Source organism: Catenulispora pinistramenti (assembly GCF_018274385.1).
GTDB lineage: Bacteria > Actinomycetota > Actinomycetes > Streptomycetales > Catenulisporaceae > Catenulispora > Catenulispora pinistramenti.
In genome coordinates, this window is the sequence record NZ_JAAFYZ010000056.1 from 1 (window position 1) to 51,346 (window position 51,346).

General features: G+C 67.9%; 63 protein-coding genes. 16 read left to right on the top strand and 47 right to left on the bottom strand.

The window, feature by feature from the left end; translation table 11 throughout:
- The 3 genes from KGQ19_RS18035 to KGQ19_RS18045 form a co-directional block, all read right to left on the bottom strand.
- On the bottom strand, positions 1-260 hold a 260-nt coding region (locus tag KGQ19_RS18035; protein WP_212010346.1), incomplete at its 3' end, for a LysR family transcriptional regulator.
- A 152-nt stretch (positions 261-412) separates the two neighbouring features.
- Positions 413-2,344, bottom strand: a complete 1,932-nt coding sequence (locus KGQ19_RS18040) for a hypothetical protein (protein ID WP_212010347.1) — start codon at positions 2,342-2,344, stop codon at positions 413-415.
- 234 nt (positions 2,345-2,578) lie between these two features.
- Positions 2,579-3,046: an RrF2 family transcriptional regulator gene (locus KGQ19_RS18045; RefSeq protein WP_212010348.1), complete on the bottom strand. Its 468-nt coding sequence runs from the start codon at positions 3,044-3,046 to the stop codon at positions 2,579-2,581.
- 101 nt (positions 3,047-3,147) lie between these two features.
- Here KGQ19_RS18045 and KGQ19_RS18050 point away from each other — a divergent pair, with 101 nt between their 5' ends.
- Positions 3,148-3,912 carry an SDR family oxidoreductase gene (locus KGQ19_RS18050; RefSeq protein WP_212010349.1) on the top strand — a complete coding sequence of 255 codons (765 nt, stop codon included), beginning with the start codon at positions 3,148-3,150 and terminating at the stop codon, positions 3,910-3,912.
- Positions 3,913-3,961: 49 nt separating this feature from the next.
- Here the strand turns inward: KGQ19_RS18050 and KGQ19_RS18055 are convergent, their stop codons facing one another.
- The 4 genes from KGQ19_RS18055 to KGQ19_RS18070 all read right to left on the bottom strand — a co-directional run bounded on the left by KGQ19_RS18055 (position 3,962) and on the right by KGQ19_RS18070 (position 7,453).
- A complete protein-coding gene (locus KGQ19_RS18055) occupies positions 3,962-4,450 on the bottom strand; it encodes an ASCH domain-containing protein (RefSeq protein WP_212010350.1) in 489 nt (162 codons plus the stop codon).
- Positions 4,450-5,097, bottom strand: a complete 648-nt coding sequence (locus KGQ19_RS18060; RefSeq protein WP_212010351.1) for a response regulator — start codon at positions 5,095-5,097, stop codon at positions 4,450-4,452. Before KGQ19_RS18060 ends, KGQ19_RS18055 begins: the two co-directional genes overlap by 1 nt.
- A 228-nt stretch (positions 5,098-5,325) precedes the next feature.
- A complete protein-coding gene (locus KGQ19_RS18065; RefSeq protein ID WP_212010352.1) occupies positions 5,326-6,630 on the bottom strand; it encodes a sensor histidine kinase in 1,305 nt (434 codons plus the stop codon).
- 226 nt (positions 6,631-6,856) lie between these two features.
- Entirely contained in the window at positions 6,857-7,453 is a 597-nt protein-coding gene (locus KGQ19_RS18070; RefSeq protein WP_212010353.1) for a TetR/AcrR family transcriptional regulator, read from the bottom strand.
- Positions 7,454-7,564: 111 nt separating this feature from the next.
- On the opposite strand from KGQ19_RS18070, the gene KGQ19_RS18075 reads away from it, so the two are divergent.
- The 5 genes from KGQ19_RS18075 (at position 7,565) to KGQ19_RS18095 (ending at position 11,640) form a co-directional block, all read left to right on the top strand.
- Positions 7,565-8,734 carry an alkane 1-monooxygenase gene (locus KGQ19_RS18075; protein WP_212010354.1) on the top strand — a complete coding sequence of 390 codons (1,170 nt, stop codon included), beginning with the start codon at positions 7,565-7,567 and terminating at the stop codon, positions 8,732-8,734.
- Positions 8,731-8,913, top strand: coding sequence for a rubredoxin (locus KGQ19_RS18080; protein WP_212010355.1), 183 nt, complete (start codon positions 8,731-8,733; stop codon positions 8,911-8,913). Before KGQ19_RS18075 ends, KGQ19_RS18080 begins: the two co-directional genes overlap by 4 nt.
- Positions 8,910-9,098: a rubredoxin gene (locus KGQ19_RS18085; protein WP_212010356.1), complete on the top strand. Its 189-nt coding sequence runs from the start codon at positions 8,910-8,912 to the stop codon at positions 9,096-9,098. The genes KGQ19_RS18080 and KGQ19_RS18085 overlap by 4 nt, the downstream gene beginning before the upstream one ends.
- Entirely contained in the window at positions 9,091-10,320 is a 1,230-nt protein-coding gene (locus KGQ19_RS18090) for an NAD(P)/FAD-dependent oxidoreductase (RefSeq protein WP_212010357.1), read from the top strand. The genes KGQ19_RS18085 and KGQ19_RS18090 overlap by 8 nt, the downstream gene beginning before the upstream one ends.
- Positions 10,321-10,542: 222 nt before the next feature.
- A complete protein-coding gene (locus KGQ19_RS18095) occupies positions 10,543-11,640 on the top strand; it encodes a carbon-nitrogen hydrolase family protein (protein ID WP_268907872.1) in 1,098 nt (365 codons plus the stop codon).
- Positions 11,641-11,731: 91 nt separating this feature from the next.
- Here the strand turns inward: KGQ19_RS18095 and KGQ19_RS18100 are convergent, their stop codons facing one another.
- The 3 genes from KGQ19_RS18100 to KGQ19_RS18110 form a co-directional block, all read right to left on the bottom strand.
- Entirely contained in the window at positions 11,732-13,348 is a 1,617-nt protein-coding gene (locus KGQ19_RS18100; protein ID WP_212010358.1) for an alkaline phosphatase family protein, read from the bottom strand.
- A 457-nt stretch (positions 13,349-13,805) separates the two neighbouring features.
- On the bottom strand, positions 13,806-14,372 hold the full coding sequence (gene cyaB / locus KGQ19_RS18105; RefSeq protein WP_212010359.1) for a class IV adenylate cyclase: 567 nt from the start codon (positions 14,370-14,372) through the stop codon (positions 13,806-13,808).
- A gap of 22 nt (positions 14,373-14,394) precedes the next feature.
- Positions 14,395-15,240, bottom strand: coding sequence for a helix-turn-helix domain-containing protein (locus tag KGQ19_RS18110; RefSeq protein WP_212010360.1), 846 nt, complete (start codon positions 15,238-15,240; stop codon positions 14,395-14,397).
- A gap of 128 nt (positions 15,241-15,368) precedes the next feature.
- Between KGQ19_RS18110 and KGQ19_RS18115 the strand changes: the two genes are divergently transcribed.
- From KGQ19_RS18115 to KGQ19_RS18125, 3 genes are read left to right on the top strand one after another with little or no spacing between them, the layout of a single operon-like run.
- A complete protein-coding gene (locus KGQ19_RS18115) occupies positions 15,369-15,926 on the top strand; it encodes a class IV adenylate cyclase (RefSeq protein ID WP_212010361.1) in 558 nt (185 codons plus the stop codon).
- Positions 15,923-16,837: a radical SAM protein gene (locus KGQ19_RS18120; RefSeq protein WP_212010362.1), complete on the top strand. Its 915-nt coding sequence runs from the start codon at positions 15,923-15,925 to the stop codon at positions 16,835-16,837. The genes KGQ19_RS18115 and KGQ19_RS18120 overlap by 4 nt, the downstream gene beginning before the upstream one ends.
- Positions 16,830-17,396: an AAA family ATPase gene (locus tag KGQ19_RS18125; RefSeq protein WP_212010363.1), complete on the top strand. Its 567-nt coding sequence runs from the start codon at positions 16,830-16,832 to the stop codon at positions 17,394-17,396. Before KGQ19_RS18120 ends, KGQ19_RS18125 begins: the two co-directional genes overlap by 8 nt.
- 71 nt (positions 17,397-17,467) lie before the next feature.
- Here KGQ19_RS18125 and KGQ19_RS18130 read toward each other — a convergent pair whose 3' ends face one another.
- The 10 genes from KGQ19_RS18130 to KGQ19_RS18175 are packed head-to-tail and all read right to left on the bottom strand — an operon-like array spanning position 17,468 to position 26,504.
- Positions 17,468-17,683: a hypothetical protein gene (locus tag KGQ19_RS18130; RefSeq protein WP_212010364.1), complete on the bottom strand. Its 216-nt coding sequence runs from the start codon at positions 17,681-17,683 to the stop codon at positions 17,468-17,470.
- A 27-nt stretch (positions 17,684-17,710) separates the two neighbouring features.
- Positions 17,711-18,577 (bottom strand): GH25 family lysozyme, encoded by an 867-nt coding sequence (locus KGQ19_RS18135; RefSeq protein WP_212010365.1) that lies wholly within the window; start codon positions 18,575-18,577, stop codon positions 17,711-17,713.
- Positions 18,574-18,933 (bottom strand): DUF1003 domain-containing protein, encoded by a 360-nt coding sequence (locus tag KGQ19_RS18140; RefSeq protein ID WP_212010366.1) that lies wholly within the window; start codon positions 18,931-18,933, stop codon positions 18,574-18,576. The genes KGQ19_RS18135 and KGQ19_RS18140 overlap by 4 nt, the downstream gene beginning before the upstream one ends.
- Complete coding sequence (locus KGQ19_RS18145; RefSeq protein WP_212010367.1) at positions 18,930-19,373, bottom strand: hypothetical protein; 444 nt, start codon at positions 19,371-19,373, stop codon at positions 18,930-18,932. The genes KGQ19_RS18140 and KGQ19_RS18145 overlap by 4 nt, the downstream gene beginning before the upstream one ends.
- The gene (locus KGQ19_RS18150) at positions 19,373-19,600 is read right to left on the bottom strand and encodes a hypothetical protein (protein ID WP_212010368.1); all 228 of its coding nucleotides are present in this window, start codon (positions 19,598-19,600) and stop codon (positions 19,373-19,375) included. The genes KGQ19_RS18145 and KGQ19_RS18150 overlap by 1 nt, the downstream gene beginning before the upstream one ends.
- Positions 19,597-19,878: a hypothetical protein gene (locus tag KGQ19_RS18155; protein WP_212010369.1), complete on the bottom strand. Its 282-nt coding sequence runs from the start codon at positions 19,876-19,878 to the stop codon at positions 19,597-19,599. Before KGQ19_RS18155 ends, KGQ19_RS18150 begins: the two co-directional genes overlap by 4 nt.
- A 16-nt stretch (positions 19,879-19,894) precedes the next feature.
- Positions 19,895-20,422 carry a hypothetical protein gene (locus KGQ19_RS18160; protein ID WP_212010370.1) on the bottom strand — a complete coding sequence of 176 codons (528 nt, stop codon included), beginning with the start codon at positions 20,420-20,422 and terminating at the stop codon, positions 19,895-19,897.
- Positions 20,423-20,474: 52 nt separating this feature from the next.
- Positions 20,475-21,041 carry a hypothetical protein gene (locus KGQ19_RS18165; protein WP_212010371.1) on the bottom strand — a complete coding sequence of 189 codons (567 nt, stop codon included), beginning with the start codon at positions 21,039-21,041 and terminating at the stop codon, positions 20,475-20,477.
- Positions 21,042-21,053: 12 nt separating this feature from the next.
- The gene (locus KGQ19_RS18170; protein WP_212010372.1) at positions 21,054-23,861 is read right to left on the bottom strand and encodes a hypothetical protein; all 2,808 of its coding nucleotides are present in this window, start codon (positions 23,859-23,861) and stop codon (positions 21,054-21,056) included.
- A 30-nt stretch (positions 23,862-23,891) separates the two neighbouring features.
- Positions 23,892-26,504: a phage tail tape measure protein gene (locus KGQ19_RS18175; RefSeq protein WP_212010373.1), complete on the bottom strand. Its 2,613-nt coding sequence runs from the start codon at positions 26,502-26,504 to the stop codon at positions 23,892-23,894.
- 124 nt (positions 26,505-26,628) lie between these two features.
- On the opposite strand from KGQ19_RS18175, the gene KGQ19_RS18180 reads away from it, so the two are divergent.
- Complete coding sequence (locus KGQ19_RS18180; protein WP_212010374.1) at positions 26,629-27,129, top strand: hypothetical protein; 501 nt, start codon at positions 26,629-26,631, stop codon at positions 27,127-27,129.
- An 11-nt stretch (positions 27,130-27,140) separates the two neighbouring features.
- Here the strand turns inward: KGQ19_RS18180 and KGQ19_RS18185 are convergent, their stop codons facing one another.
- The 8 genes from KGQ19_RS18185 to KGQ19_RS18220 all read right to left on the bottom strand — a co-directional run bounded on the left by KGQ19_RS18185 (position 27,141) and on the right by KGQ19_RS18220 (position 31,967).
- A complete protein-coding gene (locus tag KGQ19_RS18185; RefSeq protein ID WP_212010375.1) occupies positions 27,141-27,608 on the bottom strand; it encodes a hypothetical protein in 468 nt (155 codons plus the stop codon).
- Between the two features lie 212 nt (positions 27,609-27,820).
- Positions 27,821-28,270 (bottom strand): hypothetical protein, encoded by a 450-nt coding sequence (locus tag KGQ19_RS18190; RefSeq protein WP_212010376.1) that lies wholly within the window; start codon positions 28,268-28,270, stop codon positions 27,821-27,823.
- Between the two features lie 8 nt (positions 28,271-28,278).
- The gene (locus tag KGQ19_RS18195) at positions 28,279-29,250 is read right to left on the bottom strand and encodes a phage tail tube protein (RefSeq protein ID WP_212010377.1); all 972 of its coding nucleotides are present in this window, start codon (positions 29,248-29,250) and stop codon (positions 28,279-28,281) included.
- Positions 29,250-29,441 (bottom strand): hypothetical protein, encoded by a 192-nt coding sequence (locus tag KGQ19_RS18200; protein WP_212010378.1) that lies wholly within the window; start codon positions 29,439-29,441, stop codon positions 29,250-29,252. Before KGQ19_RS18200 ends, KGQ19_RS18195 begins: the two co-directional genes overlap by 1 nt.
- Before the next feature lie 302 nt (positions 29,442-29,743).
- The gene (locus tag KGQ19_RS18205; protein WP_212010379.1) at positions 29,744-30,193 is read right to left on the bottom strand and encodes a hypothetical protein; all 450 of its coding nucleotides are present in this window, start codon (positions 30,191-30,193) and stop codon (positions 29,744-29,746) included.
- Positions 30,190-31,071, bottom strand: a complete 882-nt coding sequence (locus tag KGQ19_RS18210) for a hypothetical protein (RefSeq protein WP_212010380.1) — start codon at positions 31,069-31,071, stop codon at positions 30,190-30,192. Before KGQ19_RS18210 ends, KGQ19_RS18205 begins: the two co-directional genes overlap by 4 nt.
- 40 nt (positions 31,072-31,111) lie before the next feature.
- Positions 31,112-31,645 (bottom strand): hypothetical protein, encoded by a 534-nt coding sequence (locus tag KGQ19_RS18215; RefSeq protein WP_212010381.1) that lies wholly within the window; start codon positions 31,643-31,645, stop codon positions 31,112-31,114.
- Positions 31,646-31,649: 4 nt separating this feature from the next.
- Positions 31,650-31,967, bottom strand: a complete 318-nt coding sequence (locus KGQ19_RS18220) for a hypothetical protein (protein WP_212010382.1) — start codon at positions 31,965-31,967, stop codon at positions 31,650-31,652.
- A gap of 132 nt (positions 31,968-32,099) precedes the next feature.
- On the opposite strand from KGQ19_RS18220, the gene KGQ19_RS51110 reads away from it, so the two are divergent.
- Positions 32,100-32,225: a hypothetical protein gene (locus KGQ19_RS51110; RefSeq protein ID WP_268907873.1), complete on the top strand. Its 126-nt coding sequence runs from the start codon at positions 32,100-32,102 to the stop codon at positions 32,223-32,225.
- 189 nt (positions 32,226-32,414) lie between these two features.
- Here KGQ19_RS51110 and KGQ19_RS18225 read toward each other — a convergent pair whose 3' ends face one another.
- From KGQ19_RS18225 to KGQ19_RS18265, 9 genes are all read right to left on the bottom strand, one after another.
- Complete coding sequence (locus KGQ19_RS18225; RefSeq protein ID WP_212010383.1) at positions 32,415-33,749, bottom strand: phage major capsid protein; 1,335 nt, start codon at positions 33,747-33,749, stop codon at positions 32,415-32,417.
- Positions 33,750-33,889: 140 nt separating this feature from the next.
- Entirely contained in the window at positions 33,890-34,336 is a 447-nt protein-coding gene (locus tag KGQ19_RS18230) for an XF1762 family protein (RefSeq protein ID WP_438801872.1), read from the bottom strand.
- A 23-nt stretch (positions 34,337-34,359) separates the two neighbouring features.
- Positions 34,360-35,079: an HK97 family phage prohead protease gene (locus tag KGQ19_RS18235; protein WP_212010385.1), complete on the bottom strand. Its 720-nt coding sequence runs from the start codon at positions 35,077-35,079 to the stop codon at positions 34,360-34,362.
- Entirely contained in the window at positions 35,076-36,368 is a 1,293-nt protein-coding gene (locus tag KGQ19_RS18240; RefSeq protein WP_212010386.1) for a phage portal protein, read from the bottom strand. Before KGQ19_RS18240 ends, KGQ19_RS18235 begins: the two co-directional genes overlap by 4 nt.
- The gene (locus tag KGQ19_RS18245; RefSeq protein ID WP_212010387.1) at positions 36,365-36,583 is read right to left on the bottom strand and encodes a hypothetical protein; all 219 of its coding nucleotides are present in this window, start codon (positions 36,581-36,583) and stop codon (positions 36,365-36,367) included. The genes KGQ19_RS18240 and KGQ19_RS18245 overlap by 4 nt, the downstream gene beginning before the upstream one ends.
- A 44-nt stretch (positions 36,584-36,627) precedes the next feature.
- Positions 36,628-38,211, bottom strand: a complete 1,584-nt coding sequence (locus KGQ19_RS18250; protein ID WP_212010388.1) for a terminase TerL endonuclease subunit — start codon at positions 38,209-38,211, stop codon at positions 36,628-36,630.
- Positions 38,150-38,632, bottom strand: a complete 483-nt coding sequence (locus KGQ19_RS18255; RefSeq protein ID WP_212010389.1) for a P27 family phage terminase small subunit — start codon at positions 38,630-38,632, stop codon at positions 38,150-38,152. The genes KGQ19_RS18250 and KGQ19_RS18255 overlap by 62 nt, the downstream gene beginning before the upstream one ends.
- Positions 38,633-38,739: 107 nt before the next feature.
- Positions 38,740-39,135, bottom strand: coding sequence for an HNH endonuclease (locus KGQ19_RS52835; protein WP_368862120.1), 396 nt, complete (start codon positions 39,133-39,135; stop codon positions 38,740-38,742).
- Positions 39,136-39,215: 80 nt separating this feature from the next.
- A complete protein-coding gene (locus KGQ19_RS18265; RefSeq protein WP_212010391.1) occupies positions 39,216-40,085 on the bottom strand; it encodes a GIY-YIG nuclease family protein in 870 nt (289 codons plus the stop codon).
- Positions 40,086-40,242: 157 nt separating this feature from the next.
- On the opposite strand from KGQ19_RS18265, the gene KGQ19_RS18270 reads away from it, so the two are divergent.
- Positions 40,243-41,571 carry a DNA cytosine methyltransferase gene (locus KGQ19_RS18270; protein ID WP_212010392.1) on the top strand — a complete coding sequence of 443 codons (1,329 nt, stop codon included), beginning with the start codon at positions 40,243-40,245 and terminating at the stop codon, positions 41,569-41,571.
- A gap of 377 nt (positions 41,572-41,948) precedes the next feature.
- Complete coding sequence (locus tag KGQ19_RS18275) at positions 41,949-42,344, top strand: very short patch repair endonuclease (RefSeq protein ID WP_212010393.1); 396 nt, start codon at positions 41,949-41,951, stop codon at positions 42,342-42,344.
- Between the two features lie 27 nt (positions 42,345-42,371).
- Here the strand turns inward: KGQ19_RS18275 and KGQ19_RS18280 are convergent, their stop codons facing one another.
- The 10 genes from KGQ19_RS18280 to KGQ19_RS18325 form a co-directional block, all read right to left on the bottom strand.
- Positions 42,372-43,055, bottom strand: coding sequence for a DUF2637 domain-containing protein (locus KGQ19_RS18280; protein ID WP_212010394.1), 684 nt, complete (start codon positions 43,053-43,055; stop codon positions 42,372-42,374).
- A gap of 265 nt (positions 43,056-43,320) precedes the next feature.
- The gene (locus KGQ19_RS18285; RefSeq protein ID WP_212010395.1) at positions 43,321-44,112 is read right to left on the bottom strand and encodes a hypothetical protein; all 792 of its coding nucleotides are present in this window, start codon (positions 44,110-44,112) and stop codon (positions 43,321-43,323) included.
- Positions 44,102-44,368 carry a WhiB family transcriptional regulator gene (locus tag KGQ19_RS18290; protein ID WP_212010396.1) on the bottom strand — a complete coding sequence of 89 codons (267 nt, stop codon included), beginning with the start codon at positions 44,366-44,368 and terminating at the stop codon, positions 44,102-44,104. The genes KGQ19_RS18285 and KGQ19_RS18290 overlap by 11 nt, the downstream gene beginning before the upstream one ends.
- Complete coding sequence (locus tag KGQ19_RS18295; RefSeq protein ID WP_212010397.1) at positions 44,365-44,913, bottom strand: zinc finger domain-containing protein; 549 nt, start codon at positions 44,911-44,913, stop codon at positions 44,365-44,367. The genes KGQ19_RS18290 and KGQ19_RS18295 overlap by 4 nt, the downstream gene beginning before the upstream one ends.
- A 2-nt stretch (positions 44,914-44,915) precedes the next feature.
- Positions 44,916-45,950, bottom strand: coding sequence for a hypothetical protein (locus KGQ19_RS18300; protein ID WP_212010398.1), 1,035 nt, complete (start codon positions 45,948-45,950; stop codon positions 44,916-44,918).
- Complete coding sequence (locus tag KGQ19_RS18305; protein WP_212010399.1) at positions 45,950-47,068, bottom strand: DNA cytosine methyltransferase; 1,119 nt, start codon at positions 47,066-47,068, stop codon at positions 45,950-45,952. The genes KGQ19_RS18300 and KGQ19_RS18305 overlap by 1 nt, the downstream gene beginning before the upstream one ends.
- Positions 47,065-47,526: a hypothetical protein gene (locus KGQ19_RS18310; RefSeq protein ID WP_212010400.1), complete on the bottom strand. Its 462-nt coding sequence runs from the start codon at positions 47,524-47,526 to the stop codon at positions 47,065-47,067. Before KGQ19_RS18310 ends, KGQ19_RS18305 begins: the two co-directional genes overlap by 4 nt.
- On the bottom strand, positions 47,513-47,824 hold the full coding sequence (locus KGQ19_RS18315) for a hypothetical protein (RefSeq protein WP_212010401.1): 312 nt from the start codon (positions 47,822-47,824) through the stop codon (positions 47,513-47,515). The genes KGQ19_RS18310 and KGQ19_RS18315 overlap by 14 nt, the downstream gene beginning before the upstream one ends.
- Positions 47,811-48,149 (bottom strand): hypothetical protein, encoded by a 339-nt coding sequence (locus KGQ19_RS18320; RefSeq protein ID WP_212010402.1) that lies wholly within the window; start codon positions 48,147-48,149, stop codon positions 47,811-47,813. Before KGQ19_RS18320 ends, KGQ19_RS18315 begins: the two co-directional genes overlap by 14 nt.
- Entirely contained in the window at positions 48,146-48,346 is a 201-nt protein-coding gene (locus KGQ19_RS18325) for a helix-turn-helix domain-containing protein (protein ID WP_212010403.1), read from the bottom strand. Before KGQ19_RS18325 ends, KGQ19_RS18320 begins: the two co-directional genes overlap by 4 nt.
- Positions 48,347-48,868: 522 nt before the next feature.
- On the opposite strand from KGQ19_RS18325, the gene KGQ19_RS18330 reads away from it, so the two are divergent.
- The 3 genes from KGQ19_RS18330 (at position 48,869) to KGQ19_RS18340 (ending at position 51,113) form a co-directional block, all read left to right on the top strand.
- Positions 48,869-49,273, top strand: coding sequence for a hypothetical protein (locus KGQ19_RS18330; protein ID WP_212010404.1), 405 nt, complete (start codon positions 48,869-48,871; stop codon positions 49,271-49,273).
- A gap of 249 nt (positions 49,274-49,522) precedes the next feature.
- Positions 49,523-49,693: a hypothetical protein gene (locus KGQ19_RS18335; protein WP_212010405.1), complete on the top strand. Its 171-nt coding sequence runs from the start codon at positions 49,523-49,525 to the stop codon at positions 49,691-49,693.
- A 40-nt stretch (positions 49,694-49,733) separates the two neighbouring features.
- Complete coding sequence (locus KGQ19_RS18340) at positions 49,734-51,113, top strand: tyrosine-type recombinase/integrase (protein ID WP_212010406.1); 1,380 nt, start codon at positions 49,734-49,736, stop codon at positions 51,111-51,113.
- Positions 51,114-51,346: the final 233 nt, after the last annotated feature.

Consider the following 51,346-nt stretch of genomic DNA (forward strand, 5'->3'; position numbering starts at 1 on the left):
CCCGCACTCCCCCGCCGCCCGATCGCCTCCGCCCGCGCCAGCACGTCCCGGGCCTGCGCCACGACCTCGACGCCGTACGCGGTCGGCTCGACACCCCCGGCCCCGCGCAGGAACAACGGCTCGCCGAACAGCCGCTCGATCCGGCGCAGCTGGGTGCTCATCGCAGGCTGCGAATACCCCAGCACGGCCGCCGCGCGCCCGACGCTGCCGGCGTCCGCGATCGCACACAGGGTGCGCAAGTGGCGGAGTTCCAGTTCCATGGCTTCCCTCCCCGATGAGCAGGTGTGGAGAGGATAGATCCGCCTGGGTGAATCCGCCTCGGTCCTGCGGGATGCCGCCTTCGCCAGCCCTCTGCTGCTGCCCCTTTTGCTACTGCACTTTTGCTACTGCACTTTTGCTGCTGCCCTTGTTGCTACTGCCCTTGTTGCGGATCGTCCATCGGCCGTACCTGCGCGCCGGTGTCGAGGATGCCGATCCCGCTCCCGGTCGCGGCCTGGGAACCAGTCAGCGCCACGGCCGCGGTGTGCTCGGGGGCCGAGACCGTCTGCCGCACGGTTCCGGCGCCGTCGGAGACACCGACCTTCACCACGTGCCGGGTCCCGGCCACCAGCAGATACACCTTCCCGTCCGGTGCCCGCCACCGCGCCTGCGCGACCACGTTCGGTCCGAGGGTCGAGCAGGTCCGGCCGTCCGACTCGGTGCCGGTGACCGTCGCCGCCGCCTGTGCGGCCGGCGGCAGGAACTCGCTGGTCGCCGAACCGCCGCCGGCCCACTGGTCGGCGCGCACGCACACCCACGAAGCAAGGCCCTGCGACTGTGGCAGCGGCTGCTGTGCGAAGACCCAGGTGTCGACCTGCTTCATCCCCTGGCCCGCCAGCGCCGACAGGCCGCAGGCCACCCGCGCCTCGGTGCCGAACGCGTCCGGCGCCGCCACTTCGCGCGGGGTCTGTGTCGGGTCGGTCTTCGGCGGCGCGGTGAACAGCAGGTGGGTGCCGGTGACGCCGCCGAGGTCCGTCATCGCGAACGTCTCGCCGCCGACCGCCGCGGTCGCGTGCAGCTGGAGCGTCGGCCAGGAACCGCAGCCGGAGGCCGGGGGCTTGGGCAACGCCGCGGTGACGCCGTCCGACACCGTCGCGGCCTGCACCGATGCCGATGGCGTTCGCAGGTCTCTGACACCGACCGTGTCGACCCACGGCGCCACCAACCACCGGTCCCCGGCGTCGGTCGAGCGCAAGACCACCGCGCCGGCCGACGTCAGGTCCGCGTCGTCGGCAGGTACGACGTCCAGCCGGACCGGGTCGGCGGCGGTCGGTGCGTCGGGCAGCGTGTAGCGGGCCAGGCGCGTGGAATCGAAGAGCAGCACGACGGTCGCGCCGTCCAAGTGCCCGCTCCAGAGCACGTGGACCGGTTGCAGCGGCGGGCCGTCGGCGGCCCCGAGGCCGAGCTTGTACACGTCAGGATGCTGCGACGACCACGCGTTCACGGCCTGCCCGACGGTCGTGGCCGGGACGCTGCCCTCACCGCGTGTCGGCCACACACCGAAGTCCAACCGCGGACTCTGCTGCCAGGCGCCGTCCGCCACCTGGATGGCGGTGTGCGCGACGTCGGCACCGGCCGCCCCGGTGGCCGCCGCGTCCGCGCCGCCCGACCCCGAGCCGCTGACCCCGATGACGATCGCCAGCAGCGCGACCAGCGCCACCCCGCCGCCCGCCGCCACGCCCCGGGTCTGGCGGCGGCGCCGTGACAGGTCGGCGGGCCGGGTGCGCAGCGTGCACGGATCGAACTCCGAGGACTCCAGCACGTCGGCCGGGTGCTCGGCGAGCAACTGCCGCGCCCGCTCCAGCGCCGCCGGCACGCCGCGCGCGCCGGCGCCGGAGAGCAGCTCGGCCACCTCGTCGGCGTCGAGCTCTTCCAGGCCGAGCAACACGTAGGCCATCCGCGCGGTGACACTCAGCCCGCGCAGCGCGGCGTCCAGCTCCAACTCCTGCGAGCCGCCGCCGAGCGGGAACAGCCGCAGGCCCCAGACATAGGGCCGGCGCAGCGAGCGCGGCCACCACGCCTTGCCCAGCACCGCGTTGACCACGGCCTGGCGCAGTATGGCGTAGGAGTCGCCGTCCACTTGCTGCGGCGCGCGCCGGAGCCACTGGCCGGGCCCGCCGCCGGGCTCAGCCCCACCGGACAACGTGCGTTGCGCTATTGCGTGCGCCGCCAGCACCCGGCCGTGCCGGTCGCCTTCCGGCGGCAGCGCCAGGTACGCGATCCTGACCAGACGGGAATAGTGCAGCACCAGAGCCGCCTCGAGATCTTCCCGCCCGCTCGAGGGGCGGTCGCGATCATCGAGCACGAGGCCCTCCCTTTCTCTGGATTGAAGAACGATTCACAGTGCGGATGGTCACCACCGATACCCGCAGCGCCGCTCGCTACCCCAACCCTTTCAGACCGGGAGCGGTCTTTGTCAGCGGTTTGCCATGCGGATCGCCGCGAGTGATCGACGCGAGTGATCGACGCGAGTGATCAACGCCGCTTTGTAAGAACCCTGGTGGGGACTGGTCATGCGGTTCTGGAGGCGGGAGGAGCCTCACCCAGTGAGGATCCGGCGGGTCCGCGCGGGCGCGCCGGAGGGCAACTCGGCGAGGATGTCGGCGAGCGAGACCGCGGCCAGGCTGGCCCGCCACGCGTCGTGCGCCTCGGCCATCGTCCGGGCCAGCGGGCAGGTCTCCCGGCACTCCTCGGCACTCAGCGCGCCGCGTCCCTGCTGCCGGATCTCGCGGCACTCATACGGCGCCACGGCCCCGTCCACCGCTTCCACGATCTGCAGCATCGTGATGTCCGCCGCCGGCCGGGCCAGCCGGAAGCCGCCGCGCGGCCCGGTGCTGGCGGCCAGGATCCCGGCCCTGGTGAGGGCCTGCAGCTGCTTGGCGAGGTAGGGCGCCGGCAGGTCGTAGTACGTCGCCAACTGCGTCGCCGACGCCGTCTCGCCGGGTTGCAGCTGGGCCAGGGAGGCGGCGCAGTGCAGAACCCATTCCGTGCTGGTCGGCAACTTCATACCGGCGATTCTATCTCAGATATTGCGGATCTATTTAGTCCGAGATAGAGTCGGGGCGAGACAGCGGACAGATCAGGGTTTTGCGAACAGGGAGACAGCTCATGCGCATCGCCGTCGCCGGGGCCACCGGCAACATCGGAGCCCGCACCGTCGCCGTGCTGGAACGCGCCGGACACGACGTGGTGGGGATCAGCCGCAAGCAGGGGGCGGACCTGAGCACCGGCGAGGGCCTGGACGCCGCGCTGGCCGGGGTGGAAGCCGTCATCGACGCCTCCAACGGACCGGAGGGCCTGAGCTTCCCGGAGACCGTCGCCTGGTTCGGCGGCGCCACCGCGAACCTCCTGGCCGCCGAGGAGCGGGCCGGGGTACGGCACCACGTGCTGCTGTCCATCGTCGGGATCCACCGCACCGAGGGCAACGCGCACTACGGCGGCAAGCGGGAGCAGGAGCGGCTGGTCGAGGCCGGGACCGTGCCGTGGACCATCGTGCCCGCGACCCAGTTCCACGACTTCGCGGCGATGGCGGCGAGCTGGACCGCGCAGGACGGGGTGGCCCCGATCGCCCCGCTGCTGTTGCAGCCGATCGCCCCCGACGACGTCGCCGCGGTGCTGGCGCTGGTGGCGACCGGGGAACCGCGCGGCCGGTTCGCCGACGTCGCGGGCCCGGAGACCGAGGACATGGTGGACATGGCGCGGCGGACGCTGGAGGCCCGGGGGCAGGCGCTCAAGCTGCGGCCGACCTGGGACGGCGCGATCTTCGGCGAGGAGATGGCCGGGAACTCGCTGCTGCCCGGAGCCGGTGCGCACATCGCGCCGACGAGCTTCGACGCTTGGTTGGAGCAGGAGCGGAAGAACGCCGGGCGGTAGCGGCGCCTCGCCGACCGGTCGCCGCCTGACGGGTCGCCGCCCGACGGGGTTACCCCTGGACCAGCGCGACCACCCGAAAGCGTTCCAACATCGCCTCGGTGTCGTCGTCCACCGCGAAGTCCGGGTCCCCGATGTAGTCGCGCATTTCGACGCTGTGCCAGAAATCCTCGTGCCCGGCCCGCCACTCGGCCACCGAGGCGTAGCCCTCGCCCTCGTCCACGGCGTGCGCCAGGTCGACGTCGCCGAGCCGGGCGAAGCGGACCTCGGTGGTCTCGATCACGGCGATCGGCCGGTCGTCGTTGTCCAGGACCAGGACCCGCCGGCCGGCTTGCGGGAACGGTTCGCCGTCCAGCCGGTATTCGAGCGCCAGCGAGGTGGTCGAGGTCTTGCTGCCGTCCAGGATCGCGGCGTTGAGCTGGTCGCGCAGCGGGCCGGGGAAGGCGAAGCCGGTCGTCGGCAGGTCCGCGACGTCGGCCGCGCTGAGTATCTGCGGTATCGGCGGTATCTGCGGTATCGGCGCTTCGGTCGTCCCGCTCATCAGCCCACTCCCAGATAGCGCAGGACCGCCAGCACGCGGCGGTGGTCGACGTCGGTCTGCGGCAGATCGAACTTGGTGAAGATGTTGGCGACGTGCTTCTCGACCGCGCGCTCACCGATCACCAGCGTGCCGGCGATGGCGGCGTTGGTCCGGCCCTCGGCCACCAGCGCCATCACCTCGGCCTCGCGCGGGGTGAGGGTGTCGGACCGGTCGGGCCGGCGGTTGGCGCCGACCAGCTGCGTGACCACCTCCGGGTCCAGCGCGGTGCCGCCGGCCGCGACCCGGTTGAGCGCGTCTATGAAGTCCTCGATGTCGACCACGCGTTCCTTGAGCAGGTAGCCCATGCCCCGCGAACTGTGGGCGAGCAGGTCGCTGGCGAAGCGGGCCTCGACGTACTGCGAGAACATCAGGATGCCGAGCTCCGGGTACCGCTTGCGCAGCTCGACCGCCGCGCGCACGCCCTCGTCGGTGTGGTCCGGCGGCAGCCGGATGTCGACGACGGCTACGTCCGGACGGTGCTCGTCCACCGCGGCCAGCAGTGCCGTCGCGTCGCCGACCGCCGCGGCCACCTCCTGGCCGCGCGAGCGGAGCAACTGCACCAGACCGTCCCGCAGGATCGCGGTGTCCTCGGCGATGACGATGCGCATGGCGACAACCGTAGCGGGGGTCTTGGCAGCAGCGGGTTGACCCCGGCTCACGAGAACGGGGATTCAGCCTGCGGCGCGGGTCGCGGGTCGCGGTCGCCGATCGAGGTCACCGATCGGGGTCACCGATCGCCGGTTCCCGAGCACCAGTCGCCAAGCACCAGTCGCCACGGATTACAGATCCGAGTCGCGAACTACAGATCCGAGTCGCGGATCGCGAGTCGCAGACCGTCACGCCTTCATCGGCAGCGCGACCGTCACCACCGTAGGCCCGCCCTCCGGACTGTCGATCCCGACCGTCCCGTCCACGGTCCCGATCCGGTCGGCGAGCCCGGCCAGGCCGCCGCCGGGCCGCATCCGGGCGCCGCCGCGGCCGTCGTCCGAGACCCGCAGCGTGAGGTGTCCGCCGGCGACCTCGATCAGCACGCTCGCCCGCGTGGCCCGGCCGTGCTTCGCGGCGTTGGTCAGCAGTTCGGCGGCGCAGAAGTAGGCCATGGTCTCGATCGCGGCGGCCGGACGCGGATCGGGGACGAGCACCGTCAGCTCCGTCGGGATGGGGCCGTTGGCGGTCAGCGTCCGCAGCGCCGGCTCCAAACCCTGGTCCAGCGTCGGCGGATGGATGCCGCGGACCAGGTCGCGCAGCTCGGCGATCGCCGTCTTCGCGGTGACCTGCGCCTGGTCGACCAGGCTGCGGGTGTGCGCCAGCTGCGTGTGGTCGGCCGAGTCGCCGTCGAGGGTGTCCTTCAGCATCACCAGCTGCATCCCGAGGGCGACCAGCCGGGCCTGCGCGCCGTCGTGCAGATCGCGCTCGATGCGGCGGAGCGTGGCCGCGGAGTCGTCGACCGCGTAACTCCGCGAGCGCTCCAGCTGCCGGACCCGCGCCGCCGAGCGTCCCGAGCCCAGGACCACGCGGTAGAACTGGAGGTCGAGCGTGACCAGCTTGCGCGCGACCCAGGCCGCCAGCGCGACCATGAACAGTCCGACCACCGAGAGCACGAAAGCACTCTGCAGAGTGGAGAACCAGAACCCGAACAAGTGGATCCCGCGCTTGATGGTGCCGTCCGGCTGCCGGGTGTAGAGGTCGTCCCAGTTCCGCATCACCGGCCAGAAGACCCAGAGCAGCCCGTAGAACCACAGACCGACGCCGATCACCAGGTTCAGCAAGGCGATCGGGAGCCGGACCGAGAGGAACGCGGCCTCCATCCAGCCGCCGCCGTCGCCGCTGAGCATGAACCGGCGCCACGTCAGGACGCCGCCTTCCTTCCGGTCCGCGGGCGGTTCCAACCGCACCCCGAACAGCCGCCACACCAGCCCCCGATACAGCCGTCCGAATCCCCGCGCCACCGCGATCGCCGACGCGACCACCCACGGCCCGAGCGGCGTCACCGTCAGGACCACGCCGAGGAGAAGCAGGGCATTGACGACCACGAAACCGACGGCCCACAACACGGAGCTGGCGACGAGGTAGAGCGCCGACGCGACGAAGCCGATGTGCGGGGCTTCGGGCTCGGCGGACGGCGGCGGCTGGGTGGACATGGGCACCATCATGATCGACCGCCCGCCGCGTGCCCAGCGGGCAGGCACGAAGGTTCCAGAGTTCGGTTAACCGGCCTGTCCGCTCTGCGGGCCGGCTGAACCGGATGCGGCGGACTAATCGCCGGCGGCTGCGGCTCCGAAGCCGTTGCTCCGGCTACTCCAGCTACTCCAGCTGTTCCGGCTGCTCCAGTTACTCCGACTGTTCCGACTGTTCCGGGTGTTCCGGCTACTCCGGCTCCGCAAGCAACGCCACCCGCGTCACGATCCGCGCGATCCGCTCCGCCGTCGCCTCCGGCGAGGCCACCGGCTGCACGATGTTGCTGACCGTCAGCCGCACCACGCACTCCACCGCCAGCTCCCGCGAGTACTCGTCCACCTCGGGCCAGGCGTGCGCGGCATACGCGCCGAGCATCGCGGTCGCGGTGTCCAGCAGCGGCTCCGACCGGGTCGTCAGGTGCGCCATCAGCTCGCCGTCGCCGCCGCGCTGGCTGGTGATCACCGCCTTCAGCAGCTCGTTGTCGGCGGCGGTGCGCAACGTGAACTCGACGCCCGCGGTGACGCCGGCGCGCAGGTCCGAACCGTGCCCGTCCAGCACCTCGCGGATGCCGTCCAGGAACCGGTCCACCTCGCGCATCACCAGCGCCTGGCCGAGCGCGTCCTTGCTGCCGAACTCGGTGTAGCAGGTCTGCCGGCTCACCCCGGCGCGCTCGGCGACGTGCGCCATCCGCAGGCCGCCCCAGCCGGCGTCGGCGACCAGGCCGTACGCGGCGTCGAGCACGCGGTCGCGCAGGCTGGCGCGGATCGATTCGGTGTAGCGAGTCATCCCTGGTGATTGTAGGCAACCGGCGCCGCCCGACCGCTTGACACTATTAGAGATTTTGTCTAGTTTCTGGACACTGCTCGTTGTTTTGTAAGGTGAACGAGGGAGCGGATGATGACGGCGATCGCCGTGTCCGGCCCCGCCGAGTCCTCCTGGCGGGACGGCAAGAAGTACCTGTGGCCACTGGGCCTGCTGGTCCCGATGATCCCGTGGATCGCCTGGGGCCTGGCCGCCGCCACCGGCCTGGGCCTGGCCTGGTGGGCCGGGCCGATCCTGGTGTTCGGGATCTTCCCGTTCTTCGACTGGGCGATCGGCAAGGACTCCGACAACCCGCCGGACTCGGTACTGGCGTTCCTGGAGGGCCAGCGCTACTACCGCTGGTGCACCTACCTATACCTGCCGTTGCAGTACGCGGGACTGGTGACCGCCTCGTGGCTGTGGTCCAGCGGCCGGCTCGACACCCTGGACGCGATCGGCCTGGCGGCCAGCGTCGGCACGGTCGGCGGCATCGGCATCAACACCGCGCACGAACTCGGCCACAAGAAGGACGACCTGGAACGCTGGTTGTCGAAGGTGGCGCTGGCGCAGACCCTGTACGGGCACTTCTTCATCGAGCACAACCGCGGCCACCACGTGCGCGTGGCCACTCCCGAGGACCCGGCCAGCTCCCGGCTCGGCGAGAGCTTCTACCGCTTCTGGCCGCGCTCGGTCGCCGGCAGCTTCCGCTCCGGCTGGCATCTGGAGAAGGCGCGGCTGGGGCGCTCGAACCGCAAGCCGTGGACGCTGCGCAACGACGTGCTCAACGCCTGGGCGATGTCGGTCGTGGTGTTCGGCACGCTGATCGGCGTCTTCGGGGTGCGGATCGTGCCGTATCTGCTGATCCAAGCGGTGTTCGGCTTCTCACTGCTGGAGGTCGTGAACTACCTGGAGCACTACGGTCTGCTCCGCCAGAAGAACGGCGAACGCTACGAACGCTGCGCGCCCCGGCACAGCTGGAACAGCAACAACATCGCCTCCAACGTGCTGCTCTACCACCTCCAGCGGCACAGCGACCACCACGCCAACCCGACCCGGCGCTATCAGGCCCTGCGGCACTTCGACGACGCGCCGGAACTGCCCAGCGGTTACGCGACGATGATCGTGTTGGCCTACGTCCCGCCGCTGTGGCGCCGGGTGATGGACCCGAAGGTGCTGGCGCACTTCGACGGGGACGTGCGACTGACGAATCTCCAGCCCCGCAAGCGGGAGAAGCTGCTGGCCCGCTACGGGACGGAGAAGGCATGAGCACCTATCAGTGCCCTGTCTGCGACTACCGCTACGACGAGCGCCGGGGCGACCCGCGCGAGGGCTTCCCGGCCGGCACGGCATGGGAGGCGGTGCCGGACGACTGGACGTGCCCGGACTGCGGGGTGCGGGAGAAGACCGACTTCGAGCTGCGGGAAGAGACACGGGAAGAGATATGAATCAGGAGCCATACAAAGTTTGGGAATGCCAGGTCTGCGGGTTCGTCTACGACGAGGCGTTGGGCTGGCCCGAGGAGGACATCGCGCCGGGCACGCGGTGGGAGGACATCCCGGACGACTGGTCGTGCCCGGACTGTGGCGCGGCCAAGGCCGACTTCGCGATGGCCGAGACGAGCCGTGTCTGAGCCGGGAGCCGATCTCACCGATCTCACCGACCGCGCCGATCACACGGTGATAGTCGGCACCGGGATCGCGGGGACCACGGCGGCGCTGACGCTGCGGAAGGAGGGGTATCAGGGGCGGATCACGCTGGTCGGGGCGGAGGCTGAGACCCCCTATCGGCGGCCGCCGCTGTCGAAGGACGTGTTGCGCGGGACGATGAAGAGCGAGCGCATTCGGTTGAAGCCGGACGGGTTCTGGGCTGCGCAGGCGATCGAGCTGCGGACCGGCAGCACGGTGACCGCGATCGACACCGACGCCTCGACGGTCACGCTGGCCGACGGCACCGGCCTCGACTACCGAAAGCTTGTCCTGGCGACCGGAAGTCGTCCGCGTGGATTGCCGCAGGCTGCTGGAGTCCCGGGCGTGCACTATCTCAGGAGCCTGCATTCGGCGACCGCCCTCGCCTCAGCCCTGGCCGGCCGCGGCCCGGTCGTGGTGATCGGCGGCGGCTTGGTCGGCCTGGAAGTCGCCGCCTCAGCCCGTGCGCTCGGTTGCGCCGTCTCCGTCCTGGAAGCCGCCGACCGCCCCATGAGCCGCGTCCTCCCCGCCTGGCTCGCCGACCCCCTGACCGCGCTCCACCAAGACCGCGGCGTCGAGATCCACACCGGTGTCAGCGTCGCGAGGATCGAGCGCCACACCCACGGCAAACTCAGTGTCACCGCTGCCGATGGCCGCGTGTGGCCCGCCTCCGTCGTGGTCGCGTCCGTCGGCACCGTCCCCGAGACGGCCCTCGCCGAGGCCGCGGGCCTACCCGTCGCGAACGGCGCGAACGGCGTGAACAGCGCGAACGGCATCGTCGTGGACGAATACGGCCGCACCCCCGTCCCCGGCGTCTTCGCAGCAGGCGACGCGGCCAACGTCCCCGACCTCCTCCACGGCGGCCGGCGTCGCGGCGAGCACTGGAACGAGGCGATGGAACAGGGCGCGGCCGTCGCCAAGACCATCGTCGGCGACCCGACGCCGTACCCGCTGCTGCCGTGGTCCTGGTCCGACCAGCACGGCGTGACGATCCAGGTCTGCGGACGTCCCGAGGTGGCCACCGAGCACGAGGTGCACGGCGCTCCCGAGTCGCGCGACGCCTCGGTCGTGTTCCGGCTCGGCGGGAAGGTGGTCGCCGTCGTGGCGATGAACCGTCCGACAGAGTTCCGTACGCTCCGGCAACTGGCCCTGGCCGCGCAGCACTAGCCCGCCCCGCTTCACGCTGCCACGGTGTCTGCGAAAGCATGGACACCCGGATGTGAGCCGCTATTATTGGCGGTGCGTGACCTACGCCGAACCTCCGACGGCCGTCCCCAGCACGGCCTGACACCGGAGGCAAAGGGACCCACCGTCTCAGGTCGCTGTCGAGGTGCCGCCGTTCCGGGCGGATCGCTGGGGGATCGTCGCTCGGGGCGTGGAAGGCCGAAGATGACAGCGAACAAGAGGTTCAAACAGCGGGTGCGTGCCCGCTCCGCCAAGACCGGCGAATCCTACACCGCTGCGCTCCGGCACTTCCGTACAGCTTCAGGAGGAGCTGAGGTGTCAGAACAGCGAACTGGCGCGATTTCGCGCACGGGAACGGTCGGCGCGAGCGTCGGCGGTGACGGCGGTAGCGGCAACGGAGCCGGCGGGAAGCGGATCCGGGTGGCGGTGGCGCAGACCACGCTCGTCGACGACCCGCGGGACGTCGCGGGCCTGCGAGCGGCCGGCGAGCAAGTACGGGGACTGATGCGGGAGGCGGCCGGAGCCGGCGCGCGCCTGGTCCTCTTCCCCGAAGGTGCCATGTGCGCACCGAACAAGCGGCTGATGTCCTCGGTCCCGGACGAGGTCGGCCCGTCGGACTGGTCCCGCTTCGAGTGGGACGTCCTGCAAGAGGAACTGACCGCCGTCGCGAGGCTGGCCGGCGAACTGCGGTTGTGGACGGTGCTCGGCGCCGTACACCAGCTCACCGCGCCGAACCGGCCGCACAACAGCCTGTACGTGATCTCCGACCGCGGCGAGGTGGCGTCCCGGTACGACGAGCGCCTGCTGTCGAAGACGAAGGTGACGTACGTGTACGCCCCGGGCGCGACGACGGTGACGTTCGACGTGGACGGCGTCCGCTTCGGCTGCCTGCTCGGGATGGAGGTGCACTACCCGGAGCTGTTCGCGGCGTACGAGCAGCAGGGCGTGGACTGCGTGCTGTTCGGGACGACCGGCGCGGGGCCGACGGAACAGTCGAAGTCCTTCGCGACCGAAGCCCGGGGGCTCGCGGCGGCGAACAGCATGTGGGTGGCGTTCGCGGCGCCCGCGTCGCTGGGCCCGATCACGCCTTCGGGCTTGCTCGGGCCGGACGGGACGTGGCTGGCGCGCTGCGCCGCGTCCACCGATCCGGCCGTCGTGGTCGGCGACCTCGACGACGGCGCGGCCGAGGTCGAGATCGCGGTCCGCTACGCCCGGCCCTGGCGCCGGGAGGCACGTGGCGGGCTGTATGAGGAGCACCGGGTCGTAGCGGATCCGCGGAGTGAGGCCCGGAGCGGGTTTTAGCTTCGCGTTCTAGCCACACGTTCTAGGTTCGTGTTCTGGCTTCGTGTTCCAGCAACACGTTCCAGCTTCGTGTTCTAGCTTCCAGTTCCAGCTACGGAACCTCCGGCCGAGCAGGCGAGCTCTCCTGCACCGGCATGCTGTTCGACGTCGGCAGCGGATACGGGATGCCGACGTCCAGCGTCCCGGCCAGCGCGTTGAGCACCGCCTGCTCGGCCACCGACGTGTCGCCGATCGAGACCACCGGCAGCGTCGGGAACGCGGGGTTCGCCGGGGCGCTCAGGTTCAGCGCTCCGGTGAAGTCGCCGGTCACGCCGCGGCGCCAGTCCGACAGGTTCGGCACCGTGACCCCGAAGCGGGTCTCGATGAAGCGCAGCACCGAGGTGTGGTCCAGGGTGCCCGAGTACTTGAACCCGCCCGCGCTGAACGGGGAGATCACCAACGCGGGGGTGCGGAAGCCCAGGCCGATCGGGCCGTCCACGCCGCCGGCGGCCGAGGGCAGGACCGCCAGCCACTCCCCGGCCGTGCCCTGCGGCGCGGTCGGCGGGGTGACGTGGTCGAAGAAGCCGCCGTTCTCGTCGTAGACCACGAACACGACCGTACGCGCCCAGACGTCCGGGTTGGACACCAGCGCGGCCAGCACCTGCTGCACGAAGTACTCGCCGTAGTACGGCGGGGCGGCCGGATGTTCGCACTCCGCGACCGGCGGGATGATCCACGACACCGACGGCAGCTTGCCGCCGGCGATATCGGCCTTGAAGTCGGCCGGGTAGTTCGGCGTCAGGCCGCGGCCGATCAGCTCCAGCCCGGTGATGGAGAACGGGTCGTCGTAGTTCTTGAAGTACGGCAACGGGCTCAGCGCCGCCAGGCCGATCGGGTCGTTGTAGACCTTCCAGCTCACCCCGGCCGCCAGCAGCCGCTCCGGCATCGTCTCCCAGCTCAGCTTGCCGGTCTCGGCGATGCGGTTGCCGAAGGTCTCCACCACCGGCCCGCCGTGCGTGCCCTCGGGGTCGATCGAGGCCGACATCAGCATCAGCCGGTTGGGATCGGTGGGGCCGAGCACCGAGCAGTGGTAGCCGTCGCAAATTGTGAAGGCGTCGGCCAGCGCGTGATAGAAAGCGAGATCTTGGCGCGTGTAGTAGCCCATGGTCACCGGGCCGTTGGTGGCGCCGTCGGCGGCCAGGTGCGCGGTGATGAAGGCGTCCATAGCGCCGTCGTTCCAGCTCTGGTGCTGGGTGGCCCAGCTGTGCGAGACGTCGTTGGTGGTCTGCCCGTTCTCCAGCGGCGGGTTGCTCACCAGGCGGAAGGGCTGCAAGTACCCGGTCGCGGACGCGCCGATGCCGGGCGCGAAACCGAACTGGTTGTAGACCGGGTACGCCGTCCCGCCGACCGTCTGCGTCGGCACGGCCGGGTCGGAGAAGCCCCGCACACCGGACAGCGTCCCGAAGTACTGGTCGAAGGAACGGTTCTCCTGCATCAGGACCACGACATGCTCGACGTCGCTCAGGCTGGCCGCGCCACTCGCCGACGCCGCCACGGCCGCGTCCAGCAGCTTCTTCTGGGCGTCAGTGGCCTGCCCGCCCTGCGACTGCCCACCCTGTGCCGCACCGACGCCGGCCAGCGCGGCCGCACCGAGCGCCCCCGCCGATCCGGCGATCACTTCGCGCCGGCTGACGCCGTGCTGTTCCGGACGTACGGACTCCTCGCTCATGGGTTCCTCCACAGAAGACGAAGACGGTACCGATGGCTGCGCTACGCGTCCGTAACCTAACCGCCCGCGGCGTATTGACAAGCCCCGCGAACGGTCGGGTCGGCGACGATCCGATGAACGCCCCAGCCGTCCGTAGGAGGCAGGACCCTCCAACGCCTGGCAGAGGCAACCAGCTTCGAACGCGGTTCGAGGCGCGGGGGCGATAGAGCTCTGAACTACGTCACAAAACAAAATGGTCGGATGTTCAACAGAACATCCGACCGAGCGCGGAGGCGGAGAGATTTGAACTCTCGATGGGGTTTAAGCCCCAAACCGCATTAGCAGTGCTCTACCTTAGGGTTTTCCATGATTCGCAGGAGTCCGCGATAGTCCTTGAACTGGCGAAACGTACTCGGGCGACCTTTCCCGGATCGGGGCGAACTGCAACGGGAACTGCAACGGAGAATCTGGCCATCGTTCAGCCTCGTGACTCAGACGCCGCGACAGCGTCGGTATAGAGCTCAGTCGTCAGATCGTCGTTGGCGATACCGAGCTCTGCCAGCGTGGCGCGAACCAACTCCAGCGCCGCCGAGAGGTCCCCCTCAGTCTCGGCAATCGTCTCCAGCTCGACGAAGGTTCCGTCGATCTCGGGCACGGTAACAACAGTCGCAAGCAAGTCACGTCCGGCCTCGTGCCACCGGTAGTTCGAGCACTGCTTCGAAAAGGCGATCATCAGTCGGTAGCCGAGACCCACCACAATCGACTCAGCGGCATCGGCGTCTCCGACCGTAGTCTCGTATTCGGGCTTGGACCCGCTTGCCACATCGACGCTGGGCTTCTTGAAGGTGAGCACGTTCCGAACGCCTCCGTCAGTCTCGACGGTCCGGATCCGAAGCTCGTGCCCGGCCGATGTGAAGGTTCCATCCGGGCTGTCAAAGTAGCGGTCGCGGTAGGTGGCCTTCTCAGCCTTAGCTCGCTCATCCAGCGCTGCCACCAAAGCGGGAACGTCACGGACGCGAGCTTTCAGCTCAGCTTCGATCGGCATGATCGCGGGTCTCCTCGTCCTGTCAGATGAAGCGCTCGGCCGTCTCGGTCATCTCCTGAAACATGCGCCGGAAACCTCGATACAGAGCGCCGCCGGTCGCAACGTCTACACGGTAGGTCGGTGACGCGTGGCCTTCCCACTCCTCATCGAAAGTGCTCACGAACATGGTCTCGTCCAGGCCGATGAGACGCCAGGTCGGCAGGGTCGAGTAGCGGTATGCGGCGAGGACGAGGCCAGGTGTCGCGGCCAGCTCTGCGAGCTTGTGTTCAGCTAGGCGGACGCTGACCGCGAAGGCTGCGGCGCTTTCGCCGATCTCGGCGGCGCGGCGTGCGGCAGCTTCGCTGTCGGCATCGACGATGAGAACGCGTATAGCCAGTGGCGTCAAGCGGACCGAGACGGCTGCACGTAGCAGGGAGTCGTTGAGTCCGAGCAATCCGAGCCCGCGCACGGCGAGTAGATCGAGCTCACGCGCCCCGCCGGCGAGCTGACGGATCTCCCTGGCAGCGCCAATCTGCGAGTGGTAGGTGCGCGCAACGGTACTTGTGGCCTCAGCCAGCTCATCGAGATCGTCGGCTTGGCGAGCTGTGGCGGGTGCCAGCCCGAGCAGCATGCGAGCGGCGTCCGGCATGTTCAGGCCATCGGCGATCCGCTCGAACAGGTCGAGACGCACGACTTCGCGCTTGCCGTTGAAAAGTTCGTTCACACGTCCCTGCCCTATGCCGATGGCGGCTGCGAGGCGGGACTGAGACGCTCCGGTCTGGTGCTGGGCGAAGCGCAGGATTGCGGCAGCGTCACGGGCACGTAGGGCCTCACGGATGTCGGCTCGCCGCCACGCCGTGGGCGAGATCACCACCGAACCCTCGGTCACACATGGAAGTGTACATCTCACCGTGAGATACCCGCGGTGGGATCGCAGGGTTCTGTCTAAAGTCGAGAGTCTTGCCTTATGACATCCACAATGCCCCCCTCTACGAGCCCTGCTGAGGAGCGCACAGTATGACCGGGACCACCGAGTACGAAGCCAAAGTTCTTAACATCGACGCCGACACCGTGGTCGGCCGCATCCTGCGGGCCGGCGGCTACCACGTCGCCGACCGGCTGATGCGACGCTACGTGTACGACATCATCCCCGACGACCAGTCGAAGTGGATCAGGCTGAGGGACACCGGCCGCGAGGTCACCTTGTGCATCAAGGAGATCGTCTCCGACGCCATCGACGGCGTCCACGAGATCGAGGTCCATGTCTCCGACTTCGCCGCGACGCACGCCCTCCTCGAAGCCCTCGGCTTCAAGGCCAAGGCCTATCAGGAGAACCGGCGCTCGTCCTGGAAGCTGGACTCGGTTCGCCTGGAACTGGACTCCTGGCCCCTGATCCCGCCCTACCTGGAGATCGAGGCCGACTCGACTGAGGAAGTCCGCGCCACCGCCGAACGTCTCGGCTTCACTCCCCGCGAGCTGACCGCCGAGAACACCACCGACGTCTACACCCGCTACGGCCTGGACCTGTCGGCGATCAGTGACCTGCGGTTCCCTCCCGAACAGGAACCCGCATGAGCACGCCGACGATCACCGAAGCCGCCGGCATCACGCGGATCGAGACGCTCTACATACAGCTGCTCTACAGGTGCCAGTTCCGCTGTGCGCACTGCTTCCACGGCGACCGTCTTGCCTGGCGCGACGCCTACACCCTCGACCAGGCCATCACCTTGGTCGAACTGATGCAGCGCGACTACGCAACCACCGGCGTCAACCTGCTCGGCGGTGAACCGTTCCTGTTCTACCAACTCGGCCCACTGCTCACTCACACGAAGCGAACCCTCGGGATGCACACCGAGATCTGCACCAACGGCTACCGCGTAATCCAAAAGCTCGCCGAGGTCGCCACCGACCTCGATTTGCTTCGGGTGTCGTTGGAGGGCCTGGAACAGGCCAACGATGCCATCCGTCACCGAGGCAGCTTCCGCGAGGCCATCGCTGCCCTCGCCTACGCACGCAACCTCAAAATCGCGACGGGCGTGACCATGACCGTCACCGCGACCAACATCGCTGACGTGGTGCCACTCGCAAGGCTGCTAGAGACACTTGCGGTACGGGAACTGAAGCTGCACCACCTGCGCCCTGTCGGATACGCCTCCCGCCATACCGAACTAGTGATCCCCGACCCGATCGCATACCAACGGATGCGGGAACAGATCGAGGATGCCAACCTTCGCATCAGCGTCCTCGTCGACGACGAGTTGGCGACCGATCGCGAGAGCGAGGAGCGAGCGGGCGCCGAATATGGCGCCACGGCCTCGCGGATCGAGTCCGACCCACGCGGCGCGCTGACGATGTCCTGCAACGCGGTCGGCACCGACGCCCACGCCTTCTACTTCGACAAGCAGTCAGGTCGGATCGAGCATGAGGGTGGGGGTCGGAACGAGGTCCTGCTCGGCATACCTCCGGTGGTGTACGCCCATGCCTGACACCGCCCTGCCACAAGTGTTCGTTGCTCTCGAAGGCCTGCGAGGCAGTGGAAAGTCCACCATCGCCCCACTGCTGGCCAGAGCAATCGGCGCCGAACAGGTCGCAACGTTCCCGGCCGAGTACACCGAGGCGCGAGCCTTTCTCGATTGGCGGAGCCACGACCACGATGCCCGTGCGCACCTGTTTGTCTCGGCGCTACTAGTCACCGCCGAGAGGGTCAGGGCGCTCATGGAGATCGGGAGTTCCGTCGTCATCGACAGCTTCACTCAGCGGACGGTCGCCACGCATCGAGCGTTCGGCGCCGCGATGGACTTGATCCTGCCGAAGGACCTCCCGTCCCCCGTCACGTTCCATCTCGAATGTTCTGCGGCCGAGCGGCAGGCACGCCTTCGCGACAGAGACAAGCTAACGACATGGTGGGACGAGTTGGCCGACGACTTGGCCGACCGAATCGAGCAGGAGTATGCGGCCTTTCCGGCACACCGGGTAGACACGACCGACCAGCGGCCGGAGCAGACAGTACAGGCGATCATGAAGATCCTGTGCGACAGCACATGAGCTGTGTGGACCGACGACAAGATAAGCCCCGGCTCGACGTCTGATCGTCGAGCCGGGGCGGTCTGCGGGAGTTACCCGCCGGTCGGCGGGCTTGCCGCGGGCTTGGGCGGGGTCGCCGGTGTGGTCGGCCAGATCTGGCGGACGACGGCCTCGGCGGCGCCGATGCCGAGGGCTGCGAGGGTTTTCCATCCGAGGTTCGCGGTGCCGGTGGTGATGAGCTGTGCGGCGAAGGCGACGGCGAAGAGTCGGGCGACGCGGATGGCTTGGGCCTTGAGGTGGTCGGTCATGGTGGTCGTCTCCTGTCGGTGGTCGGGTCAGGCGGCGAGCTTGGTGCCGATGGCGTGGGTGATGTCGCTGGCGAGCACGCCGACGTCGATACCGCCGGTGCGCATGCCGTTGATGGTGTTGATCAGGGCGTCGAGCTTGCCGTTGACGCCGTCAAGCTCGGCCTTGATGGTGTTGGTCTGGTCGCGGGCCTGCTCGGCGGCGGTCTCGGCGTTGACGAGGCGCTGGCGCATGTCGATCGGGTCGAGGTGGGCGTTCTTGAAGGCCCAGATGTCGTAGGGCGTCACGGTGTCATCTCCTGTCGGGGTGGTGGCGGTGCCGTTGATGAGGGCGGCAAGCTGCGCAGTGGTGCCGCGGTAGGCGTTGAAGTCGATCGACTGACCGGCGTATGGCTGCTTGTCCGTGTACTGCCAGACGTCGGGGCTCTTGCCGCCGTAGCCGTTCCAGTTCGGATCGGTGTCGCTGTAGCCCCCGGGGTAGCCCGAGGCAATAAGGGCGACGTCGAGGGATGCGAGGTCGCCGCCGGTCTGGGACCAGTACCAGCGCGGGTAGTACACGCCCCACACGCGCCCGCCGAGCTGGCGCATGCGGGCGATGAACGCCGCGCAGTCGGCGACGCTCGGCTTGCTGGCGCCCTCGGGTTCGACGTCGAGCATGACCGGGGTCGCCCCGACGATCGCGTGGCAGTAGTCGGCCTGGCCGGCGCCGTCGCCCGCCTTGAGGAAGTGGTAGGCGCTGAACACCGATCCGACCGCGGCGGCCTGCGCCTTGAAGCCGGCGTAGCTCGCGTCGGTGTAGTAGGTGCCCTCGGACGCCTTCGCGATCAGCGCGACGGTGCCGGGCTGGATCCGTAGACCGGCCTGGAAGTTGGACACGTCGGGAAAGAAGATCGTCACGGTGTCGCTCCCTTGGTCTGTGCGGCGATCTGGTCGACGACGGTGGCGATGTGGGTGAGTGCGGCGTGGTCGGCGTCGGCTTTGGCCTCGTGCCGGATGGCGGCGCGGTTCTGGGATGCGCCGAGCAGCGGCAGGGCCCACAGTTGGACGAGGTTGCCGAGGAACAGCAGGAACGCGAAGGGGTAGGGATCCCGCTTGAACAGCGGCAGGCCGGCGGTGGCCGCGGCGATCCACACGGTTTGCCAGGCGACCAGGATCCAGAACGTTCGCATGGAGCCGAACGCGGCGGTCACTTTGTCGGCGAGGCGGTCGTTGACCGTGTCGTCGGGGTGCGGGACGGCGGGATGGCTTCTCATTCGATCAGCCCCCGTATGTAGTGCTCGGCTTCGTAGTCGGCGGCCGATGCGGTGTGGACGCCGCCGTGGCCGCGGTGGTGGGCGGTGCACAGCCACATGAGGTTCTGTGCGGATTCGATCCAGGCGCCGACCTGGCCGATATCGGAGACGCCGGGGTAGTCGCGTTCCAGCAGTTCGAGATCGACCTCGTTGGCGAGGGCAAACTCGACATGGGAGTGGTGGAGCTCCAGCGTTCCGCCGCACATCGAGTCGTCACCGACGCGGACAGCGAAGGCACAGCGCGCGGTCTTGCGGGTACGTCGGCGGTACGCCTCGAAGTCGACGTAGTGCGGGTCGGACTCGCGTGGGGCGTGGTCGGGGTAGTGGACGGTGTAGTGGTGGGTCACGGCCTGGTCGTGCGCGGGCGTGAGGGTGCCTTTGCGGCCGTGGGGTGTGGTCATCAGAAGCGGCCTCCGGTGAGCAGGTGAGCGGTGAGCCAGGCCAGGCCGGCGAGCAGGGCGAAGCGGCGAAGCCTGGTGAGGGCGCGGGGGTGCGGGTCGTCGCCGATGGCGAACCACTTCCAGATGTGGCCGCTGAGCGTGGCTGGCGTGCCGCCGCGGGCGAGGGCGGCGCCTTCCTCGATGGCGAACCACAAGATCCAGCCGATCCAACCGAGCGTCCAGGTCATTTCGGGTCACCGCCGCTCGACCTCGATAGGGCGTCGACCTGGTTGTGGAGCGCGGCGAGGTCTGCGGTGTGCTGGCCGAGGGCGGCGCGGATGGCGGTGACGTCGTCGCGCAGGCTCGATCCGCCGTTGGGTTCGAGTTGCTGTGAACGCTGTTCGACGACGCCGACGGCGTGTTCGAGGCGGGCGAACCAGCGGTGGATCCAGCGGCCGAGGATGCCGAGAAAGACGAAGACCGCCGAGATGCTCGCGGCGGTCGATGCGTAGGTCTGTATTGACATGTGCTTGCCTTCGAGGTCAGGTGTGTTCCCACATGACGGTCATGCGGGGTTGTCCGTCGACGGCGCCGGTGGGGATGGTGGTGCCGGAGAATTGGTAGACCGCGATCTCGACGTAGTCGCCGGCGTTGAGGAACACATCCGCGGAGGTCGACAGGGCGGTGTCGACGCCGTTGACGGGCGCGATCTGAAGCTTCGCGAGGATCTGTGCGCCGCCGTTGACTTGGATGCGGATGCTGCGGAAGCCGTTGGCGTTCGAGGTGAAGTCGCACTGTCCGCAGACGTGATACACGCCCGGTAGCGGGGCTACGTACTGCGAGGTGATGCTCGCGTTGTGGGCGCCGTAGGGGTCTACGTCGACGGTGTCGTAGGTGACCGGGGTCCACTGCTGATTGTTGATGTTCTGGGCGGCAGTCTGGCGGGCGATCAGTGCCGGGGTGTTGATGCCGAAGTTGACCGCGTCGCGCACGTTGGCGTTGAGCATGGCGGCGGTGACGACTTCGCCGTCGGTCCAGGTGCGTTGCGTGGGGATGCCGAGGTTGGTCATGGCGAATCGCCCCCGTGGAAGGTGGAAGTAGCGGTTAGGGGTGGGGAGCGGTTCAGCGGTGTCGCCAGATCATTGAGACGCGGCCGTAGCCGTTGATGTCGTCGTTGATCAGGCTGGTTGCGGTGTTGTCGCCGTTGAAGACCCCGACCTCGGCGATGTCGCCGTAGTCCAGATACACGTCGGTGCTGGTGTTGAGGCAGGTGTTGAAGCTCGGCAGCGCCGGGACCTGGAGTTTGGCGCAGACAGTTTCGTTGCTGTTGATCTGGACGCGGATGGAGCGGAACGGTCCGGCGAAGTTGGAGTTGGTCGGGGCGATCTGGACTTGCCCGGTGATCCGGTAGACCCCTGCGATCGGGGCGATGTACTTGGACCGATACGGGTTGTTGGTGGCGTCGTATGGGGCGATGCCGCCGTATGTGTCGAGCAGCTTTCCGGACAGGATGTCGAGCGGGGTCCAGTGGCCGCTTGGCAGGGTGTTGCCGCCTTGATGGTTGGCGATCATCACTGGTGGGCTCAGGCCGAAGGTGATGGCGTCGCGGACTTGGGCGTTGAGTTCGAAGTCGTGGACGGTTTCGCCGACGGTCCAGGTCCGCTGTGCGGGGACAGGCAGGTTGGCCACGATCGCCGCCTTTCAGTAGCCGAGGGTCGTGGTCTTGCCGAGAACCGCCATCGCATCGAAGCTCGTCGGGTCGGTCACGCCGGCCGGCAGCAGATCGCAGACGGTGAACGGTCCGGTCGCCGCGGCGGTGGAGGACAGTTGCACCGAGCCGACGCCGTTGCCGTCCAGGCCGGTGACGGTGACCGGGTAGGACGTGCCGGCCGTGGTCAGGAAGGCGATGCGCTGCCCGATCGACAGGTTCGCGTGCACCGGGTTGCCAGCCGGATCGGTGAGCAGCCCGCCGAACGGGTACCAGGCGGTTCCGTTGATCAGGTTGCCGGCGTAGGTGAAGTGCATCGCGGCATCGGTCCAGGCGGTCCAGCCGTCGGCGGGCGACACCTGGACGTCGACGGTGGCGTTGGCGCCGTCGTCGGCGTTCCAGTTGATCGCTTCCACGAACCCGTCGAAGGTGATCATGGGTGCGCCTGGTGGTCGGCGGTTGACGCGGATCCGGGTTCCGAGCTCCAGCGCCAGGCACACCGGCCACAGCGTGGGGTTGGTGCCCGGATTCAGCGTCAGGGCACTGATTCGCATGCGGGCCTTGGCGTACCGGCCGAGCAGGTAGTGAGCGGCGTCTTGCACTTCAAGCGGGTTGGATGCCTGCGTGGTGCGGGTGACGGTGCGGATGCCGTAGGCGGCCTGCGATGCGGCGTCGAACGCGCGGAACACGGTGCCGCTGCTGTTCTGCGTGATCTGGATGTCGTTGCCGATGTGGGTCGGGTCGAAGTCGAACGCGACCGTATCGTAGGGCAGCTCCCCCGCAGCAGTGTTCTCGCCGAACACGAACGTCGGCGCCTGTGCCTTGGCGCGGCGTGAACGGTCCTGGAAGCGGACGACGCCGCCGACGTCGACGAAGTGCTGCCCGTTCTCGGTGGTCACGACCTGCGACAGGGCCGTAAGCGCGTCTTGACCGGCGATGTCGGTAGCCGCGGGAAGGTTCGTCGTCTGGCCGGGGTCGATCAGCGACGGTCCCTGGTAGCCGGCAAGGCCGAGGATGCGGGCGTAGCGCTGCCCGGTCGAGTCGCCCGTGCCGGCGGTGCGCCAGATCTGATAGATCTGCTGCATCTGCGCCGGGGACAGTTGGAACGGCCATTGGCACGCCCACGAGATGTCACCGGCGAAGGGCACGAACTCGTTGTTCACGCCCGAGATGGCGTCCGCGGCGATGGTGTCGGCGCTGAAGAAGTCCGGCGGATTCCACGGCTTCGCGAAGGTCCCTGAGGACACGACGCCGTCGACGCACGCGCGCCAGCCCAGACCGGCCGGATCAGTGGAGATGAACGCCAGGTGCCAGTTCCCAACCGACACCGCGCCGAGGTTGACCGTGGCGCCGCCGCCGTTGTGGTCGGCGAACTCCATATAGAACGAGCCTTGATAGACCTCCATCGTTGCCGTCGAGGTCGGCGACGACGGCGAGTCCGCGCACCACACGTCTTGCCCGCCGGTGGTGTTGGTCTGCCGGAAGGCGACCATGCGCGTGAACCCGCCGGTCCGCGGCGGCCCATACAGACCGTCCGGTCCGGGCGGCAGGATGAGACACGGCTCGGGCAGATAGTTCTGTGTGCCGGCGTTCGCACCGGGGTTGAAGTTCACGACGGTCGTGCCGGGTGCGGCGGCGTATCCGCCGCCGGGGCTAGCCGAGGTCTGGGCGACGCCGGCGGTCACCCCGCCGGTCGGTGCCACCACTGCCGGACCGCGTTGCCCGGTGGCGTCGGTGAACTGTGTGGATCCGGCCTGCTCGCCGAGCCGGTAGCAGAAGCTCAACCCCGCGCCGGACGCCGAGCGTGGCGCCTGGATCGCGGCGGTCATCAGGTCTGTGAATTGGACCTGAGACAGCAGCGCGAAGGTGTCGACCGCGGTCGGGGTGACGGTGCCGAAGGCCCCGGAGTCGTTCCAGGCCTGCGGGTAGCGCTCGACCATGCCCGCATACAACGGGAACCAGGTGCCGGGCACGGTGAACGCCGAAGCGGTGGTGTTCTGCTCGAACTGCGCGCCGTCGACCTGGAACGACCACGACGCGGTCGGCGCAACGGTCATGGTCAGGGCGAACACCGCGGCGACAGCGCCGACCGGCACCACGTCGGGCACGCCCGCGAACGTCCACCCGCCGGTGGCCGAGCCGATGAGCGCCATCGGGGCGACGGTGGTCGTCGACAGCGTGCGTCCGTTGGTGTCCAGCCAGGCCAGGGAGGGGGCGACGGTCGGGTTCGCGCCGGCGGTCGCCGAGCGGATCCGGGCGGAGAACGCATAGGGCAGACCGACCGCGCCGGCGCGGACCGGCAAAGGGCCGAAGCTGACCAGCGCGGACCCGACCGCGGCTGAGGCCGTGGTGACCTGCCAAACCTGCGTGCCGGACCAGGCCGAGGCCGAGGCGGTCACGACCGGTGTGCCGTAGGCCCCGGTCACGAAGTAAGGCGCTCCCGAGGTGCCGGGCGCGAGGGGCGTGCCCTCGCCGCCGGTGGCCTGGTCCGCCGACAGCAGGTTGACCGTGGCCGGCCACTGCGCACGAACGCGCCAGGGCCGGTAGGGCACGAGGTTCGGGGCGAACATCGAGGCGGTGTTCGACGGGTCGAGGGCGCCGTCGCGGTCATCCCACACCCCCGACCAGGTTCCGGGCTGGACCTCGTCGAGCTCGAATTGCCGGCCGCGGGCGGTACCCCACTGCTGAATGAGCCGGCCGGTCAGGTCAGCGAAACAGCCGGCGACGCCGAGGCCGTAGTTGCTGTTCCCGGTGGGGTTGAGCTCGCCGACCAGGACTGGCCAATTCGGGTTCTGCGACATGCCGCATCGCCGCCTTCCGTGGTGGGCGGATCAGCGGTGGAAGGGGGTGTAGGACGTGCTGAAGCGGGCGCCCTGCTGGAGCATGACCCGTTGCATGGTCGAGGCGAGATCGCGGTCGGTCAGGACGCTGCCCTGGACGTTGATCACGATCCCGCCAGCGCCGCTACCGGCACTGATCGGAACCGGTCCGGATCCGCCAGCGCCGGCGCGACCGGCGAGCATGTCGCGGCTGAGCACGTACTCGCCGCCGTGAACGACCGCGAGCATCGGTGCGCCGGGCGCGCCGGGAACCGGTCCGCCGTCGTCGAACCCGAGCAACGAAGAGACCGAGTTCAGCCCTCCGGACACGGCACCCGAGATCGACTTGAAGGCGCCGCCGACCTTGGAGATCGCGCCGCCGACGTCGTCGATGACGCGCTTCATGGTGTCGAAAACGGGTTTCATGACGTGGTTCCAGGCGAATGACAACGCGGTGCCGATGCCGCTGAAAACGGGCTCGGCGACGTTGTGCCACAGCCACAGCAGGACGTTTCCGGTGTCGGTCACGATCGTCTTGATCAGGCCGAGGGTCGGCTTGACGCCGTGGTCGTACAGGAACGAGGCCGCGACGGCGATGCCGTGAAACGCCGGCTCGGCGGCGTTGTGCCACAGCCAGGTCAACACGGCGCCGGTGGTGCGGATGATCGCGACGACCAGGTTGAACGACGGTTTGACGGCCGAGTTCCACCACCAGGTGACGACTGCGCCGATACCGCGGAAGACGGGTTCGGCGACGTCGCGCCACAGCCACAGCAGCACCGCGGCCGTGAGCCGCAACATCGCGATGTGGATCTTGATAATCGGCCAGGCGAAGTCGTTCCACCAGAACGCCAGGACCGCGCCGATGCCGCGGAAGACCGGTTCGGCGACCGAGTGCCACAGCCAGACCAGGACGGCGCCGGTGTCACGGACGGCCGCGGACAGCAGGCGGAACGTGGGCCGGATGCCGTTGTTGTACAGCCACATCGTGACCGCGGCGATGCCGCGGAACGCTGGCTCGAACACCTCGTGCCACAGCCACAGCGCGATCTTGCCGACCTCGCGAAACGCGGCCTGAATGATCTGCCGGAAGGTCGTCGAGTGCTGATACGCCTCATAGAGCGCGGCGCCGATGGCGACCAGCGCCAGGACGACCAGCATAATCGGGTTGGCGTCCATCGCCGCATCGAGCAGCCACGTTGCGGCGGTCAGGGCACGCGTAGCGACCGCCGAGGCGATCGAGGCGGCCTTGTTCGCGACGAGGGCACCGGTGTTGGCGATGGTCGTGCCGACCGAGATGGCACCCTTGACGGCGTAGGCAGCCAGGGCGGTAACCATGACGCCACCTACGACGATCGCGACGGCTTCGCCGGCGGTCTTGTGCTTGGTCAGCCAGGTCACCGAGGTCGAGAACCAGCCGACGGCGCGGGACACCCACGGCAGCAGGCCGGTTCCGATGCGGATCCCGAGTGCCTCGACCTGGCCCTTGGCCTCGGACAGACGTTGGTTGTAGGTCTGCTGGACCTGCGCCCAACCGGTGATCTGGCCGGCGCCGTTCTTCGCGGCCGTCGAGACGGCGTCGACGTTGCCCTTGAACGTCGCCATGTTCGCGCCCGAGAGCTCAAGCGCGGCCTGCATCGACTTGGAGCCGCCGACCATGTCGGCCAGGGCGCCAATGTAGGTCTGCTGCGCGGGCGAGAGGTTGGCGAGGGCCTTTTGGTATTCGGTGGTGTTCTTCGAGGCCTTGGCGAGGGTCTCGATGATGACTGTTCCGGACGGACCCATCTTGCGGTCGATGGCGTCGGTGAGCAGCTGGAGCGTGCCGGTCAGACCGCGCTGTCCGAGGTGCTCGGAGATGTCGGTTGCCGACAGGCCGAGACCCTTCATCTCCTGCGTGGCCTTGCCGGTCGGGTTGGACAACTGCGTAATGGTCTGCTTCAGATACGTCGCAGCATCGGCGGCCTTCGTGCCCTCGCCGGTCTCCGTGGCCATCGCCCCGAGCACCTGCTCAAGGGACAGGTGCGCGGCCGAGGCCGCGGGAACGACCGTCGCCAGTGACCCCGCGAGGTCTTCCATGTGGGTCTTGCCGTTGGCGACCGTCGCGATCAGCTCGTTCGTGACGGTCGCGCTGTCGGACGCCTTCTCGTGGTAGGCGTTCAGCGACGTCGTCACCGCGTCGGCAATGGTCTCGAGATCGGCGTTGCCGACCTTCGCGCCCTCGGCGCTGTTCTTGAGGACAGTAAGCCCGTCGGCGCCGTGGTAGCCGGCGGACTCGATCATGTACAGCCCGTCGGTCAAGCTCTTGGTCGACTCCCCGACCTGGCCGGCCATGTCCAGGACGCCGGACGAGACGAGCTTGAGGTTCGAGTGCAGCTCGCCGGCGCCGGTCTCCAGCGAAGTCATGCCGGCGTTGAAGTCGCCGGCCATCGAGACCGTCTTCGCGCCGGCCATGACGGCGCCCTCGGACAGGCCGAGCAGGGCCGCGGTGCCGACCGTCTTGAGCCGGTCGAGGCTAGTCGTGCCGGTGGCGGTCGCGGCCTCGATGTCGCGGCCCATGCCGCGCAACATCGAGTTGACGCTGCCGCCGACCCCAACGACCTCCAGGAACAACTTGGGCAGTGCCACCGGAGATCACCTCCACGGGCACGCCTGTTGTTCAGTCGCGGAATGATGCAAGACGCAGCACGGACTCTGATAAAACGATGGTCGGCGGCATGTCACTTACAGCCCAGGGGGTCGGACGATCGGCATGGATGAAGAGAATGACGAGCAGCATGAGCGCTCTATACAGACGTGGATTCGGGCGTACCGTCCCTACCTCTCAATACTCGAAGCAGTGCTGGGCTGGACCCCCGCTGGCCCACTCTTCGCAAACCGCCTTCGCGAGCTGACTAAACCGCCGAAAGATCCCTTAGCGGAACGGGCCAAGGCGGTAACGGCAGCGCTTACGCTGTCCGCCGAATTGCTCGAAGACCTCCAAGCGGAGGTCAAGGCGAAGATCGCACTCATCGACGGATTGGAGGCAAGGACCCTCGTAGCTGAGGGCCGTGCATCTGATGCTGAGATCCGCGCGGCACTCAACGAAGAGCAGGCCAAAGCGGTTGACTCATACCTCGATCGCGCGGTCAAGCACCGCATTGGTGAGCTGGAGCGCTCCGCCCGGCGTCGCGAGTGGGGCCTTGCAACAGTGGTCGCGCTTGCAGTAGGCGTTGCTTCGATTCTGCTCTCGCACTACCTCTTCAGTTTCTGATCCGTCGACTTCTACCTATTTTCAACGACTCTTGTCCACGCCTGTTCCCAGATCTTCGCGACCTCGGCCTCGGCACCGGACACGCCAGGGGCGAAGTACGGGAAGCGCTGTTCGGTGCGTCCCTTGTAGAGGTTGCGGACCCCGCCCCCAACGCCGACGCCGCCGTAGACCTTGCCGGCCACGGTGCGAGGTTTCCGGACGCCGCCGACGCCCTTGTAGAGCGTTCCAGTGAAGCGGCCTGGTCCGCCGCTGCGGGCGGAGTGATATGGGCTTCCGGCCAGGTTGACGGCGTCGCCAGTGCGGGACGAGGCGCCGCGGTGGTTCCAGCGCGACGGGTTACGCAGGTTCGCGCGGACCTTGCGTTTCAAGAGATTCTGCGTCGACCGGATCGCGGCGACGGTGGCCTTGTCTCCGTTGGCCTCGACGCGCCGTAGGGCTTCGGTGACCCCAGCCAGGCCGCGGAATCGGGCGCTGAACACGTCCGGTCACCTCGCTTCCTGCGCGCGTCGTTCCCGGTTGGCTTCGGCGAGTTCCTCGGCATCGGCGCAGGCCAGAAGCCAGTCCAGCGTCACGGCGGGGGTGTCGTTGATCTGCTCGACGCTCCAGCCGGTGAGCTTGACCAGGCGGAACAGCCGGTAGCGGGCGAGCGGGAGTTCGCTCGCGTCGTGTTCGCGTCCCTCAAGCCAGCCGGTCAGCCGTTTGAGGGATGCGTAGGGCTCGCGGGGTCCGGGTTGGGGGTGAACTCGGGCATGAGCGCTGAGAGGTACGGTTCGACCGCCTCGCGCAGTGCCCGGTAGGACGAGGACGGCAGGTCGAGGGCGCCGTCGACGGTGATCGGCTGCGGAAACGACCAGGAGTCGACGAGGGCGACGATCAGCAGGTCGCTGATGTCGTCGATCGCGGATAGGGCGCCGGCGCCGATCAGGTCGGCGGCGGCGTCCAGGCGGACGTCCTCGCTCACGGCCTGGTCGCCCTCGGTGGCGATGAACGTCTGCGCGGCGGCGAGGGCCTGTTTGGACGAGGCGAAGCCGAGCTGCTTCGCGACGATCGGCCGGCGGTAGCGCTCGGGGACCTCGGCCGGATCGCGCAGAATCGCGTAGGCGCTGCGCGGTAGGTCGATGTGCTTGGGAAACTCGTTCATCAGGTCCCTTACTTGTAGGTGCCGGTCGGGTTGGCGTTGGTGACGTTGACCTGGATCGGGGTGTAGCCGCCGGATCCGCCGGCGAGGGCGTCGGCCACGTTGCCGTCGGCGGTGAAGGCGAGGCCGAGCTCGACGTAGGACTTGCCGCGGTTGATATCCGCGGAATCGAGGAAGATCTTCGAGCAGTGAGCGCGAACGCCGGTGGCGGTGGCGCCGGTGCCAGCGGCGAAGTTCACGTCGAGCGACGTCGAGGTACCGGCGACGTAGCTCTGCCGAAGGGTGTCGGCTTCCATGACGCAGGTGAGCTTGCCGGTGACTTCGAGGGCGTCCGACCAGATTGAGTAGGGCGCCTGCGAGCCGTTGACGTTGCGGATGGCTTCGCCGCCTCGCTTGATCGAGATCTCGCCGTCGAGGACATAGGCCACGGTGGCGCCGCCGAGTTGCACGACGCCGGTCCATCCGGCGATCAGCGGCAGACCCGAGTACGACGGCGTCGGCTTGGTGCCGGGCGCCGAGGGGAACCCGACGGCCTTCGCGGTGTAGTCCAGGGACTTGTCACCGGCGAACTTCAACGAGACTTCAGTGAAGTGCAGCCCGGGGTACTGGAGCGTCGATACGCCGTTGAAGTCGGTGATCGTGTAGGTCGCGGGCTGCTGTTGGCCGGCGTTGTTGACCGCCATGCCGTGTGTGTACGGGGCGGCCGAGCCGGTCACGACGACGTCGCCGAGGACGCCGGCGAGCGGGAAGCCGATGATGTCGGCGTAGACGTCGCCGGCGAAGTCGTACTCGACGCTCATCACGCCGGGCATGTGGCCGTAAGTCTTCACCGCAGACCCGCGCCAGCCCTCATCGGGCAGCAGCGCGGTGTTGTCCTTCGGCGTGAACTGCTTCGCCGGCAGGAACGTCGCGGGGACGGCGGGCTGGCCGGCGACGGCTTCCTTGCCGATGCCGACGACCGTCGAGTATGTGGGATTCGGCATCAGGCGTCAGCCCCCTTTGCGGTTGTGGCCTTCGCCGGCTTGGGCGGCGGGTCTGGGGTCGGGGTGAAGCGGCCGTCGTCGGGGACCTGGTCCTCGTCGAGGTCGACCACGTCGCCGGGGGAGAGTTCACGGGCGAGCGGCGGGGCGGGGTATGTGCGCAGGGCTTCCCCGTGGTACAGGTAAGAGGGCATCGGTACCTCAGAGGTCAGATTTACGTCTACGGGTGGGCGGGTCTCTGCCCGAGGAAGGATGGCGTCGTGGCAGTCGAGCCCGATGAGCAGCACCGTCCGCACAAGAAGTTCCGCCAGATAGCGGATTGTCCGAAGTGCGGATACGTCGATCTCCCGCCCGGTCGGCTGAATGAAGACCGAACGGTTGAGGTCCGGCGGTGCGAGGATTGTGGATCCGAAGTTGAGACGGAACCGCTGTTCGAAGTGCCGCTAAGCGAGGCGACCCACATCTTCGAGAGCTAATTTGTCGGTCGCGGCGCAGGTCAGGAACGAGCCTCGACGTCGACGGTCATGGCCGCGGCGCAGGTTCGGCCTTTGCCATCGTCCTCCCACGACGAGGCGTAGTGCGTGCCGGCGGGGCGGGCAGTGACGACGAGGCCGGCGAGCGAGGGGTCGGCGCGGATGGCGTTCTCGACGATGGCGACCAAGGCGCACGCGCGCTCGAAGACCAGGCGCGGGAAGTCGCCGCCGCGGTAGACGTCGACGACGATCTCGACCTTGTACGTCTCATACAGCCAGCCCGCACCGCCCCCGCCGACGAGTTCGTAGGGGGCGAGGGTCTGCTCGACGTCACGGACGGCGATGATGTCGTCGGGCTGGTTGGTGCCGGGGTCGTCGTAGCAGACCAGCACGGTCGTATCGTTGACGGCGGTGTTGATGAGCTCGACGAGGTACGCCTTGACCTCGGGGATGGTGGAGGCGGGCGCGTTCATGCGATGCCCGGTGGCCTACGGTGCGGGGACAGCAGTTCGACGACACGATCGGGGATCGCGAACCCGATCGGCACGTGGGTCTCGCCGTCCATCCGCGCACCTCCAAAGCGGGGTCGGGCGCCTTGCTGGGACTGTTGCCACAGGTGGCGGATGAGTTCCAGGGCTCCGAGGCGGACGTTGTAGGGGACGTCGGTGCGGCCGGCGGTGTAGACGACGCGGATGTTCTTGTCGCCGATGGCGAACAGCGCGGCCTGTCCGCCGAAGGTGCGGCGGGTGAGTTCGCCGGTGATGTAGTCGACGGTGTAGGCGAAGGCGTTCATCTGCGAGCCGAGCGGCTGCTCAGTGAGCGGGAACGCCGACAGGCCGTAGTACTCGGTTACGTTCGCAATCGCGGTGACCGGCTGCCAGGCCAGCGAGATCGTGCCGACACCGCCGGTGAAGAACTCGGTGTGCGTCTCGGGGATGATCGGCCCGATCAGGTCCCTGACGACGGCCGATGCGGCGAGGATGAACCCGATCAGCTCGTCGTCCTGGCTGGTGTCCGTGGCCGGCATGTTCAGGTGTGCCTTGACCGAGGACAGGTCGACAACCTGCTCGACGCCAGCGAGGCGGACTTGGAACTGGCTTTCCGAGGCGAAGGCAAACCCGGAACCGGTCGCGAGCCACCGGACCAGCCAGGTTCCGGAGGTCGCGGCGGCCGGAACGGTCGCGGTGTAGATGCCTGTACCGGCCGGAACCGTCGGCGGCGTGCTGGTGCTGCCGTCCGGTGCGGTGACGGTGACGACGACGTTGGTTGCGGTAGCCGGTAGTCCACTGTCGTTGAGGACCGTGACGGCCAGCGGTACGTCCTGGCCAGCGGTGTAGATCAGGGCACTCAATGTCGCCCCCGATCAGTGGTCGCGGGCGAGTACCGCGGTTCTACCGGCGGTGCCGGCGGTAATTGACGTGGTGCTGGCGGTGCCGCTGTCCGTGCCGGTGCTGGCGGTGATGCGCGCGGGCGTGCTTCGCGGCACGGTGGGCGTGGTGTGCCTTGCGGCTCACCTGGTGGTGCTTGGCGCTCCGGGCGTGCTCGCGGTGTTGCTTGAGCAGATGCCGAGCGCGGCGGCGGTGCCCGACGACGGTCCGGTGGCGGGCGGCGCCGCGAGTCCGCTTGCGGTGGCTGTGCCCGGTGATCTTCGCGACGTGCTTGTGCCGGCGGACGTGGGTGTGGCGCTTGGCCGCGCGGCGGTGCCGGATCGGTGTGAGGTGCGGGTGCCGGTGGTGTCGGGTCTTGCTCTTGTGGTGGCGGGCCTTGCCGACGGGGTGGACCTTGCGGCGCTTGAGGTGGCGGCCGGCGCCGCGCGCTCGGGTGTGCCCGTGGTGGGCGTTGCCGTGCGCGCGGTGCTGGTTGCGGACCTGCTTGAGATGCCGGGCGAGGTGGTCATGCCGGTTGTCGCCAGAGCCGATCGGCATGGCCTTACCCTGCCGGTCGAGCTTCCGGGGCGGCCGGCTTGGCAGCGTTACGGCGTGCGGCGCGCCCGGTGCCGCCCTCGGGAGCGATGCCAAGGGCGGCATCGAGGCGGTCACGCATCCGCCCGAGCTCGCCAGGGGCGAAGCCGGCCGGCGCCGCGGCGTCGGGCTCGGGTCCGTCCAGGACCGCTGCGAGCGTAGCGCGGACGTCGGCCTCGATGCGGACCAACTCCTTTCGGATGTTGGCGGCGAGCTTGTCGTCGTGCATGGTGGCCGCGTCGTCGAGCTCGGAAAGCAGGCCGCGGCCGTAATTCAGAACGTTCATCGATACTCCGAGACAAGAGGGGACAACGAGGGGACAGGTACAGGCGGCATTAGCGCCCTACAGAACCCTGATAGCGGCTACAGTTGGCAACTGTTCGCAGTTCACTACTTCCCAAGGGAGGAGGTGAATTGAATGCGAACCAGAGGGAGCGCCGGCGACGGCTGCCAGCCGCCTGCGCGGCGGCCGAAGGTCGAGGCGCTGCGATTGATGATCTCGCTTACCGCGCTGGTCATCGAGCTGGTCAAGGCGATCGGCTAGCAACACCCTAAGGGCCACGGGAGCGCCACTAACGCTCCCGTGGCCCGGCTAAGAGGGCAGCGATCGGTTTCGATGCTGAAGATCAGCCTTCGATATCCGCTTTGGCACCTTCGACACTCACTTTACAACGGCAACGCGCCTTAGAATGTCACAATTAAACTGTCGCTGTGCAGGTCAGTGCGCCGCCTCTTAGAAGACCGGGGCGGTGAGTCCGGTGCCGTTGATGGTGGCGATGGACTGCGGGTAGCGGGCGGCCTGGAAGGACATGTAGTTGTACAGCCGCACGAACACGCTCATGTTGTTGGCGTAGGTCTGTTGGAAGGCCTCGGCGCGAACGTCGCCCTCCCACAGCCACAGGTCGTCCATCTTGGCGACGTAGACCTCGTCCTGGTTGGTGGCGGCGCCGAGGTTGGTCGGGATCAGCGCGTCGACGTACACGGGCAGGCCGAGCATCTGCCCGACGAGGCCCTGTGCGGCCTGCTGGTCCAGGTTGCCAGCGACGTTGAACGGTCCGCCGGCCGCCGGGACGATCAGGGGTCGGCTGTTGCCGTCGAGCTGTGCCTCGGCCCATGCCCACCGGCGCGGGTGCATGACGATCGCGGTCGGCGGCAGGAATCGGGACGTGTGGATGCCCTGGATCGCGCCGGCGATCTTGGAGTAGAGCGCGGCGAGGGTCGGCGTGCCCGAGGTGTAGGTGACGGCCTGTGTGCCGGCCAGGGTGAGCAGTCCGGTGACGGTACCGGCGGTACCGGGACCGAGCAGCACCTGTGTGTTGAGCTTCTGCGCGTAGTCCTGCGCCAGGTCGGAGAGCACGACCTCGTCGATGTTGAGCGGGGACTGTTCGATGAGCTGAAGCGACACGGTCTGTCCGCCGGCGATGGTGACGACCGGGGACGAGACGCTGGTGGTGGTCAAGTCGGTCTGCTGGACGCCGGTGTTCTGGTTGGTCTGCGGGGCGACGGCGGTTCCGGTGTTGACCTTCGGGATGTTGATGCTGTCGGTGCCGGGCGGGACGTCCCCGTGGCGGCACAGGTTCGCCGAGATCCGACCAGGGCGGACGAACGCGACGAACTCGTCTTCCAGCCACAGCGGGGGGACGAACTCGCCGCCGGCGCCGTTGGTGGTGTTGATGGCGCGCTGTTCGGTGTCGGCGCGCTGCCGGTTGTTGCGTTCCAGCCGCTCGAACGCGTCGCGGTCGCCCTTTTCGCGGGCGAGGTACAGGTCGCGGAAGTAGGAGCGCTGTCCGCCGCGGCGGTAGGTCTCCGGTTCGCGGGTGACCTGGACCGTCGCGCCGAGCTGGAGCCGGCGGGCAGTTTCGGCGGCGGCCTCGTCGCGGGTGACCTGCTCGTGCAGCTCGGAGATTCGGGCGTCGAGCTTGAGAATGTCGCTGGTGAGGTCGGTGAACCGCTGCGACTCGGTGTCGTTGAGATCGCGGTTTTCGGTGGTGGGGGCCACCAGGACGGCGTCCAGCTCAGTCTTGAGCTCGGCACGCCGCTCCAGCAGCCTGTTGATGAGGTCGCGCATGGCGCGTCTCCTTCACAGGTTGTGGTGTGCGGGGCGTGCCTGCGCGCGTTCTCGGGTGGTGGCCCAGGTGCCGACCGGTGATCGGGCGGCGGCGTGGGCTCCGGCGCGGTGCCGGGCAGGCGGAACGGCCTGACCAGGGGTCAGGCGGGGTTGACGATCAGTTCCCACAGCACACGGGCGGTGTGCTCGGTGCCGCGGTGGGTGCGCGGTCGGCTTGGCGTGTGCCAGCCGGATCGGGCGGGCCGGTCGGCGATTCGTTGCCAGCCGGCGCCGCGTAGACTCGCGCCGGTTTCGTCAGCGCGGGTGTAGGTCAGGATGCGGTGATAGCCGGCGGCGCGTGCGACGCGGGCGGTAGCGCCGTACAGGGCTGAGCAGGCGTTCGCGGTGCCGTCGGTCGCGAGGCGGGTGACTTCGAGGGTGAGCCCGTCGTCGAAGACGCGGGCGACCGGCCGGCCGATGATGGCGACGCCGGCGAGGTCGCCGGCGGCCAGGACGCCGAGTGAGAACTTGTGCCCGCGCGGCGCGGTGTGGTGGCGGTGGTGGGCGTCGACGAACGCGCAGGCGTCGGCGAAGCTCACGGGTCGGATGCGAAGGCGCGGTCGGGTCTCGGTCACGGCGGCCGGCTCAGATCCAGCGCGCGGGCGGTCGCCTGACGCCAGTTCAGTCCGGTCGACGGCGTCGCGGTCGGCGCCGCGGTGAACTCGGCGGCAAGCCGGTCGAAAACCTCGCGCCGCTCGTCGACGGACAGCCGATGAAGGTGCGCGGCGAGGTCGTCGGCGCGCAGACTTGCACCGGCGGTGGCCGGGTTGGCACCGTAGTTGACCACGGACACGTCGCCCTTGTTGAGGTTGACCTCGGTGATGTCGCGCTGCGTGTAGTCCGGGGACCACTCCTGACGCACCACCCGGAACGCGAAGCTCATCTCGTCGACGTCACCGCGGTCCATCGCCGAACGCAGCGTGGCCACGGCCGGCGAGGCGGGATCGAGGTCGGCTTCGACGAGCAGGCCGGTGCTGTCCTCGGACAGGCGCATGGTGCCGGACTTGGTCCGCGCGAGGGTGATGCCCTCGTGATTCACCTTGAACGGCACGTCGGCCTCGGCGGTGGTTTTCGCGAACGCACCGGAGCGCACGACCTCGGTGTAGTCGCCGAGCCAGTCGGACATCTCATACGGCGAGTCGGTGACACAGGCATAGCCGGTAAAGCGCAACACCGAGGCGCCAGTTCCGTCCGGTGTGTCGCGCAGCTCGACGCTGCGGAACGGCATCGAGCGCATCGCCTGTTCGCCGAGCGGGTAGAGCTCGGCGCGCCGGTCGAGGGTCAGGGTCATGATTCGCTGTTCCCTTCCGGCGGGCCGTTGCTGGATTGCTCGTCTGATTCCGCGGCCGGTCCGTCTGGAGCGTTCTCGGTCGCGCTGGATCCGGCGGTGGCGGAGTTGAGCGGCATGCCGATGTCGTCGCCGCCCTCGATGGGCGGGTAGTCCTCAAGGGCGCGGATTTCGTTGGTGGTGAAGATGCTCGCGGTGCGGGCTTGGGTGTAGACGCCGAAGCGGCTGACGGTGTCGGTGCGCAGCAGGCCGGCCAGGTTGAATCGGGCGACCTGCGGTCGGGGAAGCAGCGGGGTGAAGGCGTCTTCGAGCCGGCCGAGCCAGGCTTCGAGGGTGTATTTCAGGAATCCAAGGGTCTGCTGTTCGATGCCGGTCCCCCATGAGGTTGTCCGGTCGACCTGGCCGAGCATGTGCGGCGGGACGCCGAACAGCATGGCGATGTCGAGGTTCTGTGCGGCGCGGGTGCCGAGGAACTGTGCATCCTCGGGCGTGACGCTGATCGGGGCGAACTTCGCCCCGCCGGTGAGTACCCCGACCGCGTGCGCGGTCCGAAGACCGGTATGGATCGCGGAGAACCGCTCTTTCAACTGCCGGGCACGGTCGTTGTCCAGGTCGCCGGGGACCTCGATGATCCCGGACAGGTGCGCGCCGGCGCCGAAGAACTTCGCGCCGAACTCTTCGGCGGCCAGGCCCAGGCCGATCGCCTGCCGGGCGTAGGTGATGACGGACAAGCCGACCGGTTGACCGGGGAAGGACATGCCGACCAGGTGGACCATGTCGTAGGGGTCGATCTCGACCTTGTTGACCTTGAAAATCTTCTGTCCGGCACTGTCGAGGGACACCTCGACACGGTCGGGATGCAGCACCGTAAGGCGGTTCGGGTATCCGCGGCCGTCGCGGGACAAGACCAGGGCGAAGGCGTTGCCGCGCAGTAGCAGCGACACCATGATCTGTCCGAACCCGACGCGCCGGGAGATCAGGCGCGGGTTCAACGCCCCGCCGAAGGGGTCTGCGATGATGATCGGCGCCGGGTCGAGTTGCTCGCGGACCTTCCCACGCATCCGCACCGCATCGAAGGGCAAACCGCACACGGCCTCGGAGATGATCCGGACGCACGCGGTCACCGCGAGCAGCGACAGCGCGGTTTCCTCGGTGACCGGAACGCCGGATGAGGTGAAAGCGGCGAGGGTGCCGTTGGACGGGATAGCCCACGGGTCGCCCGAGCCGGATCCGGACGGGGCGAAGAACCGCCGCTCGCGGATCCCGTTGGAGGCACGGCGCAGGATCGTCACGACTCGCCCCGCTCCGTATCGGCGGTACGGCGGCGCTGTCCACAGACTGTGGATACTGCGCGGCGTGCCGCCTCTGCGGAATCGACGCCGTCGAGGGCCTGGCCGATCAGCAGAAGCGCGACGCCGGCGACCGCCCACCCGAGCGGGGCGGCGATGAGGAACGCGGCGACGGTGAGGCAGGACAGGCCGAGGACCTCGGCAATGCTGGAAGCCATGAGTGATCCCCCATTGCCGGTCGTGAATCAGGATCCTGTGTCGTTTACAGCTCGTCCCATGCGAAGAACCCGACGTCGGGTGCCCGTTCCGGTTCGCGAACGGCTCGGTCCAGCGCCATGACCGCGGCTACGGCGAGGTCGATCTTGCGCGGGCTGTTGCGGGCGTCCTTGGACAGTCGGGAGCCTCGGGCGTCGACGCGCAGAACGCAGTTGGCCAGGTGTCGGGCGAGGCGCGGGTCGCCGGCGTGTGCGATCGAGCCGTTCATGACGGCCTCGTAGAACCGTTGGGTCGCCGGGGTCATGCGGGCGGCGGATTGTGGGAACTCGACGACCGGCAGGCCCTCGGCTTCGAGGACTTGGTAGGTGCGCGCCCACCGGTAGGGGTCGCACACGATCTCGCGGACCTGGAAGCGGCGACAGGCGGCACGGATGGCGTCCTCGACGTCGAGGACGGGCACGGTCCAGTCGTTTCCGGCCTCGGTCGGTCGTTCCCAGCAGGCCACGACCTCGACGACCGGTGTCGGCTCGACCGGGGTCGGGCAGGTGACGGCGACCAGGGCCGTGCTGTCGTTGTTGAACGAGCCGTCGAAGCCGAGGCAGACCTCGATGCCGTCGCCGATCGGCCCGTCTTCGGTCCGGCATGCGTCCCACGCGCCGGCCGGCAGCCACGCTTGGGCGGTGTTGACCCACTGGTTGAGACGCTTGGTGCGGAACTCGGCCTCGGGGGTCCGTCGGACGGCGGCGGCGAGGTCTTCGGGGTCGAGCAGGTCGCCGAGCGCGGGGTTGGCGTCGGCCCAGACGTCTGGGTCGCGGTGGTCGGCGTCGTCCGGTGCGCCCCACCAGGCCAGGAAGAACGACGGGTCGTCAACCTCGCCGGTCGCGATGCGCTGCCCGTACTGGAACAGCCGATAGCACACCGAGTCGCGGCCCGAGGTGTCGGTCTTGACACCGGCGGTGGTGATCGCGAACAGCAGCGGGTCAATCCGTGCGCCAGCGGCCAACGCCATGACGTTGAACAGCTCGTCGTTGGGCTGAACGTGCAACTCGTCGAAGACGACGCGGGTCGGGGACAGACCCTCTTTGGTGAAGGCTTCGGCGGACAGGCAGCGGTAGACGCTGCCGAGCTCGACGACCTCGATGGCGTCGCGGTAGACCTTGCACGCCGCGGACAGGTCGGGGTCGGCGTCGACCATGCGTTTCGCGTCGCCGAAGACGATGCGGGCTTGCTCGCGGTCGCCGGCGCAGGAGTAGACCTCGGCGCCATGGCACTCGAACAGTCCCTCAAGAGCGATGCCGGCGGCGAGACCGGACTTGCCGTTCTTGCGCGGCTCGCCGACCAGCGCGACGCGGTGTCGGCGCCGGCCGTCGGAGCGGCGGGCGAAGACGTGGTCGAGCAACAGCCGTTGCCACGGTCGCAGCGCCAGGTGTGAGCCGGTGCGCCCGCTGAAAGTGTCGCGGGTGATGGTGCACAGGGTCTCGATGAACCGGGCGACGTGCGCACCATCGCCGCGGGCCTGGTCGGCCAGGTCGACCGGGGTGAGGATCCGCGGCGGCCAGCCGGGGACGTCAAGGGCTGTAGTCGGTCTGGCGGTGCCGGTCGGCGAGGAGTTCGGCGAGCTTCGAGGCACGTCGCACCTCGCCCAAGCCGATCCTCGTGCGGTCCGCCGGCGTCAGGCCGAGCAGCGACAGGAGTTTGACGATCTCGGTCTCAAGGGTGGACAGCATCCCGACCAGCGGGTTCGGGTAGGCGTAGCCCTTGTCGGTCAGCAACACCTCGTCGGCGTCAGCGAGTTGGGCGATCCATGCCGCGCGGCGGTCGAGCTTCTCGCACAGCAGCACCACCGAAACCCGGTCGGTGTGCGCCAGCCATGAGCATTCCGCGGCGAGCAGCATCCACGCGGCGCGGCCCGCAGCGCCGAGGTGATCGGGCGCGTCCAGGGCGAGCGCGGGCAGCGCTGGCGAGTCGGCGGCGTCGGGTAGGGCGCGCTTGCCGGGGTTGCCGGTCCGGCGCTTGCGCTCGGTCGGTGTCGGCGGTCGTCCGGTGGTCATGATCGGCTCAGACCCCCCGGTCAGACTTTCGCGGCGATGTGTTTGGGGTTGGGGGCCGGGTCCTGCGCATTCATACCGGCCGAGATATACCCGCCCCCGGTATACGGCTAGGCCATGTCAACATGTGTGTGCTTCGCCGAGTTGCACACCCGACACAGCACTTGCAGGTTCGACCGCTCGTCGCTGCCGCCAGCCGCTCGCGGAATGATGTGGTCGACGGTGAGAACCTCGGCGCGGTGAGCCTTGCGCATCCAGCCCGGACACAGGTTTCCGTAGGCCGCGCGGTGCTCATCGAGGATCCGTGTGGCGAGTCGTCGCCAGCGGTGGCCGTAGCCGCGAGCCGAGGCCGAGCCGCGTAGCTCGTCACGGGCACGGTCGTAGCGGTACTGGCAGAGCGGGCAGCGTGAGGGACTCAGGTGGAGACGTCCACAGTCAATGCATGGCCGTTTACGAGGCACGGCGGCCTCACAACAGCTCGAAACGACGAAGCCCCGAACGCGCATGGCGTCGGGGCTTGAATGCGGGCAGGGTAAACCGACCGATGATCAGAATGCCCTGTGGACAACCCCTACGTCAACGCGCCTCAGCTCTCATCGTCGGCGTCGTCACCGTTCCCGCCGTTGTTGACCTTGCCCTTGGTGTCGAACACCCGCGGTCCGGCAGTCTCGATCACGGCGTCGGTCTTGTTGTCGACACGCCGTAGCCATGCCAGCGCACTGCTGTACTGCTGCTGTTCCTCGTAGAGGATCGTGTAGCCCGGCAGGGCGGTGAGCTGCCAGCCGGCGGGCAGGCTCGCCAGGATCCTCTTGAAGTGCTCCCGCGCGGGCGCCTTGCCCAGGTCGTTGACGATCGGCGTGAGGGCGATGCCGTTCTTCGCCTTGAGCGACTCGTGGTATCGAAGGTTGTAGGGCAGGACAGACTTAAGGGATTCCAGGTAGTCCTTGATCTTCGCATGCTGTTCCGGCACCTCAACCTCGTGGTCGAGGTCTATCGGGTACAGCGCGTCGAAGTGCCTGGCCTTGACCAGGGTTCGGTCTCGGTTCCTTCCGGGGTCCTTGTTGCCGAAGCCGTTGTTGTTCCAGGGAGAGGCGTCCTTGTAGTGCTTGATGAGCAGGTCTTCAGGCGCCATCGCCGACAGGTCCTCGATGACGTACAGGCATGTGAACGTCATCTGTTCGATGGAGATGCCGACACGCCCGGAGAGCTTGCGTCGGTGCTGGTGCAGGCGATCGGGTAGCGACTTGTCTGCCTTGCCGACGTAGATCAGCTTGCCGTTCAGGTACAGCTGGTAGACGCCGCCCTCAGGACGCAGTGCGTTGATCGCCGTCTCGGTCAGGGGCTCGGGTGCCAGCTTGGCTATCTCGGCATGCAGCTGATCGCCGAGAGCCTGCGTAATGCTCAGTCGGAACTCGGCGCTATAGCTGGAGGGGTCGTTAAAGAGTCCAGTGGTCACCCGTTCAGTCCATCCTCTCGGCTGGCGGTCACCTTATCGGAGGCTGTCAGACCCAGCACCCAGGATTGGCGTTCGTGGAACGCTGGATGCACCGACATGTTGTCTCGGTTTGGTCAAAATGGCACCTTGATCACCAACTCCGCGGTATGCTTTCGCCATGATTGAGCAGCGTGAAGACCAACGTGAGGTCGGTACGAGTGTCGAGCTCTTCGCCGGTGGCGGAGGACTGGCGATGGCGCTTCACGAGGCCGGATTCCGTCACTTGCTCCTGAACGAATACGCCAAGCGCGCATGTGAGACTTTGCGCGCGAATCGGGCGACAAAGTGGCTTGGAACCGATCACATCCCCGAAAGCCTCGACGATCCGTGGCCCTTGATCGAGGGCCCGGTCCAGAATGTGGACTTTAGGTACCTTGCCGGCAAGGTTGACGTCCTGGCCGGCGGTCCGCCGTGCCAGCCGTTCAGCCTCGGCGGTGACCACAAGGGTCACGACGACGAACGCAACATGTTCCCGCAGTTCTTCAAGGCTGTCCGGCAGATAAGGCCGAAGGCTTTCATCTGCGAGAACGTTCGTGGCCTACTCCGTCCTTCGTTCGCGCCATACTTCCAGTACATCGTCAACGAACTGAGCATGCCGTTCGTCGAGCGCGGCGATACGACCTGGGAAGAACACAACGAGCGGATCATCGCCGCGAAGGCGATCGAGCCGCCGGATGCCGAGGAGATCGCGAAGCGCTACATCGTGTTCGTGACGCCCGTCAACGCTGCGGACTTCGGCGTGCCTCAGATCCGAAACCGGGTAATCATCGTCGGCTTCCGGATGGATCTCGGTATCGACACCGAGGTGTGGGAGAAGTTCCGCCCCCGCAAGACGCACTCGGAGGCAGCGCTGAACAACGAGCTCCACAACCCGAAGAGTCCATATTGGAGGCGCCACAAGGGCGTTCCGGCCGCAGTGCGCAAGCAGGTCATCGAGCGCACCCCGACCGTCAATCCGGAAGACGAGGAGCTCCGCTACAAGCCCTGGCGCACTCTCCGCGACGCCATCACGGGCAATCCGGACGCGTTCCCTGCACTTCCGGCGCTGCCGCAGACCGGCCTCATCGACTACAAGCAGCACCCGCAGTCACCTGCATCGCACCACATCGGCTGGCCCGGCGCGCGTATCTACGCCGGCCACACCCCGAACCTTCTCGACCGTCCAGCGAAGACAGTGAAGGCCGGTGTCCATGGCGTCCCTGGTGGCGAGTCCGTGATGCTGCTCGACGACGGAAACCACCGCTACATGACGGTACGGGAGACGGCGCGCGTGATGACGTTCCCCGACGACTGGGAACCAGTGGATCCGCGCGGTGAGCAGATGCGCCAGCTCGGTAACGCCGTACCCGTCCTGCTCGGCCAACGTTTCGCCGAGGCGGTGTCCGACGCCTTACGCTCGGTCGCGGAGTCGGCCGAGTCCGAGGATGGATCGAGCCGGGCCGCGTGACATCGAGCTGGAACGAGTCGAGCCCGCCGCCTGAGGCATGGCGCCGTGGGCGTGGAGTCTCACCCGCCCGTGAGCAGGACGAAGCCGCTGGCGGGCACGATCGTCGGGTTGTTCCACTCGATGAGGGACGGATCGCACTCGGTTCCGTGGCATTGCGCGTGTTCCCGAAGACACGGCGCATTCGCGCTTATCTGCGCTGGTCGGATCGTGGTCAGACTAGGGAGAAGTACCTCGGCGAGGTGGGTGAGCCGACACGACTGGCGAATCTCCAACACGCATGGGACTTGGCGCGAGAACAAGGAGCGGCTCTGCCAGCAGACGGAGCGCGGACGGATGCACGCGGATCGTGGGCGAGCTCTATCGACACCCGCGCGACGATGCGAGGCAACCGAAGCAGGGACACGAAGCCCGAGAAGCGGCTCAGGTCCGAACTGCACGCTCTCGGGCTTCGCTACAAGATCGATCAAAGACCAGTCCGCGAAGTTCGAAGGACCGCCGACATCGTGTTCGTCAAGGCCCGGATCGCGGTCTTCGTGGACGGCTGCTACTGGCACGGCTGCCCCGAGCACTACAGGGCCGCAACGAAGAACGCCGAGTTCTGGAGCCAGAAGATCGAGGCGAACCGGCAACGCGACGCCGACACCGATCAGCGCCTCGCCGCAGCAGGATGGCACGTCATGCGAGTGTGGGAACACGAGGACCCCGACGCGGCAGCGCGGCGCATCGCCGAGGCCGTCCGTCCTACGCCGCCTGAGACGGCCGTGTCGCCCTGACGAGTCAGGGCGACATATGGATCCCGATCAAACCGACATGTATGCGGTGTCAAGCTCGCGGTATAGGCGACGCACATATGATGAGGTCGCGCCGGTTGCTTCGGCGATGACGGTCGAGGAAGTGCGCATGCCGTTGGTCTGGTCGGCGTTGTAGTACTCGATAATCGCCGCGCGCTTGCCGGTCGCGGGCCGGACCCGCTTCGGCGTCGGCTTCTCCTTGACGATGGGTTGCTCAGCGGTCTCGGCATCCGGCTCGACATCGTCCTTTTGATCTGCGACTACTGCTGGTGCCTTCTTAGGCAGGAACGAAGCCAGACGCATCAGGCGGGCCACGACCAGCGGTGGCAGCCCGGACACGGCCAGGACGAGTGTCAGGTGGCTTGGGCCGCCGTGCGTGGTAGCCAGATGGTTGAGTGCATTGCCGCCCTCGGTCAGTGCCAGGGCGAAGCGGGCGTTGCGGCCGGCGGTCTTGCTGATCGGGTGAGTCTCGGGAAGGTGCTGCCAGACCTCGGCCGAGACGGTCATGTACACATCCAGCGCGACCGGCAGCAACCAGGCGAGCAGGGTGTTCCATCCGGCGATCTGGGCGAGGGAGTGCAGATTCGGGAAGGACAGCAACTCGGCGGCGATCAGTGCGGTCGGCAGGCCGATTCGGACGATGTTCACAACGCTTCGCGGAAGCTCGGGCAAGGCAGTACCGTGGTCTTGCATCAGAGTGACTCCTCCGGTGCCTGGCCTCGGGGTGTTTCAGCACCGCCGGGGCCGCTCTATGTATGGGGTCTGTGATAGTCGCGTCGGTCGAGCATGGCGCTTCGACTGCCTGTTTGTCAGGTATTCGACTGGGCCTCTTCCGGGCCGGGCCTCGGTTCCCGGTTTCTACCTGCCCGGTACCTGACGGTCGCTGGTGCCGGATCGCGGTACCAGACGGTCGGGCGCTCGGAGGCCGCGGAATCGACGCGGTACTTCGGGTACTTCCTCACCGGTATGCCGCCATGCGGGATCCGTGTACCGCAGCATCGTCGAGGCGGGCGTTCAGCCACTCCAGCTCGACCGAGGTCCACATCGGGCGTCCTCGCAGATACGAGCCGCACTCGGCGGTGCTCGGGTCACACTCGGGGTTGTGGCAGAGCACGTAGGCATCGACCAGGCGTGTCGCGGTGTAGAGCCGCAGCGTGAGCGCCCCTTCCGGCTCGTCGGCGCTGATCCCGCCGCATACGAAACACGTTGACTTGATGATGAAGCCTTGCGCGACCTGTCCGCAGGCGGTGCGGACCAGGTGCGCGAGCCGGCGGGCCTCGTCGGCGACATGCTCGGCCAGCTCCGGTACTCCCCGGATGGTGGGAATCGCGTCCTCGATCCACACACAGGCCCAGTGGACCGAGCCGTCGGGTTCCTGGTCCTCGGTCCAGGTTCCGCGCCCGTCGAGCAGGTATCGGGACCGCGGTACCGACGAAGCACGCTCGGCCGGTCCGAAACCGATCCGGTCGCGTACCGCTGCCTCCAGTTCCAGGACCCCGATCGTGACCTCGTTGATGACGTCGACCACCCCAATGTGGCACGGTGCCGGGGACCATCCCGGCGCATCGGGATCGGCCTCGACGCGTTCGACACGGGCGAGTTCGTCTCGCTTGGCGCGCTGTTCGGCCGTGAAGGTGAGCTCGACCCAAGGGCGCGGCGATCCGTGCAGCCGGGCTGTAAGCAGGTCGCCCCATTCGGTGCGGATGGCCTGGAGGTCGAAGGCTGTGGCGTAGAGCGGGTCATCGAACAACTGCGGTCGCCTTCCTCCTGCGTGCGATGCGGCGTCGCTCGTCGAGGTCGACACCGCCCCACACGCCAGCCGATTCCGGTGTGCCTTCAGCATGCGCGAGGCATTCGGCCTTCACCGGGCACGAAGAGCACAGGGAACGGGCGGCGGCGGTCTCGATCGGATCGGGCGAGAAGAACCACTCCGGGTCGGCACCGATGCAGGCCGCGGCTTGCTGCCAGGCCATCGCTGTCCGCGCGGTGTCACGAGTCTGGTTCACGCGCTCACCCCGGCCAGCTCTTTGCGTGAGGGGTGCGAGCCCCCGTGCGGGCGGCGTCCGCGCGGTCCGGCGGTGAGTTGGCATGGAGAGCCGACGGGCGACTTGCAGAACGGGCAGGCGACTTGCAAGACCTTGAGTCCCGCGCGGTGCGCGTGCGCGCGCTCGGCGATGTCTGGGGGCGCGGCGACGCCGGCGGGCAGAGCGAAGGTGACCGATCGCGCCGGAACGTCTCCGTCGGCCGCGGTGCGGCGCATCGTGGCCAGACGTCGGCAAAAATCGCGAGCGGACTCCTCGCCAGCGGGTTCGTAGACGAGGTTCGCGCGCTCGATCCGTTCGGCGCGAATGCGGCGGATCGCGGCGATCAGGTCGGCTGGTGCGATCCACGTCTGCTCTCGGGCGACAAGGCGGAGAGCCTGAACGCAGTCGGCGAAGGTCTGGTCACCGAGGATCATGTGCCATGCCTCGGGTGTGTGCTCCTCGATGCGCATCGCCGGGCAGGCGGCGGCCACCATGCGCAGGAGTTTGACGGTCTCGCTCGGGGTCACGATCAGGCTCCTTCGGCGGCCAGGGCACGCGTCTCGGCTCGGTCGAGGATGTCGGCAGTGCGGGACGCCGGGACGTTGGCGACCCGCTCAGCGGGCGCGTTCATGACCTCGTTGACCACCGAGGCCAACGTCGAGGGGTGCAGACTCTTGCGGCTCCAGGCGATCAGCCCGTTGCGGACGTCGTCGGGGGCGACGCCCTCGGCCAGCAACGCGGACAACTCACGTCCCAGCTGGCCGAGGACGCGGCTCGGCGGGCGCTTCGGGACGTGATCGATGTACTCGGCCAAGAGCGTCTGCGCGGTCGGCCCGTCAGGGACAGCTGGCGTGGTCGCTGAGTGGACCAACGCGAGCGGCGGCGCGGGACGCGCCGAAACCTCGTGAGAGGTTTCGTATATAGGGGTCGGGTCGGGTCGGGGGGACCGAACGTCCGCCGTGACATCCGCGTGAGTCACGCCACCGTCACGGCGTGACTCACACCGTGACAGGTCGAAATCGGCGGGATTCCCGCTGCTAACCACGGATTCGCAGAAGTCCGGGCCGTCGGCGACGTCGATCTCGTCTTCGGGCTCGACCAGGTCGCAGGCCACGGTCTCGCCGTCGATGACGACCTCGACGGCATGCGTCAGGTACGCGTGCCCGTCACCGTCCGCGTGAGTCACGCCGCTGTCACGGCGTGACTGCGCCCGTGACGGTACCCGTAATGCCTTCGCCTTGTCCCGCGCCCGACGCTGGCGCTCGGCCGCCTTCGCACGCTCGTCGCGCACTGCGGCGGCGGTCGGGTTGTAGTCGTGGAAGTCGTGAACCAGCCACCCGCCGTCGGCCTCCTCCCACAGCCCGCGCGCCACCAACTCGTCGGCGGCCGCCTCGGGATCGCGGACGTCGGAGACGATCCGCAGTTCCTCGGCGGCGATCCGGCCGTCGGTGAGCTGCTCGGAGCACCAGCAGACCGATGACACGTACAGTCGGAACGCCGCGTCGGACAGCAGACGTATCTTGCGATTGGACGGCATCCTGTCGTCGAACTTCGCCCACGGCATCAGGCGACCTCCCCCACGGAATCGGTGAGCAGCAAGCGAAGGGCCTCGGCGGCCTGCTGCGGGACGACGCCGTTGCCGAGGATGCGGAAGGCGGCGGTGCGTGGGAGGTCGGGTACGTCGACCACGAACCCATCCGGAAGGCCCATCATCCATTCGACGAACCGCGCCGACAGGCGCATGTCGCCTCGGGTGTTCGGCTCAAGCGGGCGCGGTGCTGGCCGGGTCAGGGCCTCCCAGCGTCGGACGGCGGCTGTGTACTCGGCCCAGTCGACCGCAGCAGTTCGTGACCCAGGTACTTCATCCCGGTCGGCGAGGGATTCGGGACCATGCGCTGACACCAGGCGGTCGCCGTCGGGGTCGGCAACAGTGTGACCGCCGTGCGCAGGTTCAGCCCGCCGGCCCGGCCGTTCGATCCGGGCCCGGTGTGCTCGTTCGCGGTCGGCGTCGGCAGCAGGGTGACCTGTCCGGCCAGAGACGCCTTCCCGGTGCCGAACTTCTGCCCTGGTGAACCCTTGGTGCCGTCGGTCGCCCTCGGCGTCTGGAACAGGCAGCGGATCACCACTTGGGACAACGGCGGGCTGAAGCCCTTGCCCGCCCTGCGTCCGGGCGTCCCCGTGTCCGACGCCTTCGGGGTCGGCAGGCCAGGCGAGGAGGAACATGCGGTTCCTCTGGTGTGGCGCGCCGACGTCGGACGCGCGTAGGCACAGCCACGCCGCGTCGTACCCGATGCCGGCCAGGTCGCCGACGACACGATCGAGCCCTCGCCCCCTGAGGGCGGCGACGTTCTCCAGGAAGACAAATGCCGGTTGTAGTATCCGAACGGCTTCGGCGACGTTGCGCCAGATTCCACTTCGCTCTCCTTCGATGCCGGCACCCTTGCCAGCGGTCGAGATGTCCTGGCAGGGAAAACCGGCCACGATCACGTCAACCGGGGCGACGGCGTCCCAGTCAACAGCGGTGATGTCGCCGAGGTTGGGGACGTCGGGCCAGCGCGCAGCGAGCACCATCGCGGCATGGACTTGGTTCTCGGCGTGCCAGACGACGCGTCCGCCGAGGACGGACTTGGCGGCCATGTCCAGTCCGCCGTATCCGGAGCACAAGGAACCGATGGTGATCACGCGACCACCTCCCAAGAGAATGGCGCCGCGTCGTGCGGAGCGGCCACCAACGCCGCAGTCACCCGCAACGCCAACACGAGGCAGCTCGACTTCACCGGCTGCGGGAACCCCGAGCCCGCGAACCACAGCGCCATCACCGCGTCGAAATCCCTGGCCAGGTAGGCAGCGAACAGCCGGGCGACGAAGCGGTACTCGACCGGTGTGGCGTCGATCGGCATCTCGAAGCCGTCGAAGCTCGACACCACCGGACGCGCCGAGGTGATCTCGACCTCCGGCCAGACGGCTGCGCGTGCCAACTCCACCCACACGCCCACCGCCTCGACCATCGCCGCAGCCTGGCCTATCCGGATCAGGTCAGACAGCAGGCTCAGCGCCTCGTTGTGCATCCCGAGCAGTTCCAGGCTCACCGTGCCGATCGCCTGCTCATAGGTCGATGCGGCATCCCTACGCGCCGTCATCGCGTCCCCCACTCTGAACACGAGAAACGGACTGCTCCAGACCGACCACCACCGCGACATCCGCGATTACCGACCACCGGTCGGCAAGGTGATCGTGATGGCCACGCGGGGTCATATACGGGCCGAGCAGCATGACTTCGAGGTCTGCATCGCCCTCGGGCGCTGCGGATCGCGGTCCGCGGCGGAGGATCCAGCGGGCGTCGGCTGCTGCCTCGACGATCCGGCGAGCGACCCACGGCCACATGCCGATCAGGGCGGCGATGGCGATGAGCGCGCCAGCCGTCTCAACGGCTTGCACGAGCACCACCCGCCTCGGCCAGACGCCACACCTTGACCGGCTTGCCGTGGGTCGAGGCGGCTGTCGAGCGCACCTCACTGACCGGGACGATCGCCGCCGGGCGACGTGCCGACATCGAGTTCAGCACCGCGCCGATGTGCCGGTGTGCAGCCTCGGGCAGCAGGTGACGGAAGTCGTTGGCCGAGAAGGGCTCGCCGTCAGAACCGAAGGAAACGACGACGTCCTCGACGAGGTCGCGGTCCCACTCGGGGATCGCGGCGTAGACGGCGGCGAGCAGGTCGTTGCTGGTAACGAGTGTGGAGCGCTGTCCCGGCTGCTTGTTCACGAAGCCTCCCGGTCGGCGAGGCTCTCGGCGATGAGCCGGTCGCGGTAGGCGATGAGGATGTTTGCAGGGATGCGCCGAGCGCCGCGTACTCGAACCGCGGTCAGCTCGCCGTCCTTCACGAGCGTGAACATGGTCGTCCGGCCGACCCTGAGCTGATCTGCGGCTTCCTTGAAGGTGTAGAAGAGCGGCTCGCTCATGCGACATCACCGACCGGGTCGTCTCCATGCCAGTTCCAGACATCCACAATCGTGGATGCGGCAGGCACGAACAAGGACTCTTTGGCTACGTCGACGACCTCCACGACGCACGAGCCCGGCGCTATGACCACCTTCGTGGATCTCGTCGCAGCGCCGCCGATCGGAGTCGACGAAGCGGAAGCCGCCTTACAGAATGACCTGACTGAAGATGGTGACACGCCCGCCAGCTGCACCGTAGGCTTGCTGAGCAGGTCGTTATCTATGAGCCGGTGGAACCTGGGATCCGACACCGGTGATCCCTCCTCGTTTGAGACGGAAGATCGATGGTCTCGATAGTGTCACATCACTGGACTGCGTGTCCACGAACGTGGATGAATGATCCCGTGCAAAGAAACGGCAAGGCAGATACACGCTTGTGGATGAGTCGTCTACGCTGTGAGGACCTGCCCGCACCGCGGGCGGATGCTCCCGTGCGGGAAAACGCCGGGACTCCGGGACCATCCAGAAGCGAAAGGGCGATCGATGGCAGCCGCCGCCGCACCTTCGCCGTCTGGCGAGACGCTGACCGACCTTGTACAGAGCGCACTCGCCACAGGCTTGACGCACCAAGAGATCGCGGATCGGAGCAGGGACCCGGAGACGGGACAGACCGTGTCCCGCTCGTGGGTCAACAACCTCGCTCGCGGGCAGGTCGATCGAATGCCCGAACTGCCGACCATCCGCGCCCTGGCAGCGGGTCTCAACAAGCCGCTGAACCTCGTGACCGAGGCCGCCGCGCGGCAGTGGTTGAACTACGAAGCCAGCACACTGACGGAGCTGGGCGACGACGTGCGGATCATCGTGGCGCACCTCGCGACGATGAGCGAGGCCGACCGTCGGCGGTGGCGCCGGCAGATCGAAGCCTGGAGCGACACCCGCGACGACTGACGCGCGGTGGACCGTCCGTTGTCCTCGTTCTGTCACGGTCGGCATGCATTACCCGACATGGCTTTGTACTGCGCGGCTTCGCTGAGCGCTTCAGCGTATATACGGGTCGTGACAAGGGACGCTTAACAGCGTCCCTGACCTGCGCCTTTCTGACTGGACGAGTCGCGCACCCTCGGCGTACTCTTAGATCTTTCAACCCCGAGATCGAACTGGCGTTCGAAGGACGTCGGTGTTGCCCCAAGGGGGGACATGGAGATCGTCATCACCGTCGTCGAGGAGCCGTCACTACCGCCAGCCGTGGCCGCGCGGGTGGATGCGAAGCGTCAGCGCGTCGAGGTTTTGATGCCCCACGGCATGACGTTCAAGCAGAAGTGCGCCGCGCTCGCCAGCGTGCTCCGCCACCAGGCCGAGACGAGCTGAGTGCAGTGACCTCGATAGGACGAATCTTCATGGAGAGCGCATGCCCCGCAAGAAGAAGGACGCTGAGGACGTAGACGGCGGCCGGGTTCCTAACCTCCGGTCCTCGATCTACAAGAGCAAGACCGATGGCAAGTGGCACGGATACGTGACCATGGGCGTCAAGGCTGACGGATCGCCTGACCGCCGCCACCGTGAGGCCAACACCGAGACGGCAGTAACCGACAAGGTCCGGAAGCTCGAAGCACAGCGAGACGCCGGGAAACCCGACAAGGCTGGCCGGCCGCCGACTGTCGAAAAGTGGATGGCCGAGTACCTCGGCCCTATCTGCGAGATCTTGGTGAGGTCCAACAAGATGGCGCCTCGCACGCTGGACGACTACAGAAGCAAAAACCGCAACTGGATTGTGCCTCACCTGGGCAAGCACCGACTCGACAGGCTCCAGCCGGAACACCTGGAAGCCGCATACACTGCGATGTACGACGCTGGCCTCAGCTCGTCAACGGTTCTCAAGGTCCACCGGATCCTCGGCAGAGCACTGACCGTCGCTATGCGCCGCGACAAGGTCGGCCAGAACGTTACGAAGCTCATAGACGCTCCCGAGCCAAGCGATTTCGAGATCCGTCCGCCGAGCCAGGCGGAGGCTCGAAGCCTCATCAGGGCGGCGGAGAACCGACGGAACGGATGCCGCTGGCTGCACGCGTTCGCCACGGCTGACCGTCAGGGCGAATGTCTAGGGCTTCGTTGGCAGTACATAGATCTAGAAACCGGCGCGGTCGACTCCTCGTGGCAGATTCAGCGCGTGCCCTGGCGCCATGGATGCGACGATCAGCACGGCTGCGGCGAGCAGTGGCACAAGCAGGTGTGCAAGCCGGTCTGCTCCGAGCACCAGCACCGCCCCCGGTGTTCGAGTACGTGCGACGTGGCGTCGCACCGCTGCCGCACGAAGGGATGCATCAAGGGATGCACCGGTCACGCCCACCTCTGCCCTAAGAAGGTTGGCGGCGGTTGGGAGTTCCGTAAGCGGAAGGGCAGGGGCAAGCACCTGTCGTATCTTCCTCAAGAACTCTTGCCGTTCCTGCGGGCGCACCGCGTCCAACAAGACTCGGAACGCCTCGAAGCCGGCGACGACTGGGTAGACATGGACCTCGTCTACTGTGGACCGAAGGGCCTGCCGGTCCCGCGGTCACACGACTGGGTGGACTTCAAGGAGCTCTGTCGCGAGGCCCGCGTTCCTGAGTACCGCGTTCACGACGCTCGCCACGCCGCCGCGACGATCCTCGTCGAGATGGGCGTTCACATCCGCACCATCCAAGCCGTCCTCGGCCACGCTCGTGTGACAACCACACAGCTTTACACGCACGTCGCTGAAGCGGTCGTGAAGGACGCCGCGAACCAGATGGGCGCAGCCCTGTTCCGCTGACCTGCGGTTTTGTGAGTTCGCGGGAAAACTGCAACGGGAACTGCAACGGAGACAGATCGAACACAACAAGGCCCTTCGCTGGGTTAGAGCGAAGGGCCTCGTCAAAGCGGAGGCGGAGAGATTTGAACTCTCGATGGGGTTTAAGCCCCAAACCGCATTAGCAGTGCTCTACCTTAGGGTTTTCCATGATTCGCAGGAGTCCGCGATAGTCCTTGAACTGGCGAAACGTACTC

Excerpts from the sequence above, each read along its gene's own strand:
- KGQ19_RS18045 (WP_212010348.1), bottom strand. The coding sequence starts at position 3,046 with ATGAAGTTGCCGACCAGCACGGAATGGGTTCTGCACTGCGCCGCCTCC.
- KGQ19_RS18050 (WP_212010349.1), top strand. The coding sequence starts at position 3,148 with ATGCGCATCGCCGTCGCCGGGGCCACCGGCAACATCGGAGCCCGCACC.
- KGQ19_RS18055 (WP_212010350.1), bottom strand. The coding sequence starts at position 4,450 with ATGAGCGGGACGACCGAAGCGCCGATACCGCAGATACCGCCGATACCG.
- KGQ19_RS18060 (WP_212010351.1), bottom strand. The coding sequence starts at position 5,097 with ATGCGCATCGTCATCGCCGAGGACACCGCGATCCTGCGGGACGGTCTG.
- KGQ19_RS18065 (WP_212010352.1), bottom strand. The coding sequence starts at position 6,630 with ATGTCCACCCAGCCGCCGCCGTCCGCCGAGCCCGAAGCCCCGCACATC.
- KGQ19_RS18070 (WP_212010353.1), bottom strand. The coding sequence starts at position 7,453 with ATGACTCGCTACACCGAATCGATCCGCGCCAGCCTGCGCGACCGCGTG.
- KGQ19_RS18075 (WP_212010354.1), top strand. The coding sequence starts at position 7,565 with ATGACGGCGATCGCCGTGTCCGGCCCCGCCGAGTCCTCCTGGCGGGAC.
- KGQ19_RS18080 (WP_212010355.1), top strand. The coding sequence starts at position 8,731 with ATGAGCACCTATCAGTGCCCTGTCTGCGACTACCGCTACGACGAGCGC.
- KGQ19_RS18085 (WP_212010356.1), top strand. The coding sequence starts at position 8,910 with ATGAATCAGGAGCCATACAAAGTTTGGGAATGCCAGGTCTGCGGGTTC.
- KGQ19_RS18095 (WP_268907872.1), top strand. The coding sequence starts at position 10,543 with ATGACAGCGAACAAGAGGTTCAAACAGCGGGTGCGTGCCCGCTCCGCC.
- KGQ19_RS18100 (WP_212010358.1), bottom strand. The coding sequence starts at position 13,348 with ATGAGCGAGGAGTCCGTACGTCCGGAACAGCACGGCGTCAGCCGGCGC.
- cyaB (WP_212010359.1), bottom strand. The coding sequence starts at position 14,372 with ATGCCGATCGAAGCTGAGCTGAAAGCTCGCGTCCGTGACGTTCCCGCT.
- KGQ19_RS18115 (WP_212010361.1), top strand. The coding sequence starts at position 15,369 with ATGACCGGGACCACCGAGTACGAAGCCAAAGTTCTTAACATCGACGCC.
- KGQ19_RS18120 (WP_212010362.1), top strand. The coding sequence starts at position 15,923 with ATGAGCACGCCGACGATCACCGAAGCCGCCGGCATCACGCGGATCGAG.
- KGQ19_RS18125 (WP_212010363.1), top strand. The coding sequence starts at position 16,830 with ATGCCTGACACCGCCCTGCCACAAGTGTTCGTTGCTCTCGAAGGCCTG.
- KGQ19_RS18130 (WP_212010364.1), bottom strand. The coding sequence starts at position 17,683 with ATGACCGACCACCTCAAGGCCCAAGCCATCCGCGTCGCCCGACTCTTC.
- KGQ19_RS18140 (WP_212010366.1), bottom strand. The coding sequence starts at position 18,933 with ATGAGAAGCCATCCCGCCGTCCCGCACCCCGACGACACGGTCAACGAC.
- KGQ19_RS18145 (WP_212010367.1), bottom strand. The coding sequence starts at position 19,373 with ATGACCACACCCCACGGCCGCAAAGGCACCCTCACGCCCGCGCACGAC.
- KGQ19_RS18150 (WP_212010368.1), bottom strand. The coding sequence starts at position 19,600 with ATGACCTGGACGCTCGGTTGGATCGGCTGGATCTTGTGGTTCGCCATC.
- KGQ19_RS18155 (WP_212010369.1), bottom strand. The coding sequence starts at position 19,878 with ATGTCAATACAGACCTACGCATCGACCGCCGCGAGCATCTCGGCGGTC.
- KGQ19_RS18160 (WP_212010370.1), bottom strand. The coding sequence starts at position 20,422 with ATGACCAACCTCGGCATCCCCACGCAACGCACCTGGACCGACGGCGAA.
- KGQ19_RS18170 (WP_212010372.1), bottom strand. The coding sequence starts at position 23,861 with ATGTCGCAGAACCCGAATTGGCCAGTCCTGGTCGGCGAGCTCAACCCC.
- KGQ19_RS18180 (WP_212010374.1), top strand. The coding sequence starts at position 26,629 with ATGGATGAAGAGAATGACGAGCAGCATGAGCGCTCTATACAGACGTGG.
- KGQ19_RS18190 (WP_212010376.1), bottom strand. The coding sequence starts at position 28,270 with ATGAACGAGTTTCCCAAGCACATCGACCTACCGCGCAGCGCCTACGCG.
- KGQ19_RS18195 (WP_212010377.1), bottom strand. The coding sequence starts at position 29,250 with ATGCCGAATCCCACATACTCGACGGTCGTCGGCATCGGCAAGGAAGCC.
- KGQ19_RS18200 (WP_212010378.1), bottom strand. The coding sequence starts at position 29,441 with ATGCCCTCTTACCTGTACCACGGGGAAGCCCTGCGCACATACCCCGCC.
- KGQ19_RS18205 (WP_212010379.1), bottom strand. The coding sequence starts at position 30,193 with ATGAACGCGCCCGCCTCCACCATCCCCGAGGTCAAGGCGTACCTCGTC.
- KGQ19_RS18215 (WP_212010381.1), bottom strand. The coding sequence starts at position 31,645 with ATGCCGATCGGCTCTGGCGACAACCGGCATGACCACCTCGCCCGGCAT.
- KGQ19_RS18220 (WP_212010382.1), bottom strand. The coding sequence starts at position 31,967 with ATGAACGTTCTGAATTACGGCCGCGGCCTGCTTTCCGAGCTCGACGAC.
- KGQ19_RS51110 (WP_268907873.1), top strand. The coding sequence starts at position 32,100 with ATGCGAACCAGAGGGAGCGCCGGCGACGGCTGCCAGCCGCCTGCGCGG.
- KGQ19_RS18225 (WP_212010383.1), bottom strand. The coding sequence starts at position 33,749 with ATGCGCGACCTCATCAACAGGCTGCTGGAGCGGCGTGCCGAGCTCAAG.
- KGQ19_RS18235 (WP_212010385.1), bottom strand. The coding sequence starts at position 35,079 with ATGACCCTGACCCTCGACCGGCGCGCCGAGCTCTACCCGCTCGGCGAA.
- KGQ19_RS18245 (WP_212010387.1), bottom strand. The coding sequence starts at position 36,583 with ATGGCTTCCAGCATTGCCGAGGTCCTCGGCCTGTCCTGCCTCACCGTC.
- KGQ19_RS18255 (WP_212010389.1), bottom strand. The coding sequence starts at position 38,632 with ATGACCACCGGACGACCGCCGACACCGACCGAGCGCAAGCGCCGGACC.
- KGQ19_RS52835 (WP_368862120.1), bottom strand. The coding sequence starts at position 39,135 with ATGCGCGTTCGGGGCTTCGTCGTTTCGAGCTGTTGTGAGGCCGCCGTG.
- KGQ19_RS18270 (WP_212010392.1), top strand. The coding sequence starts at position 40,243 with ATGATTGAGCAGCGTGAAGACCAACGTGAGGTCGGTACGAGTGTCGAG.
- KGQ19_RS18275 (WP_212010393.1), top strand. The coding sequence starts at position 41,949 with ATGCGAGGCAACCGAAGCAGGGACACGAAGCCCGAGAAGCGGCTCAGG.
- KGQ19_RS18280 (WP_212010394.1), bottom strand. The coding sequence starts at position 43,055 with ATGCAAGACCACGGTACTGCCTTGCCCGAGCTTCCGCGAAGCGTTGTG.
- KGQ19_RS18300 (WP_212010398.1), bottom strand. The coding sequence starts at position 45,950 with ATGCCGTGGGCGAAGTTCGACGACAGGATGCCGTCCAATCGCAAGATA.
- KGQ19_RS18310 (WP_212010400.1), bottom strand. The coding sequence starts at position 47,526 with ATGACGGCGCGTAGGGATGCCGCATCGACCTATGAGCAGGCGATCGGC.
- KGQ19_RS18325 (WP_212010403.1), bottom strand. The coding sequence starts at position 48,346 with ATGAGCGAGCCGCTCTTCTACACCTTCAAGGAAGCCGCAGATCAGCTC.
- KGQ19_RS18330 (WP_212010404.1), top strand. The coding sequence starts at position 48,869 with ATGGCAGCCGCCGCCGCACCTTCGCCGTCTGGCGAGACGCTGACCGAC.
- KGQ19_RS18335 (WP_212010405.1), top strand. The coding sequence starts at position 49,523 with ATGGAGATCGTCATCACCGTCGTCGAGGAGCCGTCACTACCGCCAGCC.
- KGQ19_RS18340 (WP_212010406.1), top strand. The coding sequence starts at position 49,734 with ATGCCCCGCAAGAAGAAGGACGCTGAGGACGTAGACGGCGGCCGGGTT.